The sequence below is a fragment of the Streptomyces sp. XY431 genome (assembly GCF_001279805.1).
GTDB lineage: Bacteria > Actinomycetota > Actinomycetes > Streptomycetales > Streptomycetaceae > Kitasatospora > Kitasatospora purpeofusca.
Genome location: NZ_LGDO01000481.1, coordinates 1 through 47,369, shown reverse-complemented (window position 1 = coordinate 47,369; position 47,369 = coordinate 1). Strand labels below are relative to the sequence as shown.

41 protein-coding genes and 1 pseudogene are annotated in these 47,369 nt (G+C 74.8%); 18 read left to right on the top strand and 24 right to left on the bottom strand.

Annotated features, from left to right (window positions below; translation table 11 throughout):
* From ADK60_RS47135 to ADK60_RS31195, 7 genes and pseudogenes are all read left to right on the top strand, one after another.
* A pseudogene (locus ADK60_RS47135) lies at window positions 1-196 on the top strand (hypothetical protein); the annotation flags it as partial.
* Window positions 193-3,606, top strand: coding sequence for an AAA family ATPase (locus ADK60_RS47895; protein ID WP_053650373.1), 3,414 nt, complete (start codon window positions 193-195; stop codon window positions 3,604-3,606). The pseudogene ADK60_RS47135 and the gene ADK60_RS47895, both read left to right, overlap by 4 nt.
* Window positions 3,603-4,487, top strand: a complete 885-nt coding sequence (locus ADK60_RS31215) for a S8 family serine peptidase (RefSeq protein WP_045941448.1) — start codon at window positions 3,603-3,605, stop codon at window positions 4,485-4,487. The genes ADK60_RS47895 and ADK60_RS31215 overlap by 4 nt, the downstream gene beginning before the upstream one ends.
* A complete protein-coding gene (locus tag ADK60_RS31210) occupies window positions 4,477-5,130 on the top strand; it encodes a GAF domain-containing protein (protein ID WP_234371367.1) in 654 nt (217 codons plus the stop codon). The genes ADK60_RS31215 and ADK60_RS31210 overlap by 11 nt, the downstream gene beginning before the upstream one ends.
* Window positions 5,123-6,250, top strand: coding sequence for an ATP-grasp domain-containing protein (locus ADK60_RS31205; protein WP_053650372.1), 1,128 nt, complete (start codon window positions 5,123-5,125; stop codon window positions 6,248-6,250). Before ADK60_RS31210 ends, ADK60_RS31205 begins: the two co-directional genes overlap by 8 nt.
* A 109-nt stretch (window positions 6,251-6,359) precedes the next feature.
* Window positions 6,360-7,541 carry an MFS transporter gene (locus ADK60_RS31200; RefSeq protein WP_053650371.1) on the top strand — a complete coding sequence of 394 codons (1,182 nt, stop codon included), beginning with the start codon at window positions 6,360-6,362 and terminating at the stop codon, window positions 7,539-7,541.
* 135 nt (window positions 7,542-7,676) lie between these two features.
* Window positions 7,677-8,576, top strand: a complete 900-nt coding sequence (locus ADK60_RS31195; RefSeq protein WP_045941450.1) for a Gfo/Idh/MocA family protein — start codon at window positions 7,677-7,679, stop codon at window positions 8,574-8,576.
* 78 nt (window positions 8,577-8,654) lie between these two features.
* Here ADK60_RS31195 and ADK60_RS31190 read toward each other — a convergent pair whose 3' ends face one another.
* From ADK60_RS31190 to ddaH, 11 genes are all read right to left on the bottom strand, one after another.
* Complete coding sequence (locus ADK60_RS31190; protein ID WP_053650370.1) at window positions 8,655-9,590, bottom strand: NAD-dependent epimerase/dehydratase family protein; 936 nt, start codon at window positions 9,588-9,590, stop codon at window positions 8,655-8,657.
* Between the two features lie 104 nt (window positions 9,591-9,694).
* Window positions 9,695-10,153: a hypothetical protein gene (locus tag ADK60_RS45230; protein WP_053650369.1), complete on the bottom strand. Its 459-nt coding sequence runs from the start codon at window positions 10,151-10,153 to the stop codon at window positions 9,695-9,697.
* A gap of 301 nt (window positions 10,154-10,454) precedes the next feature.
* A complete protein-coding gene (locus ADK60_RS31180) occupies window positions 10,455-11,822 on the bottom strand; it encodes a M14 family metallopeptidase (RefSeq protein WP_053650368.1) in 1,368 nt (455 codons plus the stop codon).
* A gap of 137 nt (window positions 11,823-11,959) precedes the next feature.
* A complete protein-coding gene (locus ADK60_RS31175) occupies window positions 11,960-13,207 on the bottom strand; it encodes a vWA domain-containing protein (RefSeq protein WP_053650367.1) in 1,248 nt (415 codons plus the stop codon).
* A gap of 41 nt (window positions 13,208-13,248) precedes the next feature.
* The gene (locus tag ADK60_RS31170; RefSeq protein ID WP_053650366.1) at window positions 13,249-14,475 is read right to left on the bottom strand and encodes an AAA family ATPase; all 1,227 of its coding nucleotides are present in this window, start codon (window positions 14,473-14,475) and stop codon (window positions 13,249-13,251) included.
* Window positions 14,476-14,571: 96 nt separating this feature from the next.
* Window positions 14,572-15,879: a hypothetical protein gene (locus ADK60_RS31165; protein WP_053650365.1), complete on the bottom strand. Its 1,308-nt coding sequence runs from the start codon at window positions 15,877-15,879 to the stop codon at window positions 14,572-14,574.
* A 200-nt stretch (window positions 15,880-16,079) separates the two neighbouring features.
* Window positions 16,080-16,820 (bottom strand): hypothetical protein, encoded by a 741-nt coding sequence (locus ADK60_RS31160; RefSeq protein ID WP_053650364.1) that lies wholly within the window; start codon window positions 16,818-16,820, stop codon window positions 16,080-16,082.
* Complete coding sequence (locus tag ADK60_RS31155; RefSeq protein ID WP_053650363.1) at window positions 16,817-18,286, bottom strand: hypothetical protein; 1,470 nt, start codon at window positions 18,284-18,286, stop codon at window positions 16,817-16,819. Before ADK60_RS31155 ends, ADK60_RS31160 begins: the two co-directional genes overlap by 4 nt.
* A gap of 255 nt (window positions 18,287-18,541) precedes the next feature.
* Entirely contained in the window at window positions 18,542-19,720 is a 1,179-nt protein-coding gene (locus ADK60_RS31150) for an ARPP-2 domain-containing protein (protein ID WP_053650362.1), read from the bottom strand.
* The gene (locus tag ADK60_RS31145) at window positions 19,717-21,258 is read right to left on the bottom strand and encodes a hypothetical protein (protein WP_234371366.1); all 1,542 of its coding nucleotides are present in this window, start codon (window positions 21,256-21,258) and stop codon (window positions 19,717-19,719) included. The genes ADK60_RS31150 and ADK60_RS31145 overlap by 4 nt, the downstream gene beginning before the upstream one ends.
* A 207-nt stretch (window positions 21,259-21,465) precedes the next feature.
* Window positions 21,466-22,284 carry a dimethylargininase gene (gene ddaH / locus ADK60_RS31140; RefSeq protein ID WP_053650361.1) on the bottom strand — a complete coding sequence of 273 codons (819 nt, stop codon included), beginning with the start codon at window positions 22,282-22,284 and terminating at the stop codon, window positions 21,466-21,468.
* Between the two features lie 435 nt (window positions 22,285-22,719).
* Between ddaH and ADK60_RS31135 the strand changes: the two genes are divergently transcribed.
* The gene (locus tag ADK60_RS31135; protein WP_053650360.1) at window positions 22,720-23,472 is read left to right on the top strand and encodes a class I SAM-dependent methyltransferase; all 753 of its coding nucleotides are present in this window, start codon (window positions 22,720-22,722) and stop codon (window positions 23,470-23,472) included.
* 69 nt (window positions 23,473-23,541) lie between these two features.
* Here the strand turns inward: ADK60_RS31135 and ADK60_RS31130 are convergent, their stop codons facing one another.
* Entirely contained in the window at window positions 23,542-24,546 is a 1,005-nt protein-coding gene (locus ADK60_RS31130) for an aldo/keto reductase (RefSeq protein ID WP_053650359.1), read from the bottom strand.
* Between the two features lie 241 nt (window positions 24,547-24,787).
* Between ADK60_RS31130 and ADK60_RS31125 the strand changes: the two genes are divergently transcribed.
* A complete protein-coding gene (locus ADK60_RS31125; RefSeq protein ID WP_053650358.1) occupies window positions 24,788-25,309 on the top strand; it encodes a GNAT family N-acetyltransferase in 522 nt (173 codons plus the stop codon).
* Window positions 25,310-25,352: 43 nt separating this feature from the next.
* Here ADK60_RS31125 and ADK60_RS31120 read toward each other — a convergent pair whose 3' ends face one another.
* From ADK60_RS31120 to ADK60_RS31110, 3 genes are all read right to left on the bottom strand, one after another.
* Window positions 25,353-25,847, bottom strand: a complete 495-nt coding sequence (locus tag ADK60_RS31120; RefSeq protein ID WP_053650357.1) for a DUF3291 domain-containing protein — start codon at window positions 25,845-25,847, stop codon at window positions 25,353-25,355.
* Between the two features lie 31 nt (window positions 25,848-25,878).
* A complete protein-coding gene (locus ADK60_RS31115) occupies window positions 25,879-26,568 on the bottom strand; it encodes a helix-turn-helix transcriptional regulator (protein WP_053650356.1) in 690 nt (229 codons plus the stop codon).
* A 76-nt stretch (window positions 26,569-26,644) separates the two neighbouring features.
* Entirely contained in the window at window positions 26,645-27,403 is a 759-nt protein-coding gene (locus tag ADK60_RS31110) for an SOS response-associated peptidase (RefSeq protein WP_045941464.1), read from the bottom strand.
* 132 nt (window positions 27,404-27,535) lie between these two features.
* Between ADK60_RS31110 and ADK60_RS31105 the strand changes: the two genes are divergently transcribed.
* Both ADK60_RS31105 and ADK60_RS31100 read left to right on the top strand, forming a co-directional pair.
* Window positions 27,536-28,909, top strand: coding sequence for an NAD(P)/FAD-dependent oxidoreductase (locus tag ADK60_RS31105; RefSeq protein WP_053650355.1), 1,374 nt, complete (start codon window positions 27,536-27,538; stop codon window positions 28,907-28,909).
* Between the two features lie 115 nt (window positions 28,910-29,024).
* Window positions 29,025-30,308 carry an MFS transporter gene (locus tag ADK60_RS31100; protein WP_234371364.1) on the top strand — a complete coding sequence of 428 codons (1,284 nt, stop codon included), beginning with the start codon at window positions 29,025-29,027 and terminating at the stop codon, window positions 30,306-30,308.
* Here the strand turns inward: ADK60_RS31100 and ADK60_RS31095 are convergent.
* The 3 genes from ADK60_RS31095 to ADK60_RS31085 form a co-directional block, all read right to left on the bottom strand.
* Complete coding sequence (locus ADK60_RS31095; RefSeq protein WP_053650354.1) at window positions 30,298-30,822, bottom strand: AAA family ATPase; 525 nt, start codon at window positions 30,820-30,822, stop codon at window positions 30,298-30,300. The two genes, ADK60_RS31100 and ADK60_RS31095, sit on opposite strands and share 11 nt — an antisense overlap.
* 372 nt (window positions 30,823-31,194) lie before the next feature.
* Complete coding sequence (locus ADK60_RS31090) at window positions 31,195-31,545, bottom strand: thioredoxin family protein (protein WP_053650353.1); 351 nt, start codon at window positions 31,543-31,545, stop codon at window positions 31,195-31,197.
* Window positions 31,546-31,724: 179 nt separating this feature from the next.
* Window positions 31,725-32,294 carry a TetR/AcrR family transcriptional regulator gene (locus ADK60_RS31085; RefSeq protein WP_053650352.1) on the bottom strand — a complete coding sequence of 190 codons (570 nt, stop codon included), beginning with the start codon at window positions 32,292-32,294 and terminating at the stop codon, window positions 31,725-31,727.
* Between the two features lie 102 nt (window positions 32,295-32,396).
* Here ADK60_RS31085 and ADK60_RS31080 point away from each other — a divergent pair, with 102 nt between their 5' ends.
* Window positions 32,397-33,302, top strand: coding sequence for an alpha/beta hydrolase family protein (locus ADK60_RS31080; RefSeq protein WP_053650351.1), 906 nt, complete (start codon window positions 32,397-32,399; stop codon window positions 33,300-33,302).
* A gap of 63 nt (window positions 33,303-33,365) precedes the next feature.
* On the opposite strand, the gene ADK60_RS31075 is transcribed toward ADK60_RS31080, so the two are convergent.
* Window positions 33,366-33,872 carry an ArsR/SmtB family transcription factor gene (locus ADK60_RS31075; protein WP_053650350.1) on the bottom strand — a complete coding sequence of 169 codons (507 nt, stop codon included), beginning with the start codon at window positions 33,870-33,872 and terminating at the stop codon, window positions 33,366-33,368.
* Window positions 33,873-33,929: 57 nt separating this feature from the next.
* Here ADK60_RS31075 and ADK60_RS31070 point away from each other — a divergent pair, with 57 nt between their 5' ends.
* Window positions 33,930-34,844, top strand: coding sequence for a S41 family peptidase (locus tag ADK60_RS31070; RefSeq protein ID WP_053650349.1), 915 nt, complete (start codon window positions 33,930-33,932; stop codon window positions 34,842-34,844).
* A gap of 199 nt (window positions 34,845-35,043) precedes the next feature.
* Here the strand turns inward: ADK60_RS31070 and ADK60_RS31065 are convergent, their stop codons facing one another.
* Window positions 35,044-35,892 carry an SDR family NAD(P)-dependent oxidoreductase gene (locus ADK60_RS31065; RefSeq protein ID WP_053650348.1) on the bottom strand — a complete coding sequence of 283 codons (849 nt, stop codon included), beginning with the start codon at window positions 35,890-35,892 and terminating at the stop codon, window positions 35,044-35,046.
* A gap of 103 nt (window positions 35,893-35,995) precedes the next feature.
* Here ADK60_RS31065 and ADK60_RS31060 point away from each other — a divergent pair, with 103 nt between their 5' ends.
* Window positions 35,996-36,604: a CGNR zinc finger domain-containing protein gene (locus ADK60_RS31060; RefSeq protein WP_053650347.1), complete on the top strand. Its 609-nt coding sequence runs from the start codon at window positions 35,996-35,998 to the stop codon at window positions 36,602-36,604.
* A gap of 21 nt (window positions 36,605-36,625) precedes the next feature.
* Here ADK60_RS31060 and ADK60_RS31055 read toward each other — a convergent pair whose 3' ends face one another.
* Both ADK60_RS31055 and ADK60_RS42540 read right to left on the bottom strand, forming a co-directional pair.
* On the bottom strand, window positions 36,626-37,288 hold the full coding sequence (locus ADK60_RS31055; RefSeq protein WP_053650346.1) for a hemopexin repeat-containing protein: 663 nt from the start codon (window positions 37,286-37,288) through the stop codon (window positions 36,626-36,628).
* Between the two features lie 153 nt (window positions 37,289-37,441).
* On the bottom strand, window positions 37,442-38,530 hold the full coding sequence (locus ADK60_RS42540; RefSeq protein ID WP_053650345.1) for a peptidoglycan-binding domain-containing protein: 1,089 nt from the start codon (window positions 38,528-38,530) through the stop codon (window positions 37,442-37,444).
* A gap of 467 nt (window positions 38,531-38,997) precedes the next feature.
* Between ADK60_RS42540 and ADK60_RS31045 the strand changes: the two genes are divergently transcribed.
* The 4 genes from ADK60_RS31045 to ADK60_RS31030 all read left to right on the top strand — a co-directional run bounded on the left by ADK60_RS31045 (window position 38,998) and on the right by ADK60_RS31030 (window position 45,692).
* Window positions 38,998-40,659: an acyclic terpene utilization AtuA family protein gene (locus ADK60_RS31045; RefSeq protein ID WP_234371363.1), complete on the top strand. Its 1,662-nt coding sequence runs from the start codon at window positions 38,998-39,000 to the stop codon at window positions 40,657-40,659.
* A complete protein-coding gene (locus ADK60_RS31040; RefSeq protein WP_053650344.1) occupies window positions 40,656-42,254 on the top strand; it encodes an acyl-CoA carboxylase subunit beta in 1,599 nt (532 codons plus the stop codon). The genes ADK60_RS31045 and ADK60_RS31040 overlap by 4 nt, the downstream gene beginning before the upstream one ends.
* 14 nt (window positions 42,255-42,268) lie before the next feature.
* Window positions 42,269-44,374, top strand: coding sequence for an ATP-binding protein (locus ADK60_RS31035; protein ID WP_079008827.1), 2,106 nt, complete (start codon window positions 42,269-42,271; stop codon window positions 44,372-44,374).
* Window positions 44,375-44,474: 100 nt separating this feature from the next.
* Window positions 44,475-45,692 (top strand): acyl-CoA dehydrogenase family protein, encoded by a 1,218-nt coding sequence (locus ADK60_RS31030; RefSeq protein WP_053650343.1) that lies wholly within the window; start codon window positions 44,475-44,477, stop codon window positions 45,690-45,692.
* Between the two features lie 57 nt (window positions 45,693-45,749).
* Here ADK60_RS31030 and ADK60_RS31025 read toward each other — a convergent pair whose 3' ends face one another.
* Both ADK60_RS31025 and ADK60_RS31020 read right to left on the bottom strand, forming a co-directional pair.
* Window positions 45,750-46,427, bottom strand: coding sequence for a class F sortase (locus tag ADK60_RS31025; RefSeq protein ID WP_045941476.1), 678 nt, complete (start codon window positions 46,425-46,427; stop codon window positions 45,750-45,752).
* Window positions 46,414-47,088 carry a hypothetical protein gene (locus ADK60_RS31020; protein WP_053650342.1) on the bottom strand — a complete coding sequence of 225 codons (675 nt, stop codon included), beginning with the start codon at window positions 47,086-47,088 and terminating at the stop codon, window positions 46,414-46,416. Before ADK60_RS31020 ends, ADK60_RS31025 begins: the two co-directional genes overlap by 14 nt.
* Window positions 47,089-47,369 lie beyond the last annotated feature (281 nt).

The following is a 47,369-nucleotide window of genomic DNA, read 5'->3' as shown; positions in this document are numbered from 1 at the left end:
GGCCGCGGCCGGACCCGCCGCCGACCCGGCGCGCGAGGCCGCGGGGTTGCCCGGGGAGGCGCACGGGGAAGCCCCGGGGGAAGCCCGGGGGAAGACGCCCACCGAGGATCCGACCCCCCCCGCCGCCCCCGCCGCCTCCGCCGCCCCCACCGGTCCCACCGCCCCCACCGGTCCCACCCCCGAGGAGCGGTCGTGAGCTGCGCCGCGTGCGGACACCGCACCGCCGACACGGACCGGTTCTGCGCCGGCTGCGGCACCCCGCTCACCACCGCGTCCGCCGCGTCCCCCGCTCCGCCCCCGGCCGTCGCCGAGCCGCGCGAATCCCGCCGCAAGGTGTCGATGCTCTTCCTGGACGTCGTCGGATCCACCACCCTCGCCGAGCGGCTGGACCCCGAACCGCTGCGCCGCGTGATGGACCGCTACTTCGCCAGCTGCGGCGCCTGCATCGCCGAACACGGCGGCGTCGTCGAGAAGTTCATCGGCGACGCGATCCTCGCGGCCTTCGGCGCCACCGTCGCCCGCGAGGACGACGCGCTGCGCGCCGTCCGGGCCGCCACCGGCGCGCTCGCCGCCCTGGCCGGGCTCACCGCCGACCTCGCCGCCGAGTACCGGGTCGAGTTGGAGGCCCGGGCCGGGATCTGCACCGGCAACGTCGTGGTGATCACCCGCCCGGGGGACGACTTCCGGGTCGTCGGCGACTCCGTCAACACGGCCGCCAGGCTGCAGACCGCCGCCGCTCCCGGCGAGGTGCTGATCTGCGCCGACACCGCCGCCATGGTGCGGGCGCAGGTGGGCATCGAGCCGGTCGAGCCGCTGCGGCTGAAGGGCAAGTCCCGTCCGGTGCCGGCCTGGCGGGTCACCGCCCCGGAGGCGACGGCCGAGGGCCCGGGACCGGTCACCCCGTTCATCGGCCGGACGGAGGAACTGGCCGCGCTGGAACGCGGCTACCGGCGGGCCCGGGACCGGCGCGAGGTGTGCCTCGCCACTGTCCTCGGCGCCCCGGGCATCGGAAAGTCGCGCCTGGTCCGGGAGTTCCTCTCCGGGCTGCCGGACGGCGAGGCGCTGGTGCTGGCCGGGCGCTGCTCCGCCTACGGCCGGGGGATCACCTACCGGCCGCTCGCCGAGATGCTCGGCTCGCTGCCCGGCGGCCGGCCCGAACTGGTGCGGCTGCTCGCCGAGGACGCCGCGTCGGCCGGGCCGCCGGACGGCGCGGACGGGCGCGCGCGACACCTGGTCACCCGCACCCTCGCCGCCGTCACCGACCCCAGCCATTCTGCCGACCCCACCGACCCGGGCCGCCCCGCCGACGCCGACCCGCCCCCCGGACAGGTCGGCGTCGAGGACATCGCCTGGGCCGTGCGCCACCTCCTGGAGGTGCTCGGCCGCTCCCGTCCCGTGGTCATGGTCTGGGAGGACCTGCACTGGGCGGAGGCGACCCTGCTCGACCTCGTCGACGAGATCGCCACCTGGCTGCGCGGCGTCCCCGTCCTGCTGCTCTGCGTGGCCCGCCCCGAACTGCTCGACCAGCGCGCCGACTGGGGCAGCGGCAAGCCGTGCGCGACCACCGTCGACCTCGGGCCGATGAGCGAGGAGCAGACCGCCGCCCTGGTCGGCGGTCTGGCCCTGCGCGGCGACGTCCACGCGCAGGACCTCCGGGCCGACGAACAGCGGGAACTGACCGGCCGGGTGGTCGCGTTGTGCGACGGCAACCCGCTCTTCGCCGAACAGCTCATGGACGTCTTCGCCGAGACCGCCCCCGGCACCCATGTGCCGCCCACCGTCCAGGCACTGCTCGGCGCGCGGCTGGACCAACTCCCGGCCACCGAGCGCGGACTGCTGGAACTGGCCGCCGTCGTCGGGCGCGAGTTCAGCCGCGGGCAGCTGCGGGCGATGGCCGAGGCCGACGGGGTGGTGCCGACCGCCGCCGACGAGGCGACAGCCCGGCTGGCCCGCCGCCGGGTCTTCGAACCCGGGCCGGCCGCCACCTACCGTTTCGCCCAGGCGCTGCTGCGGGACACCGCCTATGAGTTCACCCCGAAGACCCGGCGGGAGCGGTGGCACGACTTCCTCGCCGACCGGTTCTCCCACGCGCACCCGAGGGACCCGATGGCGGTCGCCTACCACGTCGAGGCCAGCTGGCAGCTGCGCCGCCAACTGCGGCCGGGCGACCGGAAGTTGCCCGTGCTCGCCGGAGCGGCGGCCGGGACCCTGATCGCCGAGGGGACACGTGCGCTGGCCCGCAAGGACCTCCCCGCCGCCGTCCAACTCCTCGAACGCGGCCGCACTTTGCTGCCGGTCGGGGACCCCCGGCACATCGCGCTCGCGCTGCACGTCTGCGACGCCGGGGTCTGGCTCCAGGACGAGGCCCGGTGCCGGGCCGCGCTCGACGCCGCCGAGGCCGCACTGCCCGGCAACCCGCGCGCCGCGGCCACCCTCGCCGTCCAGCGCGGGATCGTCGCGCTCCGGCTCGGCCTCGCCCCGCCCGCCGCCGTCGCCGCCGACGCGGACCGCCTCACCGCGCTGCTGGAGCACGACCCGGGCGACGACCGCAGCTGGTCCCGGCTCCACCAGCTGCGCGCCCACCTCGAACTCGCCGCCGAGCGCACCGCCTCCGCCGAGACCTCCTTCCGGCTCGCACTGGCCCGCGCCCGCGCGCTTGCCGACAGCTACGAGGAGGACCGACTCCTGTGCGCGGTCTGCGAGTTGGCCCAGTGGACGCCCACGCCGGTGGCCGCCTCGCTGGAGCTGTGCGCCCTGCTCGGCCGACGCTTCGCCGCCAACCGCTCGCTGCTGATCCCGGTGCTCGTCGCCCGCGCCCACCTGGAGGCGCTCGACGGGGACGTGGCCGCCGCGCGCCGCACCCTCGCCGAGGCGCTCACCTACTCCCACGACGTGCACGCCGACCTCGCGGACGCCGTCGTGCTGGACGCGGCGGGCTTCGTCGAGTCGCTGGCCGGCGCCCATGAGGTCGCCGAGGCCCGCTACCGGCAGAGCCTCGGTGTGCTGCGCGCCGCCGAGCACGCCCCGGACACCCGGACCACGGAGGTCGCCATCGCCCGCGAGCTGTTCGCCCAGGGACGGACCGGGGCCGCCGCCGCAGCCCTGGCCGCGCTCGACCCGGCCGACCACCCGGACAACCGGCGGGCCGACCACCCGGACACCCGGCCCGGCGACCACCCTCCCGACCACCCCGACGACCGCGACGGCCAGCGGGACAGCGACCGCGACGGCGGCAACCCGCGCGCCCGGCTGGGGGCGACGGCGCTGCGCGGCCGACTCGCCTCCGCCCGGGGCGACCACAGCGAGGCGGTCGCCGCCGCCACGGCGGCCCGCCGGCTGAGCGAGGGCTCCGACGACCCCTGCCTGGTCGGGGAGACGCTGCTCGATCTGGCGATCGTGCTCCGCGCGGCCGGCCAGGCCGAGCGGGCGACGGCTGAAGGGACCGAGGCGTTGCGGATGTTCGAGGCCAAGGGCGCCGCCCTGCCCGCCGGACGGGTCCGCGCCTGGCTCGCCGCCGGGCAGACGGACACCAGCAGTGGCACCGCCCCAGCCGCCCCAGCCGCCCCACCCGCCCCGCCCGGCGCCGAGGGCGGTGGCCGACGATGACCGACCTCCACCTCCCGCCCTGGCGCCGCCCGCCGCGCGACCACTTCCCGGGCGTGCCCGCCTGGAGCATGCCGGTCTCCGTCGTGCCCCAGGAACCCTTCGACATCAGCCCGCTCGGCGGCCACCTCACCCAGGACTGGGCCTGGGGCGGCGCCGACGGCTCGGGCGTGCGGGTCTGCGTCCTGGACAGCGGCGTGGACGCCGAACACCCGCTGGTCGGCGGCCTCGACCGCGCCATGGACGTGGTGCGCTCCGAGGACGGCACCCTCACCGTCACGCCGACCGAGCCGGGCGACACCGCCGGCCACGGCACCGCCTGCGCCAGCGTCATCCGCTCCGTCGCCCCCGGCGCGGCGCTCACCTCGGTCCGCGTCCTGTCCGGCGGCCGGCACGGCAGCGGCGCCGCCCTGCTCGCCGGGCTGACCTGGGCCATCGAGGAGGGGTACGACGTCATCAACATGAGCCTGTCGACGACCAAGGCGGAGTTCTGCGACGCACTGCGCGACCTCTCCGACTCCGCCTACTTCCGCCGCTGCGTCATCGTCGCCTCCGCCCACAACATGCCGGTGCGCAGCTACCCGTGGCCGTTCGCCTCGGTCATCTCGGTCGCCAGCCACGACAGCCCCGACCCGATGACCTACTACTACAACCCGTCACCGCCGGTGGAGTTCTACGCCCGCGGGGTGCGGGTGCCGGTGGCCGGCCCCGGCGGTCGCCACCTGCTCAGCACCGGGAACAGCTTCGCGACCCCGCACATCGCGGGTATCTGCGCGCTCATTCTCAGCAAGCACCGCTCGCTCACCCCCTTCCAGCTCAAGTCCGTCCTCTACCTGGCCGCTGAGAACGTAGCCGTACCCGATGGAGGTGCGCGTGTCGACTGACCCGTTGGAGAGTGCCGAGCTGCGGCAACGCAGACTGCTCCAGTCGATCGTGGAGGTTGCCCGCAGTGTGTTCGGCGCGGCCGCGGCCTCCGTGCTGCTGGTGGACGAGGCCGACGGCGACCTCGTCTTCGAGGCGGTGGCGGGGGAGGGGGAGCACCACCTGCTGGGCAGCCGCTTCCCGGCCGGCACCGGTATCGCGGGCTGGGCGCTGATGACCGGCCAGCCGGTGGTGGTGGACGACGTGGCGGACAGCCCGCAGTTCGCCCGCACGGCCGCCGAGTCCACCGGCTATGTGCCGAGCAGCATCATGGCCGCCCCGCTGATCTGCGAGGGCGACTGCATCGGGGTGCTGTCCGTGCTGGACCGCGACAGCCGGCCGCGCTGCGACCTCGGCGACATGGCCTCGCTCGGGCTGCTGGCCACCGAGATGGCCACGGTGCTGGAACTCCTCCTGACGCTCCGCTCCGCCGCCCCGGCCCCGGTGGCGGCGCCCGCGCCGGGGAAGGCGGCGGCCTTCGACCTGGCGGTGCTGCAACGCGTCGCCGACCGCCTCCCCGGCGCCTCGGACCACGTGGCCGCGACCGTCGGCAAGCTGCTGGCGATGGCCGACGACCTGCTCGCCACCGCCGACGCCGATGCCTGACCGCCCCGCCGGAGCGCCCGTCCCACCGGCCGCCCGGCGGCCCCCGCCCCGCTCGCCCTTCCTCGCCCAGCTCGACGACCCCGCCCGCACCCTGGACGCGCGCCCGCGTCCGGCCCCCTGCGTCCTGCTGCTCAGCCGCGCCTGCGACACCGACCTCGACCCGGTGCGGAACCTGCTCGCGGGCGCCGGCATCCGCACCGCCCGCCTGAACGCCGAGGAACTCGCCGCCACCTCCCTGACGATCGCCCCCGACGGCCGCACCGTGCGCCTGAACGGGCGCGAGCTGATCCCCACCGTCACCTGGATCCGCCACTTCGCGCCCACCGCCCTCGACCCGGCCGCGTTCGACCCCGGTAGCTTCGACCCCAGCGCCTTCGCCACCGCCCTCGGCCGCACTGCCCTCGGCCCGGCCTCCCCGGTCGCGGACACCGCCGGGACGCCGCGCGGCGCCTTCCTCCGCGACTCGTGGCAGGCGGCGGCCGCGCAGCTGGCGGCGATCTCCGGCACGGCCGTCCGACCCGACCGCCCCGGGGTGCTCTGCCAACTGGACCTCGCCCGCCGGCACGGGGTCGCGGCGCCGCGCGCCGTGCTGACCACCGATCCGCATCATGTGCGCGACGAGTTCGACAGCCCGCGCGTGGTCGTCAAGGCGGCCGGCCACCACTTCGTGGAGCCGGTCCCGGGCCGGCTGCACGGGATCTTCCCGACCGTCCTCGACCGGGCCGACCTGGCCGGCGGCCCGCGCCCCGGGCCGCCGGTGATCGTCCAGGAGTACGTCGAGCACGAGGCCGAACTGCGGGTCTACTTCGTCGGCGGGCAACTGCACGCCTTCGAGGTCACCAAGACCGCCCCGGCCGACCCCTGGACCGCCCCCGACCGGCTCGGTGTCCGCGCCCTGCCGTCACCGCCGCCGGCAGTCGCCGCCGCGACCCGCACCCTCGCCGCCGCGATGTCCCTGCGCTACGGCGCGTTCGACTTCCTCCTCAGCGCCGGCACCCCGGTCTTCCTGGAGGTCAACCCCGACGGCGACTGGCGCTGGGCCGAGCGCCGCACCCGCACCACCCCGGTCACCGTCGCCGTCGCCGCCATGCTGGCCGCGCTCCACCGGGCCGCCCTGTGAACCCCGCCGTCCTCTGAACCCCACCACCACCAGCGCCTCCCTCGGCCATTCGGCGCAGCCGGCCGCCACCGGACCGCCGCCGTCCCGTCCCGGCGCCTACCGTGGGCGGATGACCGACCGTCGGACCGGTTACCTCGGCGCCGCCGCCGCCTTCGCCGTCTGCATGGCGGGCACCACCCTGCCCACCCCGCTCTACGGGCTGTACCAGGAGGAGATCGGCTTCTCCGAACTGATGGTGACGGTGGTGTTCGCCGTCTACGCGTTCGGGGTGATCGGTGTGCTGCTGCTCGTCGGCAACGTCTCCGACAGCGTCGGCCGGCGACCCGTCCTGCTCTGCGGACTCGCCCTCGCCGCCGGGAGCGCCGTCGCCTTCCTCGCCGAGGGCGGACTGCCGCTGCTCTGCCTGGGCCGGCTGCTGTCCGGCCTGTCGGCGGGCCTGTTCACCGGCACCGCCACCGCCTACGTGCTGGAACTCGCCCCGCCCGACCGCCGGGCCCGGGCCGGTTTCGTCGCGACCGCCGCCAACATGGGCGGCCTCGGCTGCGGCCCGCTGCTGTCCGGGCTGCTCGCCGAGTACGCGCCGGAGCCGCTCGTCCTGCCGTTCCTGGTGCACCTGGTCCTGCTGGCCGCGTCGTTCGCGGTCACCTGGTTCCTGCCGGAGACCGTCGACGGCGCCCGTCCGCTGCGCACCGCCCGGCCGCAGCGCCCGTCGTTGCCGCCGGAGGTCCGCGGGGTGTTCGTGCCGGCGGCGATCGCCGCCTTCGCGGGCTTCTCCCTGCTGGGCGTCTTCACCTCGGTCACCCCGGCGTTCCTGGGGCAGAGCCTGGGGATCCACAACCACGCGGTGGTCGGCCTGATCGTCTTCACGGCCTTCCTCGCCTCCACCCTCGGCCAACTGCTGGTGCCCCGGCTGGGCACCGCCCGGGCGATCCCGCTCGGCTGCCTGGTGCTGATCGCGGGCCTCGCCCTGCTGGCCGCCTCGCTCGCCTGGACGCTCCTCGCCCCGCTGGTGCTCAGCGCCCTGGTCGGCGGTGCCGGGCAGGGCATGGGGCTGCGCGGGGCGGTCGGGGAGATCGCCGGCGCCGCCCCCGCCGAACACCGGGGCGGCGCCCTCTCCGCGCTCTTCGTGGTCGCCTACTTCGGCATCTCCGTCCCCGTCATCGGGGTCGGCCTGCTCGCCGAACCCCTCGGCCTCGCCGACGCCGGCCTGGTCTTCGCCGCCTGCATGGCCGTCCTCGCCGCCGCCTCCGGCGCCTACCTCCTCCACCGCGCCCGCTCCCGGCCGGCCTGACGTCGCGAAATCCCCCGGTGCCGGCCGGTACCGGGTTCGTGCTGCTCCGTGGCCGGTGCATAGGGTGGGGGCGGTAGAAGCCCCAGCGCACCCGTGGAGATCCGGATGAGTTCGACCGCCGAGCCCGACGTCCTGCTGCCGGTCGGGGTGATCGGCCTCGGGGACATCGCCCAGAAGGCGTACCTGCCGGTCCTGACGGCGCTGCCGGGCCTGGACCTGCGCCTGATGACCCGGGACGGCGCGAAGCTGGACCGGATCGGCGACGCCCACCGGATCCCGGCGGAGAACCGGTTCACCGACCTCGGGCAGCTGATCGGCAGCGGGATCAAGGCCGCCTTCGTGCACGCCGCGACCGACCAGCACGTCCCGATCGTGGAGCAGCTGCTGACGGCGGGCGTCGACGTCTACGTCGACAAGCCGCTCGACTACACCCTCGACGGCTCCCGCCGCCTGGTGGAGCTGGCGGACCGCACCGGCCGCTCCCTGATGGTCGGTTTCAACCGGCGGTTCGCGCCGGCCAATGTGCAGGCGAAGGAACGCCCGCGCGACCTGATCCTGCTGCGGAAGAACCGCGAGGGCCTGCCCGAGGCGGCGCGCCCGCTGGTCTACGACGACTTCATCCACGTCGTCGACACGTTGCGCTTCCTCGTCCCCGGCGACATCGAGCACGTCGACGTCCGCGCCCGGGTCCGCGAGGGCCTGGTCGAGCACGTGGTCCTCACCCTCGCCGGCGAGGGCTTCACCGCGCTCGGCATCATGAACCGGATGTCCGGCTCCACCGAGGAGATCCTCGAAGTCTCCGGCGGCGACTCCAAGCGCGAGGTCCACAACCTCGCCGACGTCGTCGACCACCGAGGCCAGCCCACCGTCCGCCGCCGCGGCGACTGGGTCCCCGTCGCCCGCCAGCGCGGCATCGAACAGGCCGTCCTCACCTTCCTCGACGCCGTCCGCACCGGCAAGGCCCTGGACGCCCACGACGCGCTGCGCACCCACGAACTCTGCGAACTGATCGTCGAGCGCATCGAGGCCCTCTGACACCACCCCGTCGCACGCCGCAGCCCCGCACCGGGGAGGACCTTCCGGTGCGGGGCTGCGGCGCGCGGTGGCGGGGAATCAGGCGCTGAGGCGGGCGCGCCACCAGCTGAGGGTGGTGCGGAGCTGGGTGTCGAGCGGGGTGGGGCGGGTGGTGAAGGCGGCTTCCCAGGCGGTGGAGTCGACCGTGAACGGGCGGTCGAACTGGTAACGGGTCTCGCGGAGTTCGCGCAGGAGGGGGGTGACCAGGGCGGCGAGGGCGAAGACGGCGGGGTTCAGCCGGCGGACGGGGACGGGGGCGACGCCGGCCTCGGTGGCGAGGAGGTCGACCATGCGGCGGATCGGGACGGCGGGGGCGGTCGGGGCGTGCCAGGCGCGGCCCCAGGAGCGTTCGTCGGTGGCGGCCTCGGCCAGGGAGCGGGCCACGTCCGGGAGGTAGGTCCAGCTGTGCGGGGCGTCGGGGTCGCCGAGGACGCTGACCGGCTTGCCGGCCAGCAGCCGGGGGACGACGCGGCCGGCCAGGTGGCCGCCGTCGGTCACGCCGGGGCCGAAGAAGTCGGAGGCGCGGACCTCGACGGCGCGGATGCGGCCCGCCTCGTGGAGGGCGCGGGCCTGCTCCCAGAGCGAGGCGCGGAGGCGGCCCTTGGGGCCGGGTGCGGCGAGCGGGAGGTCCTCGGTGAGGGGGCCGTCCACGGGGCCGTAGCCGTAGAGGTTGCCGAGCATGACGAGGACGGCGCCGGTCGCCTCGGCGGTGCCGAGGAGCGAGGCGTGCAGGGGCGGCCAGTCGGCCGTCCAGCGAGGGAGCGGCGGTGCGGCGCAGCTGTGGATCGCGGCCGCGCCGCGTGCGGCCTCGGTCAGCCGTGCGCTGTCGGTGGCGTCCAGGGCGAGGTGCTCGATCCCGGGCTCGGCAGGTCGCCCGGACCGGGTGACCACCCGTACCGTGTGGCCCTGTTCGGCCAGCAGTCGTGCCGTGGCCGCTCCGGCCGGTCCGTGTCCGACGATCACATGAAGACTCACCGTCACACCATAGAGGTGACGGACCAGGGAGAACGCGGTCGGGGTGGGCGCGCGGCCCGGACCTGAACCGGGCCGGGCCGCGCGGGGTGGGACCGGACGGGGCGTCAGCAGGGCACGAAGGCCGTGACCGTCGCCGTCGAGGGCGGCCAACCGCCGTTGTTCACACTGAAGTTGTTGGTCACCGTGTTGCCGCAGGGCACGGTGAGCAGCAGGTCGCCGACGGTGGCGCCGCCGGCCGGCACCAGCGCGGTCAGGTTGAGGGGCGGCTGCGGCGGCAGCGCGGGGGTGGAGCCGTAGATGGTGAAGCCGACGTTCTGGGCGACCCAGGCCGGGTCGGTGGTGGCGACCTGGCCGTAGAGGCGGACGTGGGTGCCGCTGACCTCGATACAGGCGCGGGTGAGCAGGAAGCCGGGCGCGCCCGGGGACCCGCAGGTGACGGTGCCGGTCGGCCCGGCGGGCCCGGCGGGAGCGGTGGTGGCGGCGGTCGCGGTGGGGGCCAGGCCGACGGTCAGCGCGGCGAGGCCGGCGGCACCCGCCAGGGCGGCGGTGGTGAGGCGGTTCATGGAGCGGTTCCCTCCCTCGTGCGGCACGCCGGCAGCGGAGCCCGACGTGCACACTGTGACATGTCACATTCCTTGGGGGGATCTTTGCATTCCGAATGGCGGTCCGTCCGTACTCGGGTCGGTGCGGGCCGGTTCTGACCGGTGGGTGCCCGGGTTTGGCCGGAACGGAGTGGCATGCACCGGTTCGCGGGCGACAAGTGGGGGAGCGGGAGGGGAGCGGGAGGAGGAGCGGAAGGCCCGGCCGGCGCTCCCCGAGGAGCGCCGGCCGGGTGTGCGGTGGTCAACCAGCCCTACCAGTGCTTCAGTTGGCGATCCCGCAGTACTGCTGCTGCTTGCCGATGGCCCGGTAGACGCAGTCGGCGGTCTCCAGCAGCCGCAGCACCGCCTCCCGGTTGCGGCTGGTCTCGCGCCCGATCACCTCGTCCGGCGGGTAGAAGCCGCTGCTGCCGTTCGGCCCGGGGTACATCTCGAAGGTGTAGGCGAACACCCGCTGGGTGCCCCACAGCCAGTCGTCGATCGAGCCGTCGGTGATGTAGAGGTCGCTCGACTGCTCCGGCGTGTAGCCGTTGGTGGAGGCCATCGAGCGGCCGAGGGTGGCGAAGGTGTTGTACTCGTCGGCGGTCATGCCGGTGGTGGTGTTGGCGGTGGTCCAGCCGAACGGCCAGAGCACCAGCTCGCTGTAGGTGTGGAAGTCGATCGCCGCGGTGATCTGCTGCTTGCCGCCGACCACCCGGGTGCGGACGAAGTCGGCGACCACCTTGGCCTCCTTGGCGGACTCCGGCGCGCTGCCCCGGTAGGTCTCGCTGGAGGTGGAGCCGGAGGAGCCGCCGCAGCAGCCCCACTTGTAGTTCCAGTTGCGGTTGAGGTCGGTGCCGACGCTGCTGCTGCCGGTGTTCGGCTGCCGGTCCTTGCGCCAACTGCGGTAGCGGCCGGTGGCGATGTCGTACTCGCCGCCGTCCGGGTTGAGGTCCGGGACCACCCAGATCTCCCGGTTGTCGACGACGTTGGCGATCCGGCTGTCCGTGGCGTACTTGTCGCCGAGTTCGTGCAGCAGGTAGAGCGACATCTCGACGGTGAGGTGCTCACGGGCGTGCTGGTGGGCGGTGAAGAGCACCTCGGGTTCGTTCTCGTCGGTGCCGACGTTGTCGCTGATCTTGACGGCGACGATCGGCCGGCCCTCGTACGAGGTGCCGATGACCCGCTTGCTCATGATGCCGGGGTGCGCGGCCACGACGGCGTCGATGTCGGCGGCGGCCTCCGCGTAGTTGTGGTAGCCGGAGTCGGCGGACGGGAAGTCGTACAGCGCGGCGCCGGCCTCGGTCTGACCGGCGGGCCCGTCGCCGTACCGGGGGCCCGGCAGCGGGACGGGGGACCAGCCGAGCGCCCGCAGCCGGGCGGCCTCGGCGGGGGTGGCCGTGACCGTCACCGAGTCGGCCCTGACGGCGTCGACCGAGGCTCCGGTGCCGGCGACGGCGGTGCGTTCGGCGACGGTGCGCGGGCCGTCGAGGCGGTACTGCCGGGCGGTGTCGGCGTCGCCGGCCGAGGCGACGGAGTCCGGCTGGACGGCGGCGGCCGGGGTGACGGCCTGGATGCTGAGCGGGGTGGCGAGGGCGAGTGCCAGCAGGACGGCGGTGGCCGTGGCGGGCTTCCCTCGGCGGGGCAGTCGCATGACTGTCCTCCTGTGGGGGGTCCGTAGGGACGGAACATTGGAGGAGATGCGGCGCCGCGAGGTTGATGGTGCGTCAATGTCATGCTTTCGTCAAGGAGTTGGGGGAACAAGAGGCCCGGAAGGGGGCCCGCGGCCGGTCAGGAGGGGTCGCCCGCCGCCGATCCGAGCGTCACCACCCGGGCCCAGCCGGGCGGCTCCGGCCGCCGGTATTCGGTACCGTCCTCGTTCCACCGGCGGGGCCGGCCGAACAGGCCCACCACCGTCCGGCAGGACGGCTGCGCGACCGGCCACGGCGTCTGACCGTCCGTCAGCACCACGACGACGTCCGGCCGGGGCCAGGTCCGCAGGGCGGTGGCGAACCCCTGCCGGAGGTCCGTCCCACCGCCGCCCACCAGAGGGATGTCCCCGTCCCGGCAGAGCCGCTGCGCGGTCTGGGCGGCCGCGTCGCAGGACACCACGGTGACCAGGTCGCGGCGGCCGCCCACGGCCCGGGAGATCTCCGCGACCTCCAGCAGCGCGCTGCCCAACTCGGCGTCGCTGACCGATCCGGAGGTGTCGACGACCACGGTCACCCGGGGCGGGCGCCGCCGCAGGGAGGGCAGCACCGCGCCGGGCAGCGCGGCCGACCGGCGGGCCGGGCGGCCGTACGAGTAGTCGCCGCCCGAGCCGGAGCCCGCAACCGCCGAGCGCACCGCCGCACCCAGCAACTCCCGCCACTGCTGCGGCGGATGGAATGCCTTCTCGGCCCACCGCCGCCACCCGGCCGGGGCGTCGCCCGGTCGGCCGAGGATCCCCTGCGCGACCCGGAACCGCACCGCGTCCCGCTCCTGCGGGCCGAGCCCGTGCGCGCCCTCCGGTCCGAGGTCCCAGCCGCGGACCAGGCCGTCGGCGCCGCTGCCGCAGTCCAGCCAGGCGAACTGCTCGGTCAGCGGCCCGAGTCCGAACCGCCGGAGGTAGTCCTCCATCAGCTGGCCGTCGGACAGTTCCAGGTCCTCGGGCAGCACCGCGCCCGCCGGCCGGACGAGCCCCTCGCCGTAGATGTCGTCGTTGATCTCGCAGTCCGCGGCGATGTTCATCCGCAGCCGGTCGGCGACGCTGTGCAGGCCGCGCTCGCGGGCGACCCGGTCGCCGCGTCCGTGGTGGTCGCGCAGCAGGTGCGACACCTCGTGCACCCAGACGCCCGCCAGCTCCTCCACCGGCATGAGGGCGACGAACGAGGGCGAGACGTAGCAGCGCCAGTGCTCGTCCACGGCCATCGTCGGGACGTCGCGCGACTCGACGACGTGCAGGGCGAACAGCGCCGTGGCCAGGTAGGGGCGGACGCGGACCGCGTGCAGCCGGGCGGCGTACAGCTTGTCGAAGTCGAGCCGGCCGACCCGCGGCACCGGCGTCGTTGCCGGAAGCGCGGACGGCGCGGACGGCGCGGTCACCGGCGGGCCCCGTCCGCCGCCGCGGCCCGCGCCACCGCGCGGTCCGCCCGCCGGGACAGCGCGACCGCCCCGGCGAGACGGTCGATCGTGGCCGGCACCTCCCAGTCCGCCTGCCGCAGCGCGGCGAGCGCGGTCGCCGGGACGACCGCGACGTCCGGAGCCCCGCTCTCCACCGCCCGCGCCAGCAGCGCCCACGCCGCGTCCCAGCGCGCCCGGTCCGGGCGGCGCCGGACGGCGTCCACCACACCCTCCAGCGTGGCCTGCCGCAGGTCCCCGCGTTCCGGCAGGACGGCGGCGGCCGGGTCGGCGAGCAGCGCCTCCGGGTCGGGCAGGTCCATCCGGTCCATCGCCGCCATCAGCTCCAGGCCGGGCCCGTCCCCGACCGTGCCCCGGACCAGCAGCGCCAGCACCTCGCGGGAGGCCCCGGCGGCGGTGGCGAAGGCGATCAGCCTGACCGTCATCTCCCAGCTCCGGGGCGACGGCCAGGCCCCGCCCCGCCGGGCGTCGTTGCCGGGCAGCCGGTGGACGAGCGCCGGGCGCGCGGCGAGCAGTTCGCACACCGCGCGGCGGGCGAGGGCCACCGCCTCCGGCAGCCGCGCCGGGTCGAGTTCCGGCAGGACTGCGCGCGGCCACGTGCCGCCGAGGCCGCGCACCACCACCTCGTGGTCGTGCTCCCACGGGAGGTGGACGAACCGGTTGGCCAGCGGTGGGCTCAGCTCCCAGCCGTCGGCCGCCGAGGAGCGGGGGTTGGCGGCCGCCACGATCCTGACCCCGGGCGGGAGTCGGAGCGCGCCGATCCGGCGTTCGAGCACCAGCCGCAGCAGCGCGGCCTGGACGGCGGGCGGCGCGGTGGAGAGTTCGTCCAGGAACAGCAGGCCCCGGCCGGACCGGACCAGTCGGACTGCCCAGTCCGGCGGGGCCATCGGGACGCCCTGCACGGCCGGGTCGTCGCCGAGCACGGGCAGTCCGGCGAAGTCGGAGGGCTCGTGCACGCTCGCGATGACGGTGGTGAGCGGGAGGGCCAGGGTGTCGGCGAGTTGGGTGAGTGCGGCGGTCTTGCCGATCCCCGGTTCGCCCCACAGCAGCACCGGCAGGTCGGCGGCCACGGTGAGGGTCAGGGCCGCCAGTCGGTCGTCGGGGCGCGGTTCGGTGGTGGTGGCGGAGAGCAGGGCCAGGAGGTCTGCGGCGACGTCGAGTTGGGGCATCGGGGCAGCAAGGGGCATGCGGTGTCGTCCTTTCGGGAGACGGGCGGGGAGACGAGGGGGGAGTCGGGCAGGTCGAAAGAGGCGGGGAGTCGGGCAGGTCGAAAGAGGTTGGTGTCAGCGGCCGTTGGCGTGCCGCGGGTGGGAGCGGCGCTCCTGCGGTCGGGGCCGGGGCCGGACGTCGGTGCTCCGGCGCGGCCCCGGATCGGTGAGGCCGGCCCGGAACAGGCCGTGGGCGACCCGCCGTTCGGCGGCCTCCGTCAGCGCGTCCCGCAGTGGGCCGGTGCGCAGCGTGGCGTCCGGGCCGAGCAGGTCCTCGACGGCGGCCAGTGCGCCGGCGGTGTCGCCGTGGTCGAGGCGCGCGCGGACGTCGGCGAGGCTCTCCGGGCGTCGGTGGGCGTCGTCGATGGTCTGCAGGCAGGGGAGCGGGGTGCCGGTGAGTTCCCTCAGCAGCTCTTCGCGGCGGACTTCGTCGGGTGGGTGGTCGAGCGCGGTGAGCACCCCGTCGACCAGGCCGATCCGGTGGAGGCTGCCGCGGCACCGCACGACGCGCGGTCGGCCGGGGGACGGGCCGGGGCCGGACGGTGTCGGGCCGGACGGCGCCGGGGCAGCAGGGGCGAGGGCCGCCGCCACCAGCGGGTGCAGCTGCCCGGGCCCGATCAGCCCGGCCCGGAGCAGCTCCAGATCGGGAGGCACCAGGGCGGCCGCGTCGGGCAGTACGGGCAGCGCGCCCGCGCGCATTGCCGACCCGCCGGTGCCCGTCCCCACCACCAGTTCGCGCGCCCCGAGCCTCACCCGCACGGCCCCTTCGCCGTCGGGCCGGCCCTCGGCGCGGAGAAGGATCCGGGCCTCGGCCGCCCACCGCTCGGGGCCCCCGGAGCGGAGCGGCAGTTCGCCGCTCCGACCGGCGTCCCAGAGGTGCCGGTGCAGGTCCAGCCGGAACCGCGGGCTGGGATGCGGATGCGGGTGCGACGCGTCGGCCGGATGCTCCGGTGCGCGCCCGTGGGCGGGCCGGCGGGGTGCGGTCCCGTCCTGGAGGGCGAGGCTGAACCGTTGCCCGCCGCTCGCCCGGTCCGGCGGCGTGCGCACCACCAGGTGCACCGCGCCGTACCGGGCGAGGGAGAGGGTCAGCCCGGGCCGCAGCAGCCCGACGGGCGCGACCCTCGGCAGGTGCCAGCGCAGCAGGTCGGGCGCCAACGCCCGGAGGTCACAGCGGAGTCGGTCGGCCGTTTCGCGCCCGTGGCGCCGGGCGGCGGACCGCAGATCGAGGTCGACATCGACCCGGGCGGCGGCACATGCCCCGGCCCAGTCCCCGGCGAGCCGCCGGGCTGTCGCAGTCTCGATGACCGAGGCCGGCACGGCGAACTCGCGCACGTGCAGCCAGAAGGAGAGTCGGGGGTCTCCGGTCGCGAGGTGAGCGCTCATCAGCACTCACCTTGCTTGGACCGGACCCCCACTTCGTGAGGAGCGGAAGTCGTCATCGGCCCGGAGCCTAGCCGCCCCCGGTGCCCGAGCGCCACAGATTTCGCGACCGGACCCGTTTCCCGCCCTCGGCCGCCGTGCCCGGCCGACCCGGCCGCCACCCTCGGCCGCCGCGCACCCGCCCGACCCGCCCGCACGGTCCGTCAGGCGACCCGGCGGCCGGTGCGCGGAAGGCGTTCGGTCTCCGCCCGGGCCCGTGCCGCCGCGGCCCCGTCGGCCTGCGGAAGCCGTTCGGTCTCCGCCCCGGCCCGGGCTTCCGTCGCCGGCCCGGGCCCCGGCGGGGCCGCTTCGTCCGCGAGCAGCGGGATCCCGTTCCGCAGGCCCACCGCGCCGGGCAGGTCGAACCGGCGGCTGCGCTGGACGATCTTCTCCCGGTCCACCTTGAGTGTCCCGGTGACGGTGCAACTGCCGGCGCGCAGCGCCACCAGACGGGCCTGCCGGACCACCGCGACGATGCCCGCCAGCTCGATCACCAGCGTCAGCTCCATCCGGACCGAGCCGACCGTGGTGCCGTCGACGAGCAGATCGACACGGGGGCTGTTGGTCGAGGTGATGCGGTGGTTGGCGAGTGCCACCACCTCCTCCGACGCGGGGTCGGCCCGGGTGCGCCGGGCGGCCGCGGTCAGGGCGGTGTACCGGGACCAGCCGGCGGCGGCGAAACCGAACAGGTCGCGCCCGAGCTGGCGGTCCAGGGCGGTCGCCACCTCGCGCTCGACGGCCTGCCCGGCCGCGCCGGTCAGCCGCGGGACGCCGTGCAGCAGGGTGCCGACGGTGCCCTGCCCGCGCAGGGACTCGGCGAGCGTGTCGACGGCGCTGCCGGGTGTCTCCGTCCCGAACAGCAACAGGCGTGCGGTCGCCGGATCGGTGAGCGTGGCGGTGGTCATGGCTCCTCCTCCGTCGTTCCCCCCTCCTCGGTACCGGTCTCCCCGGCACGGATCTCCCCGCCGCCGGCCGTCCCGCCGCCGGCCGTCCCGCCGCCGGCCGTCCCACCGTCGGTCGTCCCGCCGCCTGGCACCCCGCCGCCTGGCACCCCGCCGTCGGGCGTCTCCTCGACGCGGTGCGTGCCCGGATCCTCCCGGGACTCCAGCCTGACGGCGCGGCCGGGCCCGGCCGGGTCGTCCGTCTCGGTGACCAGCGGCCGCGGCGGCGCACCGGCCACCGGGGCGACCGCGACGTGCGCCGACGCCCAGTGCGGTCCCCGCCGCCGGCCGAGCACGTAGGTACCGGCGAGGGCGGCGAGCACCACGGCGCCGCCGGCCGTCGAGCCGACCACCAACGCGGTGGGCGCCGCGTCGCCCCCGCCCGGCCCGGGAACCACAGAGGCGGCCAGCACCTCGAAGTCCGTGGACCCGGCCGTCTCCGGACGGTCCGGGCAGACGGCGCGCAGCCGGTAGTGCCCGGGCCGGGCGTCGTCCGCGATCCGCGTGGTCACCACGAACCCGCCGCCCGTCCCGGTGCCGGGGTGCTCCCACACGACGCCGTTCCAGGTCAGCTCCGCCTCGGCGCCCGGGCAGGCGAAGCCGGTCCCGGTGAGCACGACCTGCTGCCCCGGTCGTGCGGCGCCCGGCCGCGCCCGCAGTACGGGCCCGGTGGTGGGCCCGGGGGTGGGCGACACGTCCGTCGGGTCCGGCGTCGGGCCGACGCTGCCGCCCCGGTCGACGGTGAACGTGGCCGTGGCCCGGCGTTCTGCCGCCGGTCCGCAGGAGGCCTCCACCGGGTGCGGGCCGGGCGCCGCACCGGCGGGCACGGTGACGCTCTGCTCGAAGGCGCCGTCGGAGGGCAGGGTCCGGCCCAGTTCACGCTGCTCCCAGCGCAGCACGACGGGTTCGTCGGCCGGGCAGTAGAACCCGGTGCCCCGGGCGGTGAACGCACGGCCGACGGGCCCGCTCGCCGGGGTGAGGGCGAGGCTCTGCGGAGTGTCCGGGTCGACCACGAAGTCCCTGGCGACGGTCTCGGTGCTCGTCGGGGCCAGCCCCGGGGTCCCGGGCGTCGGGGCGTCCGGCTGCGGCGAGACGGGCGACCGGACGATCGGGCAGGAGGCGAGGACCAGGTGCGGACCCGGTTCGGCGTTCGCCGGGACGTCGACGAACCCCTGGAACTGTCCCTTCGTGTCGAGCCGCGCCGTCCCCGCGGGGGTGCGGTCCCAGATCAGCTGCACGGTCGCGGACGGGGACTTCGGCCCCGGGAGGCAGCGCGTGAACCCCGTCCCGTCGACCGTCACCCTGGTCCGCGGCGGCCCGTGGTCGGGGGACAACGTCATCGCGGCCTGCGCCCACGCGGTCGGCGCGAGGAGCGCGCACAGCACCGCGACCACGGTGCCCAGCAGCACCGAGGTCAGGACGCGGCCCACCGCGCGTCCGGAACCCGCCGACACGGCCGACCGCCTACCGGCCGGCCCGGCCGGTCCCGGACCGGTCCACCGAGATGCCGGCGGAACGGTGGGAATCGCCCTCGGGTAAGGATTGGTGCGGCTGTCGGGTCATCGCCGACCGTCCTTCCACGAACCTTCTCCTATCATCGCCCCGCACCCGCTCCCGCACCATGCCCGGGCCGGGCCGGGGCGAGGTGGAGACAGGGACAGGGCAGTTCCGGGACGGGACCCGTCCTACTGGCGCGCGGCGCGCCGGTAGTGGTCCAGGACGTCCTGGCGCAGCAGGCCCCCGAAGCCGGCGCCTTCGAGACGCAGGCCGAGCTGGGGCTCGGTGAGGCCGAGCGCGGTGGCGGCCGTCGGCAGGTGCCAGTCGTGGGCGGCGATGCGGTCCAGCAGGTGGCCGCGCCGGACCTGGGCCTCGGAGAGGCGGAAGGTCTTGAGGTAGGCGAGTCGGCCGTGCTCGTCGGTGATCGCCTCGCCGATGTGGTTCTCCTGCTTGGGGCGGAACTCCGGCCGGAACCGGTCGAGGCGGAAACGGCCCAGGCGGCGCACGGTCCGCGCCCGGTAGTCCGGGTCCAGCAGGCCGCCGGCCACCGTGTCGTCGTGGAAGGCCGCCCAGGCGCGCTCCTGGCCGTCGACGGCCGCGCGCAGCTCGGCGGTCGAGTTGATCGGACCGGCCGTGCGCAGATCGGCCCGGAAGTCCGGGACGGGGCCGGACAGCAGGGCGTAGTGGTGGATCAGCTCGCCGAAGAGGTCGAGCAGCAGGGTCCGGTGCAGGGCGCGGTAGTCGTCGGGGTGCGGGACGACGAAGGCCGCAGCGAGCGCGTCGGCCACGTACACGACCAGGCCGCACTGGCCGGGGTGGATCTCGAAGACCCGCAGGGCGTCGGCGAGGCCGCGGACCCGGTCGCCTGCGTACGCCTCCTCGGCGCGCGGCGACAGGCCGTGCCGCAGCGCGCGCTCGGAGTACTCCTCCCAGGCGATCGACGGGCCGCCGAAGTGCAGGGCGAGATAGCCCTCCAGGGCGAGGTGGAGCGGCAGGAAGCGCAGCCGGGTCCGGTTCTCGCGCTTGGCGATCCGGCGCGGCACCCGCACCCGGACCCGCTCGGGCGGGGTGCTCGCGGTGATGGCGGAGGGCGGGTCGAGCCGGGTGCCGTAGGCGGCGGCGGGGGTGCCGTCGCGGGTCCAGTCGGCGACGAAGCCGTGCGGGACGAAGGCGAGGTAGTCGGTGCGGCGGCCGACCGGGACGGCGGTGTACTCCGGCTCGTAGAGCTCCTGGTGGAGGCGGAGGTCCTCGATCGGCTCGGCGCGGACCAGGGGCACCAGGCGCACGCCGCCCCACACCTGGGCGGGGCGGGTGTCGAGGCCGGTGAGGTCGAGGCGGAACGCCGGGGCGGCCGGGGTGGTGGTCATCGGACGGTCTCCTCGGTGCTCTCGGTGCTCTCGGCGGCGGTGCTCCCGGTGGCGGTCTCGCCGGGACCGGTCGCACGGGCCACCGCGACGCGCACCGCGCCGTCCGCCGCCAGGAACCGCTCGGTGCGGGCGGCCAGGTGCGCCGTCAGCTCCGCGAGGTCCGTGCGGCCCTCGGCGAAGCGGGCGAACTCGACCAGGGCGGGCAGGTCCTCGGCGTCGCGCAGCCCGGCCGTCGGCACCGTCGGGGCGAGCCGTCGGACGTCGAAACCCTCCGCGTCGTACACCGGGTTGAGGTGCACGATGCTGGTCCGGTGCTCCGGGTCGAGCCGGGTGCGCCACACCCGCAGCACCTCGGCGGCCAGCCCCGGCGGGGCGTTGTCCCAGCCGTCGGAGACGATCACCAGCCGCTCGGGCGCGGTGTCCAGCGCGTCCAGGATGCGGCGCCCGAGAGGGGTCGGACCGGACGGGCGGGCGAGCAGCGCGTCGCCGCGGCCGGAGGTCCACAGCGCCGTGTACTCGCCGGCCAGCGCCGCGAGCAGGAAGTGGCAGGCGAGCGCGGCGGCGAGCGGCCGGCGGCGCTTGACGCCCGAGCCGTACGCGGACCAGCTGTCGTCGAGCACGGCCGTGACCCGGCCCCAGCTGCCCTCCTCCGCCCCGGTCGCGCGCACCGCCCGGCGGGCCGCGCCCCGCAGGGCGTTGGTCAGTTCGGCGCGGCGGGCGGTGCGGTCGGCGGGCGGCAGGCCCAGCACGTAGGAGGCGAGCCGGGTGAGCGGCATCCGGGCGAGGGCGGAGGCGTCGGCGGTGACGGCGGTGGCGCCGAGGGTGCGGGCGGACTCCTGGAGGCGCAGCCGCTCCAGGCCGGTCAGCCGCGGCTCGATCTTCTGCAGGAAGGCGGCCCGGGGGATGCCGTGGCGGTTCGCGAAGCCCTCCGCGACGGTGTACGGCAGTTCGTAGAGCGCGCCCTGCTCGTAGTGGGCGCGCCGCCAGGCGTCCAGCAGCGGCGCGGTGTACCGGGGGCGCCGGCGCGGGGCGTACAGGAAGTCGCCGGTCTCCTCCGCGACGGGGCGCAGATGGGTGTGGCGCAGCGCGAGCTTGAGGCCGGCGCGGTACTTGACGGCGTCGAGGGCCTGGTCGGGGCGGGCGGCGAGCCAGTCGCGCAGGATCGCCCGGGTGCGGCGGTTGTTGACCTTGGCGCGGCGCAGCTCGCCGATCAGCCGGTAGACCCGCTGCGGCGGCAGCAGCCGCAGTCGGCGGGCGATCAGCCGGCCCTCGGTGCGCCGCTGCTCGTCGGTGGCGTCGCGGGAGGTCTCCAGCAGGCGGCGGACGATCAGGGCGGCGTTGTGGTCGTTGATGTCGAGGGCGAGCGCGGCGGCGTAGGGGCCGCGGTAGTTGACGAGCATGTACTCGTGCAGGAAGTCGAGCGAGAGCTGCTGCTCGGCGGCTCCGCTGTGGAACTCGCGCTGGCCGGTGCCGGTGATCGCGGCGTTGACGAACAGCAGCACGTCCTCGGCGGCGACGAGGTCCCCGTAGGTCTCCACAGTCCTGCCCGTCCCTGGGTTGTCGTAGGGGGACGGCCGGCCGGGGAATGGGGGTACGAGCTGCGAATCATTGCGTTAGAGGCACATTCCGGAAGTCGCACCGGAGTCCCGCGGCCGGCCGGAACGACAGTAACACCGGGTGGTGCGGGGGTCGCACCCGGTTTTCCGGCGGCCGCCCCGCGCCACCCGGTGTGCAAGCGTGCCCCGTCAGGCCGGGGCGCCGCGCAGCTCCAGGGTGCAGCACTTCACACTGCCGCCCGCCTTCAGTAGCTCCGTGACGTCGATCCCGATCGGCTCGAAGCCCCGCGCCCGCAGCCGCGCCGCCAGCCCGACCGCGGCCTCCGGCAGCACCACCCGGCGGCCGTCCGAGACGGCGTTGAGGCCGAAGACGGCCGCGTCCTCGTCGGTGGCGAGCACGGCGTCCGGGTACAGCCCGGCCAGGGTGCGGCGGCTCTCGGGCGAGAAGGCGGCCGGGTAGTACATGATCTCGTCGTGGTCGAGCACCGCGAGCGCGGTGTCCAGGTGGTAGTAGCGCGGGTCGACCAGCTCCAGGGTGACCACGGGGCGGCCGAGGACGCGCTCCGTCTCGGCGTGCGCCCGGCGGTCGGTGCGGAAGCCGGTGCCGGCCAGGATGCGGTCGCCGACCAGCAGGTAGTCGCCCTCGCCCTCGTTGGTGAACTCGGCCCGGTGCACCGCCCGGTAGCCGCGCGAACGGAACCACTCCATGTACGCCGGGGCCTCGTCCGCCCGCTCCTCGTGCCGGAACCGGGCGACCAGGGCGGTGCCGTCGACCACGGTCGCGCCGTTGGCCGCGAACACCATGTCGGGCAGGCCGGGCAGCGGCTCGATCAACTCGACCGTGTGGCCCAGCTCCTGGAACAGCGCGTACAGCTGCTCCCACTGGGCGACGGCGCGGTCGGCGTCGGTCGGCTTCGCCGGCTCCATCCACGGGTTGATCGAGTAGTCGACCGTGAAGTGCGTCGGACGGCACATCAGGTAGTGGCGCGGGCGGGCGGTACGGGACACGGGCGGTCGACTTCCTTCCGGCGGGGTGGTGCGGGAGGGGCCGGGCGGGTGCGGGGTGCGCCCCGTCGGTTGCCCCGAGCGTGCCGGGCGCGGCGATCGCGGACGTGGCCGCGACATGCACGGTGATCGGACGGCGGCGGTCCAGCCGGGGTCGGCGCACGGCGGGCGTCGGGGCAGGTCGGGGCGGGCGCAGGTCGGGGACGGCCCCGGACCTCCCCGAGGGGTGCGCGCTCCACGACACGCGGGCAGGAACGTGCCTGCGCGGCCGGTGCGGGGCGCCGCGGTGGACTGGCCCGGCCGTACACGCCGCGTCGACGAGGAGACCGCACGATGGGGACCAGCACAGGAGCGGGCCCGGGCGCGGGCACGAGCATCGGAACAGGCACGGGAACGGGCACGAGCATCGGAGCAGGCACGGGAACGGGGACGGCGTCGATGCGCGTGCTGGACACCTCCGGCGCGGCCTACCGCCGGGCCTTCGAACTGTTCCTCGCCGGCACGGACGAGAAGCCCCTCACCCACGCCCGGCTGACCGAGGTCGCCACCGGCCTGGACCGGCGCCGGGTGCTGCTGGACGTCGGCGCCGGCGAGGGCAGGACCACCGCCCACCTGGCGCGCTACTTCGAGCGCACGGTGGCGATCGAGCCCAGCGCGGCGATGCGCGAGCGGCTGCGCGCCGTCTGCCCGGAGGCCCTCGTCCTGCCGGACCCGATCGACGCGGCCGAACCGCCCGAGCCGGCCGACCTCGTCCACCTCTCCCACGTGCTCTACTACGTTCCGCCGGAGGACTGGCTGCGCACCGTCGGCCGGGTCCTGGACTGGGCGGCGCCCGGCGGGACGCTGCTGGTCGTGCTGCAGAACCCGGAGAGCCCCTGCATGCGGATGGCCGCGCACTTCACCGGCGTGCGCTACGACCTGCGGCCGCTCGCCGAGCAGTTGGCGGAACAGGGACCGGAGCACACGGTGGCCCTGGAGACCCTCGACCTGCAGTACCGGACGGACCGGCTGGCGGAGGCGGTGGACGTCGCGGAGTTCATGGTGAACGTGGCCGACCTGGCCGTCCTGGACCGGCTGCCCGACCGGGACGAACTGACCGCCTACGTCGAGCGCCACTTCGCCCGGCCGGACGGCGGTTACGCCATCGGCCACACCCAGGACATGCTGACGGTCCGCCGTGCCCCGCGCTGACGGCGCCGCCCGCCTCGGAGCTGTCGGGCCCGGGGGGCCTTGAACTGTCGGGCCCGGGGCGTTGAACTGTCAGGCCCAGGGCAGCGCCGAGCGCGTGCGCCAGTACTGCTCGGCCGGTTCGGCGAGCGGCGCGAGACCGGCCGACGCGGCGGCGTCGAGGGCGAGCCCGGCGGCACCCAGGTTCGAGGCGAGCTGCTCGGTGGTGGCCGCGCCGGAGAGCACCACGTCCGCCCAGGGCTGCGCGGCGACGGCCGCCAGCGCGAGGGCGTCGCAGGAGGCGCCGGTCCGGGTGGCCAGTTCGCGCAGGGCGGCGGTGTCCGGGCCGGTGGCGTTGCGGTCCGCGAGCCGGCCGTTGGCCATGCCCTCCTTGACCACGACGAGCAGGCCCGCCGCGTGCGCCTCGGCCAGCGCCGGTCCGGCCGAGGGCTCCAGCAGGTTCCAGGTCGACTGCACGGCGCCGAACAGCGCCCGGCCGTCCACCGTCACCGCCAGCGCCGCCCGGACCGCGGCCGCCTGCTCCGGGCCGCTGGTGGACAGGCCCACCCGCACGCCCTCGGCGGCCAGCGCGGCCAGCCTGGCGTGCAGCGCGGGGTCGGTGAGCGCGGGGCTGTCCGGCGTGACCGAGTGCACCAGGTAGACGTCCGGACGGCGGCCCAGCAGCGCGAGGCTCTCCCGCACCTGGCGGTCGAAGACGGCCGTCGAGTGCTCCTTGACCTCGTGCACCGGCACACCGGAGGCCCGCCAGTCGGCGGTGTACGTGTATCCCCACTTGCTGCCGACCGTCACCTCGGCCGCGGCCTGCGGCCGGGCGGCGAGCCAGGCGCCGAGGAACTCCTCCGCGCGGCCGTAGGAACGGGCGGTGTCGAAGTAGCGCACACCGGCGGCGAAAGCGGCGTCGAGCAGGGCGTGGGTCCGTGCGCGCAGGGCGTCCACGGTGCGCTCGGCCGGGAGGTCGAGGTCGCGGCCGAGCGTGATGTACCCGGGCCGTCCGACGGCCGCGGTGCCCAAGCCGAACCGCGCGATCGACGGTCCGGACGGTCCGGACGTTTCAGCGGCGGCGTGGGCGGTCGGCATGGCGGGTCTCCATCGGCAGGTCGGCACGTCAGCAGGGGTCGGCAGCGCGCGGGACGAGGCAGGGTCCGTCCCCACCGCACCCTATCGGCCCCGCCGCCCCCGACCGGCCCCCGACCGGCCCCCGACCTGCGCCGACAGCCCCCGGCGGCGCCCGCTCCCGGGCGGGTGCCTATGCTCCTGTGTCGAATGCGTCGAACGTGTCGAACGTGTCGAAGCAGGGACCACTGCGGGGAGGGCCGTCATGACCTACCGGATCGAGCGGATCGGCCGGACGGACACGGACTGGGAGCGGTTGCGGGAGGTGCGCCTCGCGCAGCTGCTGGACACCCCGATGGCCTTCCTGGAGACCTACGAGACGGCGCTCGCGCACGGCGACGAGGAGTGGCACTCCCGGATCCGCCGGGTCAACGAGCCCGGCAGCGTCGGTCTGGCGGCCGTGCACGACGACGGCGGCGGGGCGGGGGAGTGGGTCGGGACGATGATCGGCTTCACGCCCGAGCCCGGGACGGCGCTGCTGGTCGGCGTCTGGGTCCACCCGGAGCACCGGGGCCGCGAGCGCGGGGTGACGGACACCATGCTGGACGCGATCATCGCCTGGGCCGGGGAGACGGGCGCGCGGCGCCTGCTGCTCACCGTGCACGAGGACAACGCCCGGGCCGCCGCCTTCTACCGGCGTCGGGGCTTCGAGCTCACCGGCGGCACCAAGCCCTACCCGCTGGACCCGGCCGCCCGCGAACTGGAGATGGCGCTGCCGCTGGTCTGACGACCGGACCCCGTCTCCTGCTCCCTTACTCCTTGTTGCTCCTTCACCCTGTCACCGACCGGGCCTCGTCGGCGCTGTACGCGGAGGCGAAGGTGAACGCGCGCGGCGAGGGCCCGTGCGCCCTCAGCTCGGCCAGCCGTTCCAGCGCCTCGGTGACGCTCGGGCGGTGACCGGCGGGCACCCACCAGAGCACCAGGTGCGCCTCGACGTGCCGTGCGAACCATTCACGCCGGCGCCGCATCGCCTCCAAGTGCCCGCTGCGGTAGGCGAATTCCCACAGGGCTTCCTGGTTCTCCCACACCGACAGGTTGACGATGACGTTCTCGCCCGCCGGGCGCAGGCCGGTGGCGTCGTCCGTGCCGTCCTCGACGAGCCGCCAGACGAAGCCGGGCGTCCCGTCGGCGGCGGCGTTGACCGGGTCGAGCAGTTCGACGAACGGCGCGATCCGCGGGTCGTCGATCGGGTGGAGCAGCGTGGCGACGTTGAGTTGGGCGAGCTGGGCGGGCAGATCGTGCGCGGCAGGCTGGGACGAGGTCATGTCTCATCCCAGCACGGCCCGAGTTTCTATGTCAATCTTCATTGTTTTTAGAAGCCTCGACCACCACGCAGCACTCGCCCGGCCGGGCGTCCATCCGGGCGCGGACCGGACCCTCCGTCCCCAACAGCCCCTCCAGCAGCGCCAGGTTCATGCCGCAGACGAGCGGCGGGAACTGCTCCGCGACGGCGTGGAAGGGGCAGTTGCGCATCCGGACCGCCGCCGCGCCCGCCCTGCCGTCGTCGGCAGTGCCCTCGCTCCGCACCGGATAGGGCTCGTAGCCGCGCGCGGCCAGCAGCTCCATCGCCCGGTCGAGGTCGCCGCAGGGCGCCTCCGCTCCGCGCAGCGCCTCCCCCCGGCGGCGCGCGGCCTCGTGGAGCGCGAGGTCCAGCCCGGCCGCCTCGGCCGCCCCGGCGAGCAGTTCGGCGGCGGTGCGGTAGTCGCGGGCGGGCAGCGACACCGCGTGTTCGGCGCGCGCCCGGGTGTACACCTTGGCGGGCCGGCCCGCCCCCGGGCCCGAGCGGCCGGTCAGCCGGCGGCTGCCGCTCTCCAGCAGTCCGGCCTCGGCGAGCTTGTCGAGGTGGTGCGCGGCGAGCGTGCGGGTCACCCCCGTGCCCTCGGCGGCCTCGTTCCGGCCGACCTCACGGCCCTGCGCCACCACGTACTCGTACAGTCGGCGCCGCACTGGGTCCTGCAGCACCGCGATCGCGTCGATGTCCTCCATCCGCCCATTCTAAGAACAACGCGGATCGCCGTTAGAAGCCTGCCCGTCGGACGCCCGGCCTTTCGGCCCCGCCGCCTCAGGCGTAGTGGCCGCCGGTGACGTCCGGCAGCGGGTCCGCCACCGCGTCCAGCAGCTGCGGCCCGTCGTTGCGGACGCTGTTCACGGTGGTCGCGACCGGTCGCACCAGCAGGTCGCCCGTCGGTGCGTGCAGCAGGCCGCGGACCTCGGCGGGGTCGGTGACGCTCGGGTCGAGCCAGGCGTCCAGGGTGTCGGCGGTGAGGGTGACCGGCATCCGGTCGTGGATCCGGCCGGCCGCGTCGGTCGCCTCGGTGGTCAGCACGGTGCAGGTCACCAGCCACGCGTCCGCGTCCTCGGGGGCCGTGCGGTCGCGCCAGAACTCGTACAGCCCGGCCATCAGCAGCAGGCCGCCGTCCGGCCGGTGGAGGTAGTAGGGCTGCTTGTAGCCCTTGCGCCCGTCCGTCGCCGGCACCGGCCGCCACTCGAAGTACCCGTCGGCGGGCACCACGCAGCGCCGTTCCTTGAACGCCTTGCGGAACGCCGGCTTCTCGGCGGCCGTCTCCACCCGCGCGTTGATCATCCGTGCGCCGGAGCCCGGATCCTTCGACCAGGACGGGACCAGCCCCCAGCGCAGCGACCGCACCTGGCGCGTGATCTCCCCGGTCTCCCGGTCGACCCGTTCCAGCACGCTCGCCACCTCGTCGGTCGGCGCGACGTTCCACGACGGCGCGAGCGCCTCCGCCGTCGGCCACAGCGAGGCGCGCAGCAGCTCCGCCAGATCGGGCGGGGTGGTGGTGGAGACGAATCGACCGCACATGCGCCTCATCCTGCCCCCACCGGACCCCGCCCGTCACGCATCCCGCGCGTCACGCATCACCCCGACCCCGGCCGCCGTCCCAAGATCATCGGGCGGTAGGCTCCACCCGCAACACGACGCGAAGGGAAGCCAGTGGCGCGGGTTGCAGTGATCGGTGGCGGTATCGGCGGCCTGGGGGTCGCGCTCATGCTCGGACGACGGGGGCACACCGTCACGCTGTTCGAGCAGGACACGCGGGAAGCCGGGGAGGACCTGCACCGGGACTTCTTCCACTGGGACCGTCCCCGCGTCCCGCAGGCCGTCCAGCCGCACTCCCTGCTCGCACCGGTGCGCACGGTGCTGCACGCCGAGGCGCCCGACGTCTACGCGGACCTGCTGGCGCGCGGCGCCCGGGAGTACCACGAGTTCGACTGGTTCGAGGAGCATCCGCCGCACCGGGACGGCGACGAGGAGCTGGTGACCCTCCGCACCCGCCGGATCGTGCTGGAGGCCGCGCTGGCCTCGGCCGTGCGGCGGGAGCCCACCGTCGACGTGCGGCGCGGACGCCGGGTCGACGGCCTCACCTTCGCGCCGGGACGCCCCGCCCGGGTCACCGGCGTCGCGGTCGGCGCGGACACCCACCCGGCGGACCTGGTCGTCGACGCGGCCGGCCGTCGCTCCCCGGTCCCCGGGATGCTCGTCGCGGCGGGGTGCCGTCCGCCCGTGGTCGAGAGCCACCGCGCCGGGATCGCCTACCTCTGCCGCTGGTACCGCGTGCGGGAGGACGGCCCCCGCGACCCGGGCCGGCTGCGGAACGGCTCCTCCACGCCGTTCGCGCTCGCCGGGGTCTTCCCCTCCGACAACGACACCTTCGCGGTGAACGTGGTGGTCTCCACCGCCGACCCGAGCCGAGGAGCGCTCACCGACCCCGCCGTGTTCGAGGCCGTCGCCCGCAGCTTCCCCGCCACCGCCGCCTGGCTCGACCTGGCCGCCGAACCGCTGTCGGACGTCCTGGCGATGGCCGGCCTGGACAACCGCTGGACCTCCCTCGTCGACGCCGAGGGCCCCGTCGTCACCGGCCTGGTCAACGCCGGGGACAGCCTCGTCCACACCAACCCGACGCTCGGCCACGGCGCGGCCCTCGGCCTGCGCGCCGCCCAGTACCTCGCCGGCCACGTCGAGCAGACGGTGGCGGACCCGGGCGGCTACCACGACTGGACGGTGCGCGCCCTGCGCCCCTGGTTCGACGCGCAGGTGGCGGCCGACCGGGTCGCCGGGCAGCGTCTCGCCGAGGGCGCGGAGTCCACGGACCGGCGGGCCGCCGCCCTGGCCGCCTGCGCCTTCGACGACCCCGTCGTCATGCGGGCCCGCGCCCAGGTGCGGCACCTGCTGCGGACGCCCGGCGAGGCCTACGCGACCGACGAGGTCGACCGCAGCGTCACCGCCTGGCTGGCCGCCCGCCCGGACTTCGAGCCGGCGCACGACGGCCCGACCCGCGCCCAGTGGGACGCCCTCGTCCCGGCCTGACGCCCCCTCACGCTCCGGAGGCTCACGCACCGGTCCGCGCGGTGCATGAACGGCCTGTGCGCGAACGGCCGGTGCGCCCGAAGGAGCCGCGAGGCCCCCTGTTAGCCTCTTCGGCATGATCATGATGAAGCGGGGGGCCGGGCGGAAGGTGTCCGAGGAGTCGGAGGCCGGTCCGCAACGGGCCCTGATCACCTCCAGTTTCGTCAACCGGGTGGGCAACGGCCTCTTCAACGCCGCGTCCGTCCTCTACTTCACGCTCGTGGTGCACCTGCCCGCCACCCAGGTCGGGGCGGGCCTGACGATCGCCGGCCTCTGCGGCCTGGTGGCCGGCATCCCGGCGGGCAACCTGGCCGACCGCTACGGGCCGCGCGTGGTCTGCCTGGCCTCCCTCGCCGTCCAGGCCGTATCCATGACGGCCTTCGTCCTCATCGACAGCTGGCTCGCCTTTGTCCTGCTCGCCACCGTGGAACGGCTGGCCGCCTCGGCGGGCGGCGCCGCGGGCGGCGCGCTCATCGCCAGGGCCGGCGGCGAGCGTCCCGCCGCGTTCCGGGCCAGGCTCCGGACCTACGTCAACCTCGGCGTGGTCCTGGGCACCCTGGGCGCGGGTGTCGCCCTCCAGGTCGACACCCGCGCCGCCTACACCGCGCTGATCCTCGCCAACGCCGCCAGCTTCGCCGGCGCCGCACTGGTCGTCCTGCTCGGCGTCCCCGCCTACCCGCCGCTGCCCCGGCCCGAGCAGCACCGCCAGTGGTCGGTCCTGGCCGACCGGCCGTACGTGTCCTTCGTCGCCCTCTACAGCGCCATGGGCCTGCAGTACCAGACCGTTGCGCTGCTCCTGCCGATCTGGCTCAGCGCCCACACCGACGCACCGCGCTGGACCGTGGCGGCGGTCTACGCGATGAACAGCGGCGTCTGCGTGCTGTTCCAGAGCAGGCTCGGCTCCAAGGTGGAGACCCCGCACCAGGGCGGGCGCGCCTTCCGCCTCGCCGGCCTCATGTTCCTGCTCAGCTGCCCCCTGATGGCACTGACGGCCGACGTCCCCGCCTGGGTGGCGCCGGTGCTCGCCGTGCTCGCGGTGGTCCTCCACAGCATCGGCGAGGTGTGGGAGTCCTCGGCCGGCTACGCACTCGGCTTCGGCCTCGCGCCCGACCACGCCCAGGGCCAGTACCAGGGCCTGCTCGGCCTCGGCTTCAACGCGGGCCAGGCCCTCGCCCCGCTGGTCCTGACCGGCGCCGTCCTCGGCCTCGGCCACACGGGATGGCTGCTCCTCGGCCTCTTCTTCGCCGCCCTGGGCGCCGCCGCCCCGCCGCTGGCCGGCTGGGCCGAGCGCACCCGCCCGGCGCACCCGGCCCCCGACGTCCCTGCCGGGGCCGACGCCCCCGACCGGCTCAGCTCGTGACCGCCTCCGCGATCCGCCGGGCGGCCTGGGCGGGTGTGAGGTGCGTGGTGTCGACGACCTCGGCCTCCGCGTGCAGCCAGGTGCGGGCCGCCTCGGCGTAGGGCTCCAGGTGCCTGAGGCGGAACGGCGAGGGGCCGCCGAGCACGGTGTCCCCCTCGATCCGCCCGCGCAGGGTGTCCTGGTCGGCGTGGAGGACGAAGTGCCTTACGGGGATGCCGTGGTGGGCCAGACCCGCCGCGATCTCGCGCCAGTACCGCTCGACCAGGACGGTCATCGGCATCACCAGCGTGCCCCCGGTGTAGTCGAGCACCCGCCGGGCGGTCTCCACCACGAGCGGCCGCCACGGCGGCCAGTGCTGGAAGTTGTCCGTCCTGGGCAGCCCCGGCGTGATGTCCATGAGCGTCTCGCCGACCTTCTCGGCGTCGAACACCCGCGACTCCGGGATCAGTGGCTGCACCAGCGCGGCCGTCGTCGTCTTGCCCGCACCGTGGGTGCCGTTGAGCCATACGATCATGCACCCGATCCTAGGGCGGGTCTTCAAACCCGCGCCTGCGGGGCGACGCCGGGGCACGCACGCCCCCAGCCTTCGGCCGGGAGGTACCCCCACGCCGGCTTCTCGTCGGTCGCCGATGGCCCCCAGCCTTCGGCCGGGAGGTACCCCCACCGCATGGACTCCCTCCTCGGCACCGCCGATGCACGCACCCGTGGGGGTCCCTCCCGGCCGGAGGCTGGGGGAGCCGCCCCGCCCGCCCTCCGGGCGGACGGCGGGGGTTTGAAGACCCGCCCTAGAGCGCGAACGCTGCCGGGGCCGGTCCCTCCGTCCGGGGTGCCAAGTCCCGGACGGTTCCCACCCGGTGTTCCGGGACTCCGTCCGGGTTCGGGTCCGTCAGCTGTCCCCGACGGGCCGGAGGTGGGCGTCCAGGAAGGCCCGGACGCCCGCCCCGTCGGTCGCCTCCGTCGTGGTGGCCACCGCTTTGCCGTCCAGGACGAGCACGAAGGTCGGCGCGCCCAGCACCCCGTACCGTGCGGTGGCCGCCGGGCAGCGCACGATGTCGGTGCGGACGACGGCGACGTGGCCCGCGTACTCGCGGGCCACGTCCTTGATCACCGGTTCCAGGTTCTTGCAGGCGGCGGCCCACACGCCCCAGAAGTACGCGAGCACCGGACCGTCGACGTGCGCGAGCACGAAGTCGAATTCCGCGTCCTCCTTGGGATGGTGCACCCCGACTGCTGCCATGCGGTCTTCTCCTTCGTCGTCGCGACCGGCTCGCTCGCCGCCCCATTCTCCCTGGTCGGCGCTCCGCCGGCGGCACCCGTGCCTCGGAGCCCGGGCGCGGGCCGTCGGCCACCCGCAACGGACTCGTCGCCGGAGGCCGGGGCCCCGGCCTGCCGCCGAGTGCCTCTTCTTCCCCTCACCTATGTCCTTCCGCGGCACCCCGCGAGGAGGGCGGCGACCATCCGTGCCACCTCGTCCCGGCCGTAATCGGGGCCGGTGATGGACAGGTTGCCGATGGCGCGCATCAACGTGTAGGCGGTGATGCCGGGTTCGAGTTCGCCGGCCGCAGCGCAGGCGTCCAGGAGTGTCGCGCAGGCGGGGACCAGGGTGTCGAGCATCAGGGCGTGGAGGTTCTCCAGCCCCGGGTCGCCGGACCCCAGCGCCGCACCGAGGCCGTGCTTGGTCACGAGGAACTCCACGAACGCGTCCGCCCAGCGGGTCAGGGCGGTGAACGGGGAGTCCGACGCCTCCAGCAGCCGGGGCGCGAGCGCGGCACAGGTGTCGATCTGGTGCCGGTAGACGGCGGTGACGAGGTCGGCCCGGGTCGGGAAGTTCCGGTAGAGCGTGCCGACGCCGACGCCGGCGCGTTCGGCGATGTCCCGGACGGGGGCCTGGACCCCCTGCTCCACGAAGACCGCCGCGGCGGCCGCCAGTACGCCGTCGCGGGTGCGCCGGGCCTGCGCCTGGCGTACTCCGACCGGTTCGGGCACGGGCTTCTCCTTTACTCGCGGAACAACGTTCCGCTAGATTGGCGGAACGCTGCTCCGCCAAATTATGGCAGAGCCCTCCCCTGGCGAAAGCGCAGGTCCCCCATGCCCGTCCGCCCTCTCGAACAGCGGATCGTCTCGGTCAAGCCCATCGCCGTGCCCGCACCCGGCCGCGGCGTCGAGCTGCAGGTGAAGGTCACCGCCCCGGTGGCGGGCCGGGACCTTCCCGTCCTCGTGTTCTCCCACGGCAACGCCTGGTCCCTCGACGGGTACGAGCCCCTCGTCGACCGCTGGGCCGCGGCCGGATTCGTCGTCGTGCAGCCCACCCACCTGGACTCCCGCCGCAACGGCATCGGCTGGGAGGACCCGCGCTTCGCCACCGTCTGGCGGGTGCGGATCGCCGACCTCCACGCGGTCCTCGACCACCTCGGCGACATCCTTCTCCAGGTGGGCGGTCTGGAGGCCCGGGCCGACCGTGGACGGATCGCGGTCGTCGGCCACTCCTGGGGCGCCCAGACGGCCGGCGCGCTCCTCGGCGCGCGCGTGCTCGACGCCGACGGCGTTCCCGGCGAGGACTTCTCCCACCCCGCGGTCGCGGCCGGCGCACTGATCGCGGCGACCGGAACCGGTGACACGCTCACCCCGTTCGCCGTCGAGCACCTTCCGTTCATGAGGCCGGACTACTCCACCATGACCGCCCCCACCCTGGTCGTCGCGGGCGGCAAGGACCGGTCGCGGCTCTCCACCCGGGGGCCGGACTGGTTCACCGACGCCTACCACCTCGGCCCGTCCCCGAAGAGCCTGCTCGCCGTCGCCGACGGTGAGCACACCATGGGCGGCATCGCCGGCGAGGCGGTCGCCGAGACCACCGACGAGGACCCCGCCCGCGTCGCCCTCGTCGCCGACGCGATCTCCGCCTACCTCCTCGACGCGCTCAAGGTCGACGGCACCGCCTGGAGTGCCTTCAACGACGCTGCCACCGAAGGCACATGGAGCATCTCCGGCAAGTGAACCCGACCGGCCCGGCCCGGGCCCTGCGCCCAGGCCCTGCGCCACGGCCCTGCGCCACGGCCCCTACGTCCCGGCCTGCTGGTAGAGCGTCACCAGGAGGCCGTGCACCGGCTCGCCCTCCGGACCCTCCTCCGCCTCGTCGACCAGTTCGGCCAGCGCCTTGGCGAGCCGGGCCGCCTTGGCCGGGCTGAGCCGGATGTGGCGCAGGGTCAGGAGATGGTCGACGGGGGAGCGCTCCAACTCCTGGGCGACGGCGCCGAACAGCGCGGCCGTGCCATCGGCCCGGGGACGGGCGACGGCGAGCCGCTCGGCGGTCCGCCGGTAGTACCTCTCGGTGCCGCCGCGGACCTGCCGCGTTCCCGCCTCCTGGATCAGCCCCGCCTCGGACAGCACCCCGAGGTGGTGGGAGACGCTGCCCTTGTTCACCCCCAGCTGCGCGGCGAGCCGACTGATCGTCGACGGCCGGCCGCTGAGGGCGAACAGCAGGCGCTGGCGGGTGGGGTGGGCGAGTGCGGTGTGCTGCAGGTGCGTGCTGATCCGCTGGACGCTGTCGTCCGGTTGTTGGCTCACCGGATCAAGCGTTAAGTACGTTTGACGCTTTGGCAAGCCGCTGGTGTACTCCCTGCCATGACCTCCACCACATCGTCACCCGCGTTGGACACCGTCGCCGTCGTCGAGTCGGTCGCCGACCTGGTCCGCGAGAACTACGTCTTCCCCGATGTCGCCGGGGAGCTCGCGGACCTGCTGCGCCGCCGGAGCGCCGAGGGCTCGTACCCGGCCGGATCCGCCGAGGAGTTGGCCGACGCGGTCACCGCGGACCTGCGGTCCGTCAACGGCGACCTGCACCTGGCGCTGAAGCACCACGCCGTGCCGGTGCCGTCGGGGCAGGGCGAGGCGGTGCTCGCCGAGATGCGGCGGAAGTTCGACGCCACCCTGGGCGGCGTTCCGCGGGTCGAGCTCCTCGACGGCGGCGTCGCGGTGCTGGAGATCTCGTCCCACATGTTCCCGCTGGACTGGGCCGCGCAGCCGCTGGCCGCGGCGCTCTCGCTGGTGGCGCCGGCCGAGGCGCTCGTTCTGGACCTGCGTCGCAACCTCGGCGGCGACCCGGACACGGTGGCCTTCGTCTGCGGCTACCTGCTCGACGGCCGTACCCACCTCAACACCATGGTCTCGAAGCAGGGGGAGCGGGTCGCGCAGTCCTGGACGCCCCCGTTCGTGCCGGGTGCCCGCTTCGGCGCCGACAAGCCGGTCTACGTCCTGACGAGCGGGAAGACCTTCTCCGCGGGCGAGGAACTCGCCTACGACCTGCAGCAGCTCAGCCGCGCCGAGGTCGTCGGCGAGGCCACCCGCGGCGGCGCCCACCCGCGCGACGGCTGGACGGTGCACCCGCACCTGGAGCTCAGCGTGCCCGTCGCCCGCGCGGTCAACCCGGTCTCGGGCACCAACTGGGAGGGCACCGGCGTCCGCCCCGACGTCCCCTGCGACGCCGAGGACGCGCTCGACCGCGCCCTGTCCCTGGCCCTGGCGCGCCTGGCGGGGTAGTTCCCGGCCGGGTGGCGCCGCAAGTCGTGGAGCTGTGCCACGACAGGGGTCCGGTGCGAAGTCGCTTGCTGCGGCTTCGCACCGGACCCCTGTGTCATGGCGGGGCGGCGGCGGGGCCCGGGCCGTCCATTGCTGGGACCGTGTCCCCCCGGCGGGACCTGTGGCCCGGTGCCTCTTGCCTGTCGCCCCGCCTGTTGCCCTACTGGTCCACGGCGTCGGTCGTGCCCTGCCAGCCGTCGAGGTCGGCGAGCCGTTCCGCCAGGGCGGAGCGTATGCCCGTTGCGGCGGAGGTGCCGAGGGCCAGGCGCAGTGGGGGATTGGGGCTGTCGACCGCCGTCCGGATGCCGGCGGCGATCCGCGCCGCGGCGGAGAACGCGGTCGCGGGCAGTTCCCCGATGCCCTTCTGGACCTCGCGGACGGTCGGGTCGTAGTCGTCCAGGCCGGCCGCGACATCGAGGTTGGCGAGGAACGGGGTCGCGGTCAGCCCGGGCTGGACGAGCGTGACCTTGATGCCGAGTGGTGCGACCTCGGCCGCGAGCGCGTCCGACAGCCCTTCGACCGCGTGCTTGGTGGCGGCCAGCAGGCCCACGCCGGGGTGGGCGGACTGCCCGTAGACCGACGAGCCCTGGAGGACGTGCCCCGACCGCTGGGCCCGGAGTACCGGCAGCGTTGCGCGGAGCACGTTGAGCACCCCGAACACATTGGTGTCGAAGACGGCGCGGGCCTGCGCGTCGGAGACCTCCTCGACGGCTCCGAACAGTCCGTAGCCCGCATTGTTGGCCACCACGTCGATCCGGCCGAACCGGGCGACCGCGGCGTCCACGGCGCCCTGGACGGCTCTCTCGTCACGTACGTCCGTCCGGACGAGGAGCAGGCGCCCGCCGTGGGCCTGCGCCGTCCCGTCCAGGGGGGAGGTGTCGCGGGCGAGGGCCGCGACGTTGTCGCCGTTCTCCAGTGCCTGGAGCGTCAGTTCGCGGCCGATGCCGGACGTCGCACCGGTGATCAGCCAGGTGCGGAGGTGGGTGCGGGGGGTGGAGTTTTGATTCATGTTGCGACCGTATCGCATTAGAACGCAACGCGTCGACCTCGATCGGCTCGACGGTTGCCCACTAGCCGGAATAGCTCCACTCGCGCTGCGGTACTGTGGGGGGATGACCACAGCGACGGCCGGATCCCCCGGACCAAGCCCGCGCACCGTCACGCCGACGGTGGAGACCGTGCTTGCCTTCGTGAACACGCGCGCCGACGGCGCGGGCCGCCGCGAACTCTTCGGGGACGGCGACTCGTTCGCCGCCTGGCTGGCCGAGCGCGACGAGTTCGGCGGCGGAACCGTGGTCACCGACGCCGATGCCGCGGCCGCGCGCGAACTGCGCGACGCCCTGGTGACGCTGCTGCTCGCGCACTCGGGCGACGAGGAGAGCCGGGGCGAGCCGCTGCTGCGCGCCGAGCGGTACCTGCGACGCGTGGGCCCGCTCTACCCGCTGGCGACGGTGGTCACGGCCGGCGGGGTCGAGCTGGCCTCGCCGCAGGCGGGAGCGCCGCGCGTGTTCGGCACCGTCCTGGCCGCGGTGACGACCTTCGCCGGGACCGGCGACTGGGCCCGCATCAAGGCCTGCCGCAACCCGCCGTGCCACTTCGGCTTCCTCGACCGCACCCGCAACGGGGGAGGGCTGTACTGCAGCACCGGCTGCGGCTCCCAGGTCTCCATGCGCAAACACCGCCGACGCCTGCGTGAGACCGCCACCCAGCCCGAGTCCTGAGCCCTCGCTGGCGAGCAGGGCTCACGGGTGGTTCGGATTGATCCACACCGCGTCGAAGTCCTCCGCGCTGAACGTCGACGAGAACCCCTGCCACTCGTCCGCGGTCGTCAGCGGATAGCCCGGGTCGACGGCGAGCGTGACCGGGTCGAGGCGAACGTACTTGTCCCCCTTGAAGAGATAGGTCCTGCCGTCGGGAAGGCGGACGCCGTCGTCGATGTCGGCGCCGAATCCCGCGTCGGCCAGGCTGGGCGCGATCGAGGAGATCGAGTCCGGCCCCTGGAGGATCCCGCTCGGATCGTCCGCGCGCAGGCAGCGGTCGTCGTGGAAGAACCAGTACGAGCCGTCGCCCACGTCGAAGGCGCCGTCGAGGTAGTCCTCGAAGCCGGTGCCCGTGAGGAAGTTCGCCCAGCCGTTGGTGATCGGCCAGGGGTACGGGGGTTCGCCCGCAAGGTCGACGATGTTGTTCTGCGCGATGTCGTAGCGGACGTAGGTGCCGCCCTTGTAGAAGTAGACGTACCCGCCGGCGTCGTTCACGGCCGCGTCCAGTCCGCTCGCGAATCCCCGGGCCGCCATGCTTCCCCAGTTGGTGGCGATCGGTTTCACGTACTCGACGGTTCCGGGGTCCGGGTCGAGCTGGTAGCGCGCGTAGTTCCCGCCCTTGATGAAGTAGACCTTCGCTCCCATGACACACCTCCGCCTCGGGGCGCCAACCTTCGAAGGCGTCACGTTGGGGTTCCTGTGGGGTCGTTGGTGCTGCCTGCGGTACCTCCCTGGTTCCCGCCTGCACCCGGGGACTTCCCGCGTGCACCCGGGAATGCGAATCCGGCCGGCGGCCTGCTACTGCGTCAGGTGTCCCCACGTCTGCGGCCCGACGATGCCGTCGACCGCGATGGCGACGCGCTGCTGGAATTCCCGCACGCGGCCGTCCGTGACCGGGCCGAACCGGCCGTCGACGGCGAGCTGCAGGTCGGGCAGGTGGTCGTTCAGCAGCCGCTGCAGCTTCCGTACCGCGGGGCCGTGCGAGCCCTGCTGCAGGGTGGGCGTACCGGCGGAGGCCTCCTGCGCCAGCTCGCCGTCCGTCAGCATGCCCCAGGTCTGGGGGCCGACGATGCCGTCGACGATGATCTCGACGCGCCGCTGGTACTCGCGCGCCCGGGCATCCGTCGCGGGTCCGAAGTCTCCGTCGACGGCCAAGGAGGGCAGGTCGGGCACGTGCTCGTTCAGCAGGCGCTGGAGCTTGCGTACCGCCTCCCCCTGGGAGCCCTGGCTGAGGGTGGGGGTGCCGATGCCGTCCGACGCACCCGAGCCGGGTCCGGTGGTCTGGACGTCCAGGTAGAACGCGTACTTGCCGATATCGCCGGCGTCGTCCACGCCGGTGAGGACGATGGTGTCGGTGAACTGCAGTGTCCGCGGGTCGTCGGGCCGGGTGCGGACCTGGCGGCGGGAGTTCGCGGACAGGAGCTGGTCCTTGGACAGTGCGATCGCCCCTGGGTTGTAGGCGTCGTCCTTGATGCCGAACAGATCGGCGACGAGGTTGACGAAAGCCTCGGAGAGGAGCCCGATCAAGGGTGTGGCGATGGTGGCCACTCCACCCCCGGCGAAGACGGCAACGGCGGCGGTGGCCGCCTTGGAGACGGCCACCGAGATGGCTTTCTTCTCCTCCGTCACGTCGCCGGAGTCGAACTCCACTAAGGTCGCGGAGACCGTGAGGTCCTGCGCGGGGCCGGAGTAGAGCGGCTGCTGGACGGCGACCATCCGCTGGCCCGGGGGTCCGAGTACGTACCTCCCATTGCCGCCGTCCGGGAACGCGATCACGGGCTGCGGATTCATGCCCGCTATCAGCTGGATCGTGCCGAAGACCTCGTCCTTCGCTTCCTGACGAATCTGGCACTCGAGCCCGGTCCACATGACCTTGACGTCCGCCATGATGCATCGATCCCTGGGGTCGGGGCCGGGCAATGAGACGCTTCCCCCGGTTGGCGGTGACAGTGGCCGGCCGTGTGAAATTCCGCCCTGCCGAATCGGTCGGGAGAGTTCCGGCTCGGCCGAACGCCCTTCCTCTTCCAATCTACTCCGCCCCGGTGCCGTGTCCTGTTGCCGTCGGTGATCATCTTCCGTCCTGTGCACCGGGAGCGGCCGGGTGGCGTGCTTCGGCTCGTTCCGCCCGCCCGCCCGCCCGCCAGCCAGCCCGGTCCGTCCGGTCCCTTGGGCGCCTGAAAACAAGCAGGCGTGATTGCTCTTTCTCCCGGTGGGTGCCAGTCTGCTCACCGACGGCGATCGTTGGGCCACCTCTGGGGGTAGGCGTGCGAGTGGGGTCGGAGGCCGGGGCGGGTGACCGGGCGGTGTTGCGGGTCGGGAATGCTTCGGGGTTCTACGGGGACCGGTTCTCGGCGATGCGGGAGATGCTCACCGGTGGGCCGCTGGACGTGCTCACCGGGGACTATCTGGCCGAGTTGACGATGCTGATCCTGGCGCGGGACCGGTTGAAGGACCCGTCGCTCGGCTATGCGAAGACCTTTCTGCGGCAGCTGGAGGAGTGCCTCGGCCTCGCGCTGGAGCGCGGGGTGCGGATCGTGGTCAACGCGGGTGGGCTGAACCCCGCGCGACTGGCCGACGCGGTGAGGGAGTTGGCGAAGAGCCAGGGGCTGGACCCGGCCGTCGGGCATGTCGAGGGTGACGATCTGCTGCCCCGGGGTCGAGAACTCGGACTTCCCCAGGGGCTGTTGGCGGCCAATGCCTATCTCGGGGCGTTCGGGATCGCCGAGTGCCTGCGCGGCGGGGCGGACGTGGTGGTGACCGGGCGGGTCACCGACGCGGCGCTGGTGGTCGGTCCGGCCGTCGCCCACTTCGGGTGGGGCGCGCAGGACTTGGACGCGCTCGCGGGAGCCGTGGTGGCGGGGCACGTGCTGGAGTGCGGTGCGCAGGCCACCGGCGGCAACTACGCGTTCTTCCGGGAGCACGACGTGACCCGGCCCGGGTTCCCGCTCGCCGAGCTCCACCCGGACGGGTCCAGCGTCATCACCAAGCACCCGGGTACCGGCGGCGCGGTCACCGTCGGCACGGTGACCGCCCAACTCCTGTACGAGACCGGCGGTCCGCGCTACCTCGGCCCGGACGTCACCGCCCGGCTGGACACCGTCCGGCTGACCGAGGACGGGCCGGACCGGGTACGGATCGACGGGGTGCGCGGCGAGGCGCCCCCGGCCACCCTCAAGGCCGGGCTCAACCGGCTCGGCGGCCACCGCAACGAGGTGGTGTTCGTCCTCACCGGGCTCGACATCGAGGCCAAGGCCGACCTGGTGCGGCGGCAGTTCGAGGAGGGACTGGCACCCGACCGGCGGCCGGCCGAACTGCGGTGGACACTGGCCCGCACCGACCACGCCGACGCCGCCACCGAGGAGGCCGCCTCCGCGCTGCTCCGGCTCACCGCCAGGGACCGCGACCCGGCCCGGGTCGGGCGCGAACTCGGGCGGGTGGCCGTCGAGATGGGGCTGGCCGGGTACCCGGGCTTCCACCTCACCGCCCCGCCCGGGCCGGGCGCGCCGTACGGGGTGTTCGAGGCCGCGTACATCGGCGCGGGGGAGGTCGAGCACACCGCCGTACTGCCGGACGGGCGCCGGGTGACCGTCCCGCCCGCACCGGTCACCGCCACCACCCAGGACGAACCGGAGCAGGAGCGGCCGGACGAGGACGGCACGGAGGCGGGCGGAACCGACTTCGGCCCCACCCGCCGGGCACCGCTCGGCCTGGTGGCCGGTGCCCGCAGCGGCGACAAGGGCGGCGACGCCAATCTCGGCGTCTGGGCCCGGGACGAACCCGGCCGGCGCTGGCTCGCGCACACCCTCACCACCGAACTCCTTCGTGAACTCCTCCCGGAGACGGCGGAGTTGCCGATCACCCGGCACCTCCTGCCGAACCTCCGCGCGCTCAACTTCACCATCACCGGCCTGCTCGGCGAGGGCGTCGCCGCCCAGCACCGCTTCGACCCGCAGGCGAAGGCGCTGGGGGAGTGGCTGCGCTCGCGCCGACTCGACATCCCGGAGGCCCTGCTGTGACCGTCCTGCCCACCCGCCTCGACCCGGGCGGCGCCGAGTACACCGCGTCCCGGGAGGCGATGCTCGCCAAACTCGCCGCGCTGGACGGCGAGCACGCCGAGGCACTGGCCGGCGGCGGCCCCAAGTACGTCGAACGCCACCGCAAGCGCGGCAAGTTGCTCGCCCGCGAGCGGATCGAGCTGCTGATCGACGAGGACTCGCCGTTCCTGGAACTCTCCCCGCTCGCCGCCTGGGGCAGCGACTACCCGGTCGGCGCCGCGCTGGTCACCGGCATCGGCGTGGTGGAGGGCGTCGAGTGCGTGATCACCGCCAACGACCCCACCGTGCGCGGCGGCGCCTCCAACCCGTGGACACTGCGCAAGGCGCTGCGGGCCAACGAGATCGCCCTCACCAACCGGCTCCCGCTGGTGAACCTGGTCGAGTCCGGCGGCGCCGACCTGCCCAGCCAGAAGGAGATCTTCATCCCCGGCGGCGCGTTGTTCCGCGACCTCACCCGGCTCTCCGCCGCCGGAATCCCCACCGTTGCCGTCGTCTTCGGCAACTCCACGGCCGGCGGCGCCTACGTGCCCGGCATGTCCGACCACACCGTGATGGTCAAGGAACGGGCCAAGGTCTTCCTCGGCGGACCGCCACTGGTGAAGATGGCCACCGGCGAGGAGTCCGACGACGAGTCGCTCGGCGGCGCCGAGATGCACGCCCGGGTCTCCGGCCTGGCCGACCACTTCGCGCTGGACGAGCCGGACGCACTGCGCCTGGCCCGCCGGATCGTCGCCCGGCTCAACCACCGCAAGCCGGGCCCCGATCCGGACCGGTTCGCCGAGCCGCCGAAGTACGCCGAGGAGGAGCTGCTCGGCATCGTCCCCGGTGATCTGAAGGTCCCCTTCGACCCGCGCGAGGTGATCGCCCGGATCGTCGACGGCTCGGACTTCGACGAGTTCAAGCCGCGCTACGGCAGCAGCCTCGCTACCGGCTGGGCCCGCCTGCACGGCTACCCGGTCGGCATCCTGGCCAATGCGCAGGGCGTGCTGTTCAGCCAGGAGTCGCAGAAGGCGGCCCAGTTCATCCAGTTGGCGAACCAGCGGGCGGTCCCGCTGCTGTTCCTGCACAACACCACCGGCTACATGGTCGGCAAGGACTACGAGCAGGGCGGCATCATCAAGCACGGCGCGATGATGATCAACGCCGTCGCCAACTCGCGGGTGCCGCACCTGTCCGTGCTGATGGGCGCCTCGTACGGGGCGGGGCACTACGGCATGTGCGGGCGGGCCTACGAGCCGAGGTTCCTGTTCGCCTGGCCGAGTGCCAAGTCGGCGGTGATGGGGCCGCAGCAGTTGGCCGGGGTGCTGTCGATCGTCGCCCGGCAGTCGGCCGCGGCGAAGGGGCAGCCGTACGACGAGGACGCGGACGCCGCGATCAGGGCCATGGTGGAGCAGCAGATCGAGGCCGAGTCGCTGCCGGTGTTCCTGTCCGGCCGACTCTACGACGACGGGGTGATCGACCCGCGCGACACCCGCACCGTGCTCGGGCTCTGCCTCTCGGCGATCCACAACGCGCCGGTCGAGGGCGCACCCGGCTACGGCGTCTTCCGGATGTGAGGGAGCTTCCCGCGATGACCACCGACCACCCGCACATCAGCGACACCCCGCGCACCAGTGACCACCCCCGCGCTACCGACAGCCCGCCGGTCACCAGTCCGCCGATCACGAACGCGCCGGTCACCAACGCGCCGATCACGAACGCGCCGATCACGAACGCGCCGGTCACCAACGCCCCGATCACCAACCTGCTGGTCGCCAACCGCGGCGAGATCGCCCGCCGGATCTTCCGCACCTGCCGTGAACTCGGCATCGCCACCACCGCCGTGTACGCCGACCCGGACGCGGCCGCCCCGCACGTCCGGGAGGCCGACACCGCCGTCCGGCTGCCCGGTGCCGCGCCCGCCGACACCTACCTGCGGGCCGATCTGATCGTCCGCGCCGCGCTGGAGGCCGGCGCCGACGCCGTCCACCCCGGGTACGGATTCCTCTCCGAGAGCCCCGGGTTCGCGCAGGCCGTGCTGGACGCCGGCCTGGGCTGGGTCGGGCCGCCGCCGGCCGCGATCGCCGCGATGGGGTCCAAGACCGCCGCCAAGCGGCTGATGGCCGAGGCCGGCGTGCCCGTGCTGGACGCGCTCGACGCCCCGACCGAGGCCGACCTGCCGCTGCTGGTCAAGGCGGCCGCCGGCGGGGGCGGGCGCGGCATGCGGATCGTCCGGGACCTCGCCGACCTGCCGGCCGAACTCGGCGCGGCCCGGGCGGAGGCGGCCAAGGCCTTCGGCTCGGACGAGGTGTTCTGCGAGCGCTACCTGCCCACCGGCCGCCACGTCGAGGTCCAGTTGCTGGCGGACGCGCACGGCACGGTCTGGGCGGTCGGCGACCGTGACTGCTCACTGCAGCGGCGCCACCAGAAGGTGATCGAGGAGGCGCCGGCCCCCGGAGTCCCGGACGACGTCCGCACGGCCCTGCACGCCGCGGCGGTGAGCGCGGCCCGGGCGATCGGCTACACCGGCGCCGGCACCGCCGAGTTCCTGCTCGCCGAGGACGGCCGGTTCTGGTTCCTGGAGATGAACACCCGGCTCCAGGTCGAGCACCCGGTCACCGAGGCCGTCACCGGACTTGACCTGGTCGCACTCCAACTCGCCGTCGCGGAGGGGGAGAAGCTCCCCGGCCCGGACGCGCCGCCGACCGCCGGGCACGCCGTCGAGGCCCGGCTGTACGCGGAGGACCCGGCCAAGGACTGGCAGCCCGCCACCGGGACCCTGCACCGGCTCGAACTCGTCACCGACCACCAGGAGTTCACCTCGACCGGCGAGGCCGGACTGCGACTGGACCCCGGGGTCGCGCCCGGTGACGAGATCACCCCGCACTACGACGCGATGCTCGCCAAGGTGATCGCCTGGGCGCCGACCCGCACGGCCGCCGCCCGGCGGCTGGCGGACGCGCTGGCCCGCGCCAAGGTCCACGGACCGGCCACCAACCGGGAGTTGCTGGTCCGGGCGCTGCGCCACCCGGCCTTCCTGGCCGGGCAGGTGCACACCGGTTTCCTGGCCGAGCACGCGGCCGGGCTCCTCGCGCCGGACACCAAGGGCGCCGGACGCGCGGCGCTGGCCGCCGCCCTCGCCGAGGCGGCCGCCCGGTCCACGGCGCGGACCGGCGCGCTGCCCTCGGGCTGGCGCAACCTGCCGTCCCAGCCGCAGGCCAGGCGCTACCGCACCGAGGACGGCACGGAGTCGGTGGTCCGCTACCGGCTCACCCGGGACGGACTGCGGGCCGAGGAGCACCCTGGGGTGACGCTGGTCGAGGCTTCCGCCGAGCGGGTGGTGCTGAGCGAGGGGGAGGTCCGCCGCGGCTACGACATCGCCCGCCACGGCGACCGGGTCCACGTCGACACGCCGTTCGGCAGCACCGTGCTCACGGCGCTCCCGCGCTTCCCCGACCCCGTCGGACAGACCGACCCCGGCGCCCTGCTGGCCCCGATGCCGGGCACCGTCGTCCGCACCGCGGCCGAGGTCGGCGACACCGTCACCGCCGGACAGCCGCTGCTCTGGCTGGAGGCGATGAAGATGGAGCACAAGGTCACCGCCCCGGCCGACGGCGTCCTCGCCGAACTCCGGGCCACCCCCGGGCAGCAGGTCGAACTCGGCACCCTGCTCGCCGTCGTGCACCCCGCGCCCTGACCACCGCCACGCCCACGCGCAAGCACCCCGCAGCCCCGCAGCTCCCCGCTACCCCGCAGCCCCGCGACCCCGGCCGAAGAACCGCCCGGAAGGACCAGCCATGTCCGCACCGCGCACCACCGCCCCCGGCAGCCAGCTGATCGAGACCCCCGAGCGCGCCGCCCTGCGCCGCGCCGTCGCCGACCTCGGCGGCCGCTACGGCTCCGCCTACTACCTCGCCAAGGCCCGCGCCGGCCGGCCAGCCGACGAGCTCTGGGCCGAGGCCGGCAAGGCCGGCTACCTCGGCGTCAACCTCCCCGCCGAGTACGGCGGGGGCGGCGGCGGGATCGCGGACCTCGCGATCGTCCTGGAGGAACTCGGCACCGCGGGCTGCCCGCTGCTCCTGCTGATCGTCTCCCCGGCGATCTGCGGCACCGTGATCGCCCGCTACGGCACCGAGGAGCAGAAGCGGCAGTGGCTGCCCGGTCTGGCCGACGGCAGCCGCCGGATGGCCTTCGGCATCACCGAGCCGGACGCCGGCTCCAACTCCCACCGGATCTCCACCGTCGCCCGCCGCGACGGCGAGGACTGGCTGCTGACCGGCCGGAAGGTGTTCGTCTCGGGCATCGACCACTGCGACGCCGTGCTGTTCGTCGCCCGCATCCGTGGGGGCACCTCCCGGCCGGAGGCTGGGGGAGACGCCCGCACCGGGAAGCTGAAGCCCGCCCTGTTCGTCGTCCCGCGCGAGACGCCCGGCTTCGAGTACCGGCCCATCCCGATGGAACTGGTCGCCCCCGAACGGCAGTTCCAGGTCTTCCTGGACGATGTGCGGCTGCCCGCCGAGGCCCTGGTCGGCGACGAGAACGCCGGGCTGCTGCAACTGTTCGCCGGCCTCAACCCCGAGCGGGTCATGACGGCGGCCTTCTCCCTCGGGCTGGCTCGGCAGGCGCTCGGCAAGGCCGTCGAGTACGCGCGCACCCGGGTCGTCTGGTCCACCCCGATCGGCGCCCACCAGGGTCTCGCGCACCCGCTGGCGCAGTGCGCGGTGGAGATCGAACTGGCCCGGCTGATGACCCAGAAGGCCGCGCTGCTCTACGACGAGGGCGAGGACGCCGCCGCCGGCGAGGCCGCCAACATGGCCAAGTACGCCGCCGGTGAGGCCGCCGCCCGGACCGTCGACCAGGCGGTGCAGACGCTCGGCGGCAACGGCCTCACCCAGGAGTACGGGCTGGGCGCGCTGCTCGCCGCCACCCGGGTGGGCCGGGTCGCCCCGGTCAGCCGCGAGATGGTGCTCAACTACGTGGCGCAGCACACCCTCGGCCTGCCCAAGTCGTACTGACCCGGCCCGGGCCCGGGCCGGGCAGCCGCCGCCTCGGACCGGGGCGCCGCGTCGGTGTCACCGGACGGAGGTCAGGTGCGCGAACACCACGGTGTTGGACTCGTAGCCGCCGGTGCGCCGGTCGAACTTCCCGCCGCACGTGATGACCCGCAGTTCGGCCCGGTCGGTGTCGCCGTAGACAAGGGCGTCCGGGAAGTCCCGCTTGGGGAACACCTTGACGGAGTCCACGGTGAACACCGCCGTGCGCCGGTCCTTGCGGGTCACGTCGACGGTGTCGCCGGGGCGCAGCAGCCCGAGCCGGTAGAACACCGCCGGGCCGTTGCGGTTGTCCGCGTGGCCGACGACGACGGCGTTGCCGGCGGCCCCGGGCGCGGTGCCGTCCCGGTACCAGGCGGCGAGGTTGCGCTGCTCCATCGGCGGGGTGGCCAGGGTCCGGGCGGCGGTCAGGCCGACGCCGGTCATCGGGGCGTCGACCTTGATCGCGGGGATCCGGATCCGGGTCGGTTCCGAGGCCGCCAGCGGCGGTGCGGCGGGGACCGGCGCCGGGGTGCGGACGGGGGCCGAGGCCGCCGGGGTCCGGTCGCTCGGTGCCGGGGGCAGCGGCGGCCCGCCGCCGTCGCTGCCGTCGCGGACCAGCCAGGTGCCGCCGGCCGCGAGCGCCACGGCGACGGCCCCGGCCGTCAGCGGGCCGGGGCCGCCGCGCCGCGCGCGGGGCGGACGGTCAGGACGCGGCATTGCGTCCGGGACGACGGCGCAGGGCGCGCAGGCCGAGTACGGCGGCCGCGGCGATCAGGCCGGCGCCGCCGAGTACCTGGGCGGTGCTGGCGCCGGAGGTGCCGCCGCCACCGGTGCCGACACCGCCGTGCGGCGCGCCGGTGGGCTTGGACGAGGGGCTCGGCGAGCCGCCGGGGGAGGGCGTGGCGGAGAGCGAGGGGGACGGCGTGGCGGAGGGCGAGGTGGTGGCGGTGGGCGACGGCGAGCTGCTCGCGCACTGCACCTCGAAGACCTTCTGCTTCCCGGTGCCGTTCTCGCCGACGAAGTTCCAGAGGAGCTTGTAGTGCCCGTCCGGCAGGCTGTACGTCGAGGTCGTCCCGGTGCCGTCGGGCAGCACGATCGCGCCGGCCAGTACCTGCGCGTTGCCGGTCGGCGGCTGCTGCTCGATGGTCCAGTTCACCAGCTGGACGGTGTCGAAGTCGAAGGCGTCCAGGTAGAACCGGCAGACCCTCGGATCGTCGTTCCGGTTGTTCACGGGGGTGTTGCTGTCGTGGACCTTGACGTCGCCGTTGTCCCCCGGCGCGGCCACCGCGAGCGGGGCGGTGCCGAGGGAGAGCGCGGCAGCGGCGGTCGCGGCGGCGAGCAGCCGGCGGGCGGACGGTGGAGGAGGGATGGTGCTCACGGTGGGGTGCTCCAGGGGCCGGGGCCGAGCCCGGGGACGGGCGGCCGTGGTGGACACCGTCCGGCCGGGTGCCCCCGGAGGCGGCCGTGCCACGCGCGGGCAGGGTTCGGTTTCCCCGAAATGGCCCTGTCCGGATCCCCGGCCCCGCGCTCCTCCGTCCGGGTCGTCCCCGGGCCCTCGGTCCGAGCCCCCCCCGCCCCTCGGTCCCCGCCGCCGCCCCCTCTGCCCGATTCGTCCTCCAACAGATCGTCGCATCATCGTTCTGGCATCTGACCGGATCC

Coding starts and splice junctions, on each gene's coding strand:
- ADK60_RS31150 (WP_053650362.1), bottom strand. CDS start 19,720: ATGACCACCACCCCGGCCGCCCCGGCGTTCCGCCTCGACCTCACCGGC.
- ADK60_RS31120 (WP_053650357.1), bottom strand. CDS start 25,847: ATGACCTCGTCCCAGCCTGCCGCGCACGATCTGCCCGCCCAGCTCGCC.
- ADK60_RS31035 (WP_079008827.1), top strand. CDS start 42,269: ATGACCACCGACCACCCGCACATCAGCGACACCCCGCGCACCAGTGAC.
- ADK60_RS45230 (WP_053650369.1), bottom strand. CDS start 10,153: ATGAACCGCCTCACCACCGCCGCCCTGGCGGGTGCCGCCGGCCTCGCC.
- ADK60_RS31055 (WP_053650346.1), bottom strand. CDS start 37,288: ATGGGAGCGAAGGTCTACTTCATCAAGGGCGGGAACTACGCGCGCTAC.
- ADK60_RS31115 (WP_053650356.1), bottom strand. CDS start 26,568: ATGGAGGACATCGACGCGATCGCGGTGCTGCAGGACCCAGTGCGGCGC.
- ADK60_RS31095 (WP_053650354.1), bottom strand. CDS start 30,822: ATGATCGTATGGCTCAACGGCACCCACGGTGCGGGCAAGACGACGACG.
- ADK60_RS31170 (WP_053650366.1), bottom strand. CDS start 14,475: ATGCCCCTTGCTGCCCCGATGCCCCAACTCGACGTCGCCGCAGACCTC.
- ADK60_RS31070 (WP_053650349.1), top strand. CDS start 33,930: ATGACCTCCACCACATCGTCACCCGCGTTGGACACCGTCGCCGTCGTC.
- ADK60_RS31110 (WP_045941464.1), bottom strand. CDS start 27,403: ATGTGCGGTCGATTCGTCTCCACCACCACCCCGCCCGATCTGGCGGAG.
- ADK60_RS31180 (WP_053650368.1), bottom strand. CDS start 11,822: ATGCGACTGCCCCGCCGAGGGAAGCCCGCCACGGCCACCGCCGTCCTG.
- ADK60_RS31080 (WP_053650351.1), top strand. CDS start 32,397: ATGCCCGTCCGCCCTCTCGAACAGCGGATCGTCTCGGTCAAGCCCATC.
- ADK60_RS31025 (WP_045941476.1), bottom strand. CDS start 46,427: ATGCCGCGTCCTGACCGTCCGCCCCGCGCGCGGCGCGGCGGCCCCGGC.
- ADK60_RS31045 (WP_234371363.1), top strand. CDS start 38,998: ATGCGGGAGATGCTCACCGGTGGGCCGCTGGACGTGCTCACCGGGGAC.
- ADK60_RS31135 (WP_053650360.1), top strand. CDS start 22,720: ATGCGCGTGCTGGACACCTCCGGCGCGGCCTACCGCCGGGCCTTCGAA.
- ADK60_RS31215 (WP_045941448.1), top strand. CDS start 3,603: ATGACCGACCTCCACCTCCCGCCCTGGCGCCGCCCGCCGCGCGACCAC.
- ADK60_RS31130 (WP_053650359.1), bottom strand. CDS start 24,546: ATGCCGACCGCCCACGCCGCCGCTGAAACGTCCGGACCGTCCGGACCG.
- ADK60_RS31160 (WP_053650364.1), bottom strand. CDS start 16,820: ATGACCACCGCCACGCTCACCGATCCGGCGACCGCACGCCTGTTGCTG.
- ADK60_RS31065 (WP_053650348.1), bottom strand. CDS start 35,892: ATGAATCAAAACTCCACCCCCCGCACCCACCTCCGCACCTGGCTGATC.
- ADK60_RS31165 (WP_053650365.1), bottom strand. CDS start 15,879: ATGAGCGCTCACCTCGCGACCGGAGACCCCCGACTCTCCTTCTGGCTG.
- ADK60_RS31060 (WP_053650347.1), top strand. CDS start 35,996: ATGACCACAGCGACGGCCGGATCCCCCGGACCAAGCCCGCGCACCGTC.
- ADK60_RS31090 (WP_053650353.1), bottom strand. CDS start 31,545: ATGGCAGCAGTCGGGGTGCACCATCCCAAGGAGGACGCGGAATTCGAC.
- ADK60_RS42540 (WP_053650345.1), bottom strand. CDS start 38,530: ATGGCGGACGTCAAGGTCATGTGGACCGGGCTCGAGTGCCAGATTCGT.
- ADK60_RS31205 (WP_053650372.1), top strand. CDS start 5,123: ATGCCTGACCGCCCCGCCGGAGCGCCCGTCCCACCGGCCGCCCGGCGG.
- ADK60_RS31100 (WP_234371364.1), top strand. CDS start 29,025: ATGATCATGATGAAGCGGGGGGCCGGGCGGAAGGTGTCCGAGGAGTCG.
- ADK60_RS31200 (WP_053650371.1), top strand. CDS start 6,360: ATGACCGACCGTCGGACCGGTTACCTCGGCGCCGCCGCCGCCTTCGCC.
- ADK60_RS31030 (WP_053650343.1), top strand. CDS start 44,475: ATGTCCGCACCGCGCACCACCGCCCCCGGCAGCCAGCTGATCGAGACC.
- ADK60_RS31125 (WP_053650358.1), top strand. CDS start 24,788: ATGACCTACCGGATCGAGCGGATCGGCCGGACGGACACGGACTGGGAG.